At 43.1% G+C, this 57368-nt stretch carries 64 protein-coding genes and 1 pseudogene (1 of these 65 running past the window's edge); 29 read left to right on the forward strand and 36 right to left on the reverse strand.

Annotation, left to right across the window (positions count from 1 at the left end; translation table 11 throughout):
- Positions 1–296: 296 nt before the first annotated feature.
- Complete coding sequence (locus F6K46_RS07400; protein WP_293060616.1) at positions 297–479, reverse strand: hypothetical protein; 183 nt, start codon at positions 477–479, stop codon at positions 297–299.
- Between the two features lie 277 nt (positions 480–756).
- On the opposite strand from F6K46_RS07400, the gene F6K46_RS07405 reads away from it, so the two are divergent.
- From F6K46_RS07405 to F6K46_RS07420, 4 genes are all read left to right on the forward strand, one after another.
- Complete coding sequence (locus tag F6K46_RS07405) at positions 757–888, forward strand: hypothetical protein (RefSeq protein WP_269086985.1); 132 nt, start codon at positions 757–759, stop codon at positions 886–888.
- 2251 nt (positions 889–3139) lie between these two features.
- On the forward strand, positions 3140–3337 hold the full coding sequence (locus tag F6K46_RS07410; RefSeq protein ID WP_293060614.1) for a hypothetical protein: 198 nt from the start codon (positions 3140–3142) through the stop codon (positions 3335–3337).
- Between the two features lie 401 nt (positions 3338–3738).
- Positions 3739–3894 carry a hypothetical protein gene (locus tag F6K46_RS07415; protein ID WP_293060613.1) on the forward strand — a complete coding sequence of 52 codons (156 nt, stop codon included), beginning with the start codon at positions 3739–3741 and terminating at the stop codon, positions 3892–3894.
- A gap of 744 nt (positions 3895–4638) precedes the next feature.
- Positions 4639–4848 (forward strand): hypothetical protein, encoded by a 210-nt coding sequence (locus F6K46_RS07420; protein ID WP_293060612.1) that lies wholly within the window; start codon positions 4639–4641, stop codon positions 4846–4848.
- A 587-nt stretch (positions 4849–5435) separates the two neighbouring features.
- On the opposite strand, the gene F6K46_RS07425 is transcribed toward F6K46_RS07420, so the two are convergent.
- A complete protein-coding gene (locus F6K46_RS07425; RefSeq protein ID WP_293060608.1) occupies positions 5436–5690 on the reverse strand; it encodes a hypothetical protein in 255 nt (84 codons plus the stop codon).
- Positions 5691–5884: 194 nt separating this feature from the next.
- Between F6K46_RS07425 and F6K46_RS07430 the strand changes: the two genes are divergently transcribed.
- The gene (locus tag F6K46_RS07430) at positions 5885–6031 is read left to right on the forward strand and encodes a hypothetical protein (RefSeq protein ID WP_293060606.1); all 147 of its coding nucleotides are present in this window, start codon (positions 5885–5887) and stop codon (positions 6029–6031) included.
- A gap of 9 nt (positions 6032–6040) precedes the next feature.
- Here the strand turns inward: F6K46_RS07430 and F6K46_RS07435 are convergent, their stop codons facing one another.
- Positions 6041–6367, reverse strand: a complete 327-nt coding sequence (locus tag F6K46_RS07435) for a hypothetical protein (protein WP_293060604.1) — start codon at positions 6365–6367, stop codon at positions 6041–6043.
- 192 nt (positions 6368–6559) lie between these two features.
- Between F6K46_RS07435 and F6K46_RS07440 the strand changes: the two genes are divergently transcribed.
- The gene (locus F6K46_RS07440; protein ID WP_293116907.1) at positions 6560–6901 is read left to right on the forward strand and encodes a hypothetical protein; all 342 of its coding nucleotides are present in this window, start codon (positions 6560–6562) and stop codon (positions 6899–6901) included.
- A gap of 135 nt (positions 6902–7036) precedes the next feature.
- Entirely contained in the window at positions 7037–7243 is a 207-nt protein-coding gene (locus F6K46_RS07445; RefSeq protein ID WP_293060600.1) for a hypothetical protein, read from the forward strand.
- A 13-nt stretch (positions 7244–7256) separates the two neighbouring features.
- Here the strand turns inward: F6K46_RS07445 and F6K46_RS07450 are convergent, their stop codons facing one another.
- Entirely contained in the window at positions 7257–7403 is a 147-nt protein-coding gene (locus F6K46_RS07450) for a hypothetical protein (RefSeq protein ID WP_293060598.1), read from the reverse strand.
- 285 nt (positions 7404–7688) lie between these two features.
- Here F6K46_RS07450 and F6K46_RS07455 point away from each other — a divergent pair, with 285 nt between their 5' ends.
- From F6K46_RS07455 to F6K46_RS07475, 5 genes are all read left to right on the forward strand, one after another.
- Positions 7689–7940, forward strand: a complete 252-nt coding sequence (locus F6K46_RS07455; RefSeq protein WP_293060596.1) for a hypothetical protein — start codon at positions 7689–7691, stop codon at positions 7938–7940.
- 299 nt (positions 7941–8239) lie between these two features.
- On the forward strand, positions 8240–8482 hold the full coding sequence (locus F6K46_RS07460) for a hypothetical protein (RefSeq protein ID WP_293060594.1): 243 nt from the start codon (positions 8240–8242) through the stop codon (positions 8480–8482).
- 158 nt (positions 8483–8640) lie between these two features.
- Positions 8641–8934, forward strand: coding sequence for a hypothetical protein (locus F6K46_RS07465; protein ID WP_293060592.1), 294 nt, complete (start codon positions 8641–8643; stop codon positions 8932–8934).
- Positions 8935–9340: 406 nt separating this feature from the next.
- Positions 9341–9625, forward strand: coding sequence for a hypothetical protein (locus F6K46_RS07470; RefSeq protein WP_293060590.1), 285 nt, complete (start codon positions 9341–9343; stop codon positions 9623–9625).
- Positions 9626–9739: 114 nt separating this feature from the next.
- Positions 9740–10030 (forward strand): hypothetical protein, encoded by a 291-nt coding sequence (locus F6K46_RS07475; protein WP_293060588.1) that lies wholly within the window; start codon positions 9740–9742, stop codon positions 10028–10030.
- Here the strand turns inward: F6K46_RS07475 and F6K46_RS07480 are convergent.
- Positions 10027–10200, reverse strand: a complete 174-nt coding sequence (locus F6K46_RS07480; RefSeq protein ID WP_293060586.1) for a hypothetical protein — start codon at positions 10198–10200, stop codon at positions 10027–10029. The genes F6K46_RS07475 and F6K46_RS07480 overlap by 4 nt on opposite strands.
- 182 nt (positions 10201–10382) lie before the next feature.
- On the opposite strand from F6K46_RS07480, the gene F6K46_RS07485 reads away from it, so the two are divergent.
- Complete coding sequence (locus F6K46_RS07485; protein ID WP_293060584.1) at positions 10383–11990, forward strand: hypothetical protein; 1608 nt, start codon at positions 10383–10385, stop codon at positions 11988–11990.
- 246 nt (positions 11991–12236) lie between these two features.
- Positions 12237–13967, forward strand: a complete 1731-nt coding sequence (locus tag F6K46_RS07490; protein WP_293060582.1) for a hypothetical protein — start codon at positions 12237–12239, stop codon at positions 13965–13967.
- A gap of 26 nt (positions 13968–13993) precedes the next feature.
- On the opposite strand, the gene F6K46_RS07495 is transcribed toward F6K46_RS07490, so the two are convergent.
- Positions 13994–14119, reverse strand: coding sequence for a hypothetical protein (locus tag F6K46_RS07495; protein WP_293116910.1), 126 nt, complete (start codon positions 14117–14119; stop codon positions 13994–13996).
- Between the two features lie 333 nt (positions 14120–14452).
- Between F6K46_RS07495 and F6K46_RS07500 the strand changes: the two genes are divergently transcribed.
- The 4 genes from F6K46_RS07500 to F6K46_RS07515 all read left to right on the forward strand — a co-directional run bounded on the left by F6K46_RS07500 (position 14453) and on the right by F6K46_RS07515 (position 20002).
- A complete protein-coding gene (locus F6K46_RS07500) occupies positions 14453–15658 on the forward strand; it encodes a glycosyltransferase family 4 protein (protein ID WP_293060578.1) in 1206 nt (401 codons plus the stop codon).
- 36 nt (positions 15659–15694) lie between these two features.
- Positions 15695–15817, forward strand: coding sequence for a hypothetical protein (locus F6K46_RS07505; RefSeq protein WP_293060576.1), 123 nt, complete (start codon positions 15695–15697; stop codon positions 15815–15817).
- 966 nt (positions 15818–16783) lie between these two features.
- The gene (locus F6K46_RS07510; protein ID WP_293060574.1) at positions 16784–18043 is read left to right on the forward strand and encodes a methyltransferase domain-containing protein; all 1260 of its coding nucleotides are present in this window, start codon (positions 16784–16786) and stop codon (positions 18041–18043) included.
- A 699-nt stretch (positions 18044–18742) separates the two neighbouring features.
- Positions 18743–20002, forward strand: a complete 1260-nt coding sequence (locus F6K46_RS07515; RefSeq protein WP_293060572.1) for a methyltransferase domain-containing protein — start codon at positions 18743–18745, stop codon at positions 20000–20002.
- A gap of 821 nt (positions 20003–20823) precedes the next feature.
- On the opposite strand, the pseudogene tnpA reads toward F6K46_RS07515, so the two are convergent.
- A pseudogene (tnpA, locus tag F6K46_RS07520) lies at positions 20824–21193 on the reverse strand (IS200/IS605 family transposase); the annotation flags it as partial.
- A gap of 39 nt (positions 21194–21232) precedes the next feature.
- Between tnpA and F6K46_RS40060 the strand changes: the two are divergent.
- The 4 genes from F6K46_RS40060 to F6K46_RS07530 all read left to right on the forward strand — a co-directional run bounded on the left by F6K46_RS40060 (position 21233) and on the right by F6K46_RS07530 (position 23243).
- The gene (locus F6K46_RS40060; RefSeq protein ID WP_365975313.1) at positions 21233–21430 is read left to right on the forward strand and encodes a helix-turn-helix domain-containing protein; all 198 of its coding nucleotides are present in this window, start codon (positions 21233–21235) and stop codon (positions 21428–21430) included.
- Positions 21431–21463: 33 nt separating this feature from the next.
- Positions 21464–21856: a transposase gene (locus tag F6K46_RS40065; protein ID WP_366510736.1), complete on the forward strand. Its 393-nt coding sequence runs from the start codon at positions 21464–21466 to the stop codon at positions 21854–21856.
- The gene (locus F6K46_RS40070) at positions 21849–22481 is read left to right on the forward strand and encodes a transposase (protein WP_365975317.1); all 633 of its coding nucleotides are present in this window, start codon (positions 21849–21851) and stop codon (positions 22479–22481) included. Before F6K46_RS40065 ends, F6K46_RS40070 begins: the two co-directional genes overlap by 8 nt.
- Positions 22482–22670: 189 nt before the next feature.
- A complete protein-coding gene (locus F6K46_RS07530; RefSeq protein WP_293060570.1) occupies positions 22671–23243 on the forward strand; it encodes a tetratricopeptide repeat protein in 573 nt (190 codons plus the stop codon).
- A 439-nt stretch (positions 23244–23682) separates the two neighbouring features.
- Here the strand turns inward: F6K46_RS07530 and F6K46_RS07535 are convergent, their stop codons facing one another.
- The 14 genes from F6K46_RS07535 to F6K46_RS07600 form a co-directional block, all read right to left on the reverse strand.
- The gene (locus F6K46_RS07535; protein ID WP_293060568.1) at positions 23683–23871 is read right to left on the reverse strand and encodes an SAF domain-containing protein; all 189 of its coding nucleotides are present in this window, start codon (positions 23869–23871) and stop codon (positions 23683–23685) included.
- Positions 23868–24557 carry a PIG-L family deacetylase gene (locus tag F6K46_RS07540; RefSeq protein WP_293060566.1) on the reverse strand — a complete coding sequence of 230 codons (690 nt, stop codon included), beginning with the start codon at positions 24555–24557 and terminating at the stop codon, positions 23868–23870. Before F6K46_RS07540 ends, F6K46_RS07535 begins: the two co-directional genes overlap by 4 nt.
- Entirely contained in the window at positions 24523–25566 is a 1044-nt protein-coding gene (locus tag F6K46_RS07545) for a 4-hydroxy-2-oxovalerate aldolase (RefSeq protein ID WP_293060564.1), read from the reverse strand. The genes F6K46_RS07540 and F6K46_RS07545 overlap by 35 nt, the downstream gene beginning before the upstream one ends.
- 18 nt (positions 25567–25584) lie before the next feature.
- On the reverse strand, positions 25585–26382 hold the full coding sequence (locus F6K46_RS07550; RefSeq protein ID WP_293060562.1) for an amidohydrolase family protein: 798 nt from the start codon (positions 26380–26382) through the stop codon (positions 25585–25587).
- A 275-nt stretch (positions 26383–26657) separates the two neighbouring features.
- Positions 26658–27032, reverse strand: coding sequence for a hypothetical protein (locus tag F6K46_RS07555; protein ID WP_293060560.1), 375 nt, complete (start codon positions 27030–27032; stop codon positions 26658–26660).
- Positions 27029–28207, reverse strand: a complete 1179-nt coding sequence (locus F6K46_RS07560; RefSeq protein WP_293060558.1) for an ATP-grasp domain-containing protein — start codon at positions 28205–28207, stop codon at positions 27029–27031. Before F6K46_RS07560 ends, F6K46_RS07555 begins: the two co-directional genes overlap by 4 nt.
- Positions 28208–28224: 17 nt before the next feature.
- Positions 28225–29274: an N-acetylneuraminate synthase family protein gene (locus tag F6K46_RS07565; protein ID WP_293060556.1), complete on the reverse strand. Its 1050-nt coding sequence runs from the start codon at positions 29272–29274 to the stop codon at positions 28225–28227.
- A gap of 102 nt (positions 29275–29376) precedes the next feature.
- Complete coding sequence (locus F6K46_RS07570) at positions 29377–30387, reverse strand: glycosyltransferase (RefSeq protein WP_293060554.1); 1011 nt, start codon at positions 30385–30387, stop codon at positions 29377–29379.
- Positions 30388–30437: 50 nt separating this feature from the next.
- Complete coding sequence (locus F6K46_RS07575; RefSeq protein WP_293060552.1) at positions 30438–31094, reverse strand: formyltransferase family protein; 657 nt, start codon at positions 31092–31094, stop codon at positions 30438–30440.
- The gene (pseG, locus tag F6K46_RS07580) at positions 31094–32128 is read right to left on the reverse strand and encodes a UDP-2,4-diacetamido-2,4,6-trideoxy-beta-L-altropyranose hydrolase (RefSeq protein WP_293060550.1); all 1035 of its coding nucleotides are present in this window, start codon (positions 32126–32128) and stop codon (positions 31094–31096) included. The genes F6K46_RS07575 and pseG overlap by 1 nt, the downstream gene beginning before the upstream one ends.
- A 3-nt stretch (positions 32129–32131) precedes the next feature.
- Positions 32132–32521 (reverse strand): pseudaminic acid biosynthesis-associated methylase, encoded by a 390-nt coding sequence (locus F6K46_RS07585; RefSeq protein ID WP_293060548.1) that lies wholly within the window; start codon positions 32519–32521, stop codon positions 32132–32134.
- A gap of 245 nt (positions 32522–32766) precedes the next feature.
- Entirely contained in the window at positions 32767–33504 is a 738-nt protein-coding gene (locus F6K46_RS07590) for a glycosyltransferase family protein (protein WP_293060546.1), read from the reverse strand.
- A 54-nt stretch (positions 33505–33558) separates the two neighbouring features.
- Entirely contained in the window at positions 33559–34728 is a 1170-nt protein-coding gene (pseC, locus tag F6K46_RS07595; RefSeq protein ID WP_293060544.1) for a UDP-4-amino-4,6-dideoxy-N-acetyl-beta-L-altrosamine transaminase, read from the reverse strand.
- Positions 34688–34942, reverse strand: a complete 255-nt coding sequence (locus F6K46_RS07600) for a hypothetical protein (protein ID WP_293060542.1) — start codon at positions 34940–34942, stop codon at positions 34688–34690. Before F6K46_RS07600 ends, pseC begins: the two co-directional genes overlap by 41 nt.
- 292 nt (positions 34943–35234) lie before the next feature.
- Between F6K46_RS07600 and F6K46_RS07605 the strand changes: the two genes are divergently transcribed.
- On the forward strand, positions 35235–35375 hold the full coding sequence (locus F6K46_RS07605) for a hypothetical protein (protein ID WP_293060540.1): 141 nt from the start codon (positions 35235–35237) through the stop codon (positions 35373–35375).
- 21 nt (positions 35376–35396) lie between these two features.
- On the opposite strand, the gene pseB is transcribed toward F6K46_RS07605, so the two are convergent.
- The 3 genes from pseB to F6K46_RS07620 all read right to left on the reverse strand — a co-directional run bounded on the left by pseB (position 35397) and on the right by F6K46_RS07620 (position 37336).
- Positions 35397–36413: a UDP-N-acetylglucosamine 4,6-dehydratase (inverting) gene (gene pseB / locus F6K46_RS07610; protein WP_293060538.1), complete on the reverse strand. Its 1017-nt coding sequence runs from the start codon at positions 36411–36413 to the stop codon at positions 35397–35399.
- A 218-nt stretch (positions 36414–36631) separates the two neighbouring features.
- Positions 36632–36838, reverse strand: coding sequence for a hypothetical protein (locus F6K46_RS07615; protein ID WP_293060536.1), 207 nt, complete (start codon positions 36836–36838; stop codon positions 36632–36634).
- Between the two features lie 84 nt (positions 36839–36922).
- Positions 36923–37336 carry an acyltransferase gene (locus F6K46_RS07620; protein WP_293060534.1) on the reverse strand — a complete coding sequence of 138 codons (414 nt, stop codon included), beginning with the start codon at positions 37334–37336 and terminating at the stop codon, positions 36923–36925.
- A 191-nt stretch (positions 37337–37527) separates the two neighbouring features.
- Between F6K46_RS07620 and F6K46_RS07625 the strand changes: the two genes are divergently transcribed.
- Positions 37528–37827, forward strand: a complete 300-nt coding sequence (locus tag F6K46_RS07625) for a hypothetical protein (RefSeq protein ID WP_293060532.1) — start codon at positions 37528–37530, stop codon at positions 37825–37827.
- A gap of 108 nt (positions 37828–37935) precedes the next feature.
- On the opposite strand, the gene F6K46_RS07630 is transcribed toward F6K46_RS07625, so the two are convergent.
- From F6K46_RS07630 to F6K46_RS07645, 4 genes are all read right to left on the reverse strand, one after another.
- Positions 37936–39807, reverse strand: coding sequence for a Rieske 2Fe-2S domain-containing protein (locus F6K46_RS07630; protein ID WP_293060530.1), 1872 nt, complete (start codon positions 39805–39807; stop codon positions 37936–37938).
- Between the two features lie 257 nt (positions 39808–40064).
- Entirely contained in the window at positions 40065–41099 is a 1035-nt protein-coding gene (locus F6K46_RS07635; RefSeq protein ID WP_293060528.1) for an N-acetylneuraminate synthase family protein, read from the reverse strand.
- Positions 41100–41219: 120 nt separating this feature from the next.
- A complete protein-coding gene (locus F6K46_RS07640) occupies positions 41220–41984 on the reverse strand; it encodes an acylneuraminate cytidylyltransferase family protein (protein ID WP_293060526.1) in 765 nt (254 codons plus the stop codon).
- Positions 41985–42398: 414 nt separating this feature from the next.
- Positions 42399–42842, reverse strand: a complete 444-nt coding sequence (locus F6K46_RS07645) for a hypothetical protein (protein ID WP_293116913.1) — start codon at positions 42840–42842, stop codon at positions 42399–42401.
- On the opposite strand from F6K46_RS07645, the gene F6K46_RS07650 reads away from it, so the two are divergent.
- Positions 42834–42962 (forward strand): hypothetical protein, encoded by a 129-nt coding sequence (locus F6K46_RS07650; RefSeq protein WP_293116916.1) that lies wholly within the window; start codon positions 42834–42836, stop codon positions 42960–42962. The genes F6K46_RS07645 and F6K46_RS07650 overlap by 9 nt on opposite strands.
- Before the next feature lie 552 nt (positions 42963–43514).
- On the opposite strand, the gene F6K46_RS07655 is transcribed toward F6K46_RS07650, so the two are convergent.
- The 3 genes from F6K46_RS07655 to F6K46_RS07665 all read right to left on the reverse strand — a co-directional run bounded on the left by F6K46_RS07655 (position 43515) and on the right by F6K46_RS07665 (position 45431).
- The gene (locus F6K46_RS07655) at positions 43515–44381 is read right to left on the reverse strand and encodes an SAM-dependent methyltransferase (RefSeq protein WP_293051769.1); all 867 of its coding nucleotides are present in this window, start codon (positions 44379–44381) and stop codon (positions 43515–43517) included.
- A 29-nt stretch (positions 44382–44410) separates the two neighbouring features.
- Positions 44411–45148, reverse strand: coding sequence for a pentapeptide repeat-containing protein (locus tag F6K46_RS07660; RefSeq protein ID WP_293051772.1), 738 nt, complete (start codon positions 45146–45148; stop codon positions 44411–44413).
- An 85-nt stretch (positions 45149–45233) separates the two neighbouring features.
- Positions 45234–45431: a hypothetical protein gene (locus F6K46_RS07665; RefSeq protein WP_293051775.1), complete on the reverse strand. Its 198-nt coding sequence runs from the start codon at positions 45429–45431 to the stop codon at positions 45234–45236.
- A 48-nt stretch (positions 45432–45479) separates the two neighbouring features.
- Here F6K46_RS07665 and F6K46_RS07670 point away from each other — a divergent pair, with 48 nt between their 5' ends.
- The 3 genes from F6K46_RS07670 to F6K46_RS07680 all read left to right on the forward strand — a co-directional run bounded on the left by F6K46_RS07670 (position 45480) and on the right by F6K46_RS07680 (position 48869).
- Positions 45480–46079: a thermonuclease family protein gene (locus tag F6K46_RS07670; RefSeq protein WP_075897797.1), complete on the forward strand. Its 600-nt coding sequence runs from the start codon at positions 45480–45482 to the stop codon at positions 46077–46079.
- 302 nt (positions 46080–46381) lie between these two features.
- Positions 46382–47029, forward strand: a complete 648-nt coding sequence (gene msrA, locus F6K46_RS07675) for a peptide-methionine (S)-S-oxide reductase MsrA (protein ID WP_293051780.1) — start codon at positions 46382–46384, stop codon at positions 47027–47029.
- Positions 47030–47192: 163 nt separating this feature from the next.
- On the forward strand, positions 47193–48869 hold the full coding sequence (locus F6K46_RS07680) for a hypothetical protein (protein ID WP_293051783.1): 1677 nt from the start codon (positions 47193–47195) through the stop codon (positions 48867–48869).
- A gap of 32 nt (positions 48870–48901) precedes the next feature.
- Here F6K46_RS07680 and F6K46_RS07685 read toward each other — a convergent pair whose 3' ends face one another.
- The 3 genes from F6K46_RS07685 to F6K46_RS07695 all read right to left on the reverse strand — a co-directional run bounded on the left by F6K46_RS07685 (position 48902) and on the right by F6K46_RS07695 (position 53566).
- On the reverse strand, positions 48902–49393 hold the full coding sequence (locus F6K46_RS07685) for a thioesterase family protein (protein ID WP_075897801.1): 492 nt from the start codon (positions 49391–49393) through the stop codon (positions 48902–48904).
- Positions 49394–49590: 197 nt separating this feature from the next.
- Positions 49591–50913 (reverse strand): FG-GAP-like repeat-containing protein, encoded by a 1323-nt coding sequence (locus F6K46_RS07690; RefSeq protein WP_293051785.1) that lies wholly within the window; start codon positions 50911–50913, stop codon positions 49591–49593.
- Positions 50914–52222: 1309 nt separating this feature from the next.
- On the reverse strand, positions 52223–53566 hold the full coding sequence (locus tag F6K46_RS07695) for a hypothetical protein (protein ID WP_293051787.1): 1344 nt from the start codon (positions 53564–53566) through the stop codon (positions 52223–52225).
- 947 nt (positions 53567–54513) lie between these two features.
- Here F6K46_RS07695 and F6K46_RS07700 point away from each other — a divergent pair.
- Positions 54514–54669, forward strand: a complete 156-nt coding sequence (locus tag F6K46_RS07700) for a hypothetical protein (protein WP_293051790.1) — start codon at positions 54514–54516, stop codon at positions 54667–54669.
- Between the two features lie 227 nt (positions 54670–54896).
- Here the strand turns inward: F6K46_RS07700 and F6K46_RS07705 are convergent, their stop codons facing one another.
- Both F6K46_RS07705 and lysS read right to left on the reverse strand, forming a co-directional pair.
- Positions 54897–56531, reverse strand: coding sequence for an alpha-D-glucose phosphate-specific phosphoglucomutase (locus F6K46_RS07705; RefSeq protein ID WP_293051793.1), 1635 nt, complete (start codon positions 56529–56531; stop codon positions 54897–54899).
- Positions 56532–56864: 333 nt separating this feature from the next.
- Positions 56865–57368: the 3' end of a lysine--tRNA ligase gene (gene lysS / locus F6K46_RS07710; protein WP_293051796.1), read on the reverse strand. 1215 nt of this gene lie beyond the right edge of the window; only the last 504 of its 1719 coding nucleotides appear in the window; the start codon falls outside the window, past its right edge — the gene reads right to left on this strand; its stop codon occupies positions 56865–56867.

The following is a 57368-nucleotide window of genomic DNA, read 5'->3' on the forward strand; positions in this document are numbered from 1 at the left end:
GTCGGGAGTCGGGAGTCGGGAGTCGGGAGTCGGGAGTCGGGAGTCGGGAGTCGGGAGTCGGGAGTCGGGAGTCGGGAGTCGGGAGTCGGGAGTCGGGAGTCGGGAGTCGGGAGTCGTGAGTCGTGAGAAGCGGGAAATGGGGAGATGGGGAGAATTATTTCGACAATAATTGTATATTTTAATACATATTTTTAATAGTTTCTACGTAATGAAAGTACGTACTCGCCCCAAAGTTAAAAACCTACCCTTGTGAGGGAGTGGGGGGAGCTTTCAAGGGTATGTTTTTTACAAAGACGTCAGGTGTGGGGTGTGGGGTGTGGGGTGTGGGGTGTGGGGTGTGGGGTGTGGGGTGTGGGGTGTGGGGGATAAGAAAGCGATGCAGCGCCGACCTGCGGGGGTTTCCCCCTGTTCCCTTGCTGCATCGCTTGTTCGTTGTTTTTCTTTTCCTCTCCCTCTGGGTCGTCCCATGTTTTACCCAAATGTAAAAAACCTACCCCTGTGAGAGTGGAAGAAGTAGTTTGCGATTAAGTTGGTATATAGCATTTACGTAAGCATATGCGCTACGCGCACGCTGCTTGAGGTGCCGGGAGCATGTCACTTATGCAGAACATTTGTACGCTTATTTGGGTAATAGGTAATAGGTAATAGGTAATGGGTAATAGGTAATAGGGGCAGCATCTCACTTATGCATAATATTTTTACATTATCTATAGCCCCCTAATGGGTAATTGCTTGCGCTCATGGGACATAGTACTAATGTTTCAGCAACGCAAGACCTGCTCCCGAACAGCCGTTGGCCGTAGGCCACGCTACTTGAGGTGCCGTCAGTGGTCAGCTTATTTTATTCAAAAGCACCAATCAGTAGCCTGGCCACAGGCCCATAGCTGATAGCTGATAGCTGATAGCTGATAGCTTACGCATTTACAAATAGGTCATGAACAATCTTGCTGATTTATCATAACATCAAAAACTCTTCGGAGCTCTTTCCTGCTGTTCCCTGTTCCCTGTTCCCTTTTCCCTTTTCCTATTAATGCTATGTTTACATCTCAAATAAAAACGCTATACTTAAACACATTGTCTTGATGCAAAGCGCGAGTGGGGAGGGGCTACATCAAGACAATACTTTTACAAGAGGTCTACTGATCAATCTTTCATTCTTAATAATACTTCTTGATTATTAATAAAAATTCTTGATTTTCAATAATAATTAATTCCTCCTTAATCCTTCTTAATAAGTAGGTGAGGTGGGCATAAATAAACCTTAAAACTCAGACTCCAAAAATGAAGCGGGAAGCCTGTATTCAAGGGGTTTTAAGCATTTTGAATGTCAATCGCCATTTTACGGATTAATTAAACCCACTTACTTAATTCACCTTTATGCATTCATACTTTCTACTTAATTCAGCCTTCATCATTCATAATTCTTAAAGAATTTAGCCGCCCTAGGACTTGATTTTCTCCAGTCAAGAAATTATTATTCTCTTCAGAGAACGAAAAAAATAAATGGGTGGCAACTTTAACTGTGCCCCCATCGGTAAGATAGCTGTTTTTGGGTTATTCAGGGTGCCCTTACTTCCATAGTTTGTGGTTGCCAGGTTAAACACGGTGCTTAAAACTCGCTAGGGTCTTGGGTTATCCCAAAACTCGATGATAGGTATGGGTAACTCCAACTAGGAGCCTATAGAGTTAATAACTAAAAAAGACAGGGTTCTAGTGGGTTGAGTGTGCAAATTATCGTTCCAAACTAAACCTATTCGTCAGGAGATTTGCCTCTATGGCACTTATAACAATTAATGATATTCAGGAATCAGAGAGCTTTTTGACTGAGCTCAACCATACACATGTAGCGATGGACGAAATCAACGGTGGTCATCGTTGGGGTCATCGTGGGGGACGGCACTGTCACTGGCGCTGGAAGCCCTGGAAGGGTTGGTTCCGTAAATGCCACCGCCATCACTATCACGGTCGCCATAAGCATGGCCATGGCGGTCACCATTAAAGTATTAATTTGCATCGTCTGGTTTTGGTAATACCACCATTATCCCCCAACTTTGCGGTGCGACCCGTGGCGAATTTAATTCGCCTACGGAAAGCGCACCGGGGGAGACTTTAACTTACTTTTCTCCCCCAGGATTGGGGGTCGCGGAATCATAGCCAGAATCAGCAACCCCTTACTACGGAATATCAGTGCAATACCATTAGGACTCGCGTAAAAATAACCTGAACATTTTTTGTTCTGGAAGCTATATCTCACAAGTTATTTCAGATAAAATTTGTACAACTTATTTTTACATGGCTCCTTAGTGTTTCTTAAAAAGACTAGCACTATCTAGATAGAGAGCTCAAAGGTGTTGGCTAATGACCAAATTGACTTAGAGTTACTCAATGGTAGAGCTACTTGTCACTTCAGGGAATGCTAAAACCCCCTTGACAAGGGCTTATTTTCCTTAACTTGTCACCAATAATGGTGCAATAGAGATCACGGTCAATTTAACTCCAGTCCACACCTACATCATAAATGCACTGGATCCTTAGTGTAGAAAAATTACTCCCCCCAATCTCTTTCAGGGGGGAGTTTCTGTTGAAGGCAGAAGTAATAAGCTCTAAAAACAATCAGCGCCAATCAAGACTGTACCTCATAGCTATGAGAAACGCTATCTAGCCAATCAGCGCCAATCAAGACTGTACCTCATTTATTTGAGAAACCCTAGAATTTTTAGTTTATTCTTCATAATTTATACTTACTTCATAATTAATCCTTCATAATTCATATTTACTTTATATTTTATAATTCATCCGCCCTAGGACTTGATTTTCTCCAGTAAATGAATTATTCTACTCTCCAGAGAACGGAAAAATATAAATGGGTGGCAACTTTAACTGTGCCCCCATCGGTGATATAGCTGTTTTGGCGTTATTCAGGGTGCCCTTACTTCCATAGTTTGTGGTTGCCAGGTTAAACACGGTGCTTAACACTCCCTAGGGTCTTGGGTTATCCCAAAACTCAATTGTAGGTATGGGTAACTCCAAGTAGGAGCCTATAGAGTTAATAACTAAAAAAGAATCTCCAGGATTCTAGTGGGTGGAGTGTGGAAATTTTCGTTCCAAACTAAACCAATTCATCAGGAGATTTTCCTCAATGGCACGTATTGCAATTAATGATATTCAGGAATCAGAGAGCTTTTTGACTGAGCTCAAAGATACAGATGTGGCGATGGACCAAATCAACGGTGGTTTATTCTTTCGTCCGTTCTTTCGTCCGTTCTTTCGTCCGTTCTTTCGTCCGTTCTTTCGTCCGTTCTTTCGTCCGTTCTTTCGTCGTCGCCGACCGAACTAGCTGAATTGAAGTATTAATTTATCAGAGTGGGAGAGTTTGAGAGGGAAAAGAATACCCAGTCCTCTTAGGTCGGGGATCAATATTCCGTCTCAAATAGTGTTAATATAAAAAGTAAGGGTCTCAAAAAAAACTGGGTATTGACCCCACTCAGCTACCTCCGGTGCGGGGGAAAGTCACGCCCTAGGAGAGAACAGCAACGAGCGTTGTTGTGCCTGGGAATCCCCATCCCTCTTCAGGGTGGGGAGGTTCAAATCCTCTGGTTTTGGTAATGCCACCATTATCTCCCAACTTTCGGGGACTTTAAATTACTTTTCTCCCTCAGGATTGGCAGGGCTGTTTCATTGTCGTAAAAGATAGATGGCCAGATCGGTCTAATTTTCGACAAGGGATGCAGCCCAGTCTTGGGGAGCCAGTGCGGTCTTGGGGGTCTTGCCCAAGACCGCATTAGTGTGGTTTACCCCATTTGCGATTGCATCGCTATTCCCTCTTCTCTGTGGCGAGATCCGCTGTTGCGAGATCCGCTGTTCCCTAAAATCCAGGACGAAAGTACCTCATGAGTAACAGAATTGCTATATAGCAATTTTGATTTTGGTGAGGTACAATGCTTATCTTTTTAAGGCAGAGGGCACCCACCCCTAATATCATGTTCGGTTGAATACCCATAATTAATGGAGAGTGTGGGAAGGGTGGGAAGGGTGGGAGGAGATGGGGAGATGGGGAAATGGGGAGATGGGGAGATTTTTATTAAGGGTAATTATCCCGACATGATATTAAAGGCAATCAGCGCCAACAAAGACTGTACCTGATCTATTTTAGAAACGCTAGAATTCATAATTGCTCTTTCACAATTCACCCTTCATAATTCCTCCTTCATAATTCCTAGTTTATCCTTCATAATTTATACTTACTTCATATTTGATAATTCATAATTTATACTTACTTCATATTTGATAATTCATCCGCCCTAGGACTTGATTTTATCCAGTAAATGAATTATTCTACTCTTCAGAGAACGAAAAAAATAAATGGGTGGCAACTTTAATTGTGCCCCCATCGGTAAGATAGCTGTCTTGGCGTTATTCAAGGTGCCCTTACTTACCAAGTTTGTGGTTACCACGATAAATACGGTGCTTAACACTCCCTAGGGTCTTGGGTTATCCCAAAACTCGATGATAGGTATGGGTAACTCCAACTAGGAGCCTATAGAGTTAATAACTAAAAAAGAATCTCCAGGATTCTAGTGGGTGGAGTGTGGAAATTTTCGTTCCAAAGTAAACCAATTCATCAGGAGATTCTCCTAAATGGCACGTATTGCAATTAATGATATTCAGGAATCAGAGAGCTTTTTGACTGAGCTCAACGATACAGATGTGGCTATGGACCAAATCAACGGTGGTTTTGTTGTTCTTTTAGCATTATTGGTCTTACGAAAGCGCAAGGCTAAACATAAGCCCCACCCTAAACATAAGCCCTACCCTACAAACCACCACTGCCCTAAACACTCACACTAATGTGATTGTCACTCCGAGCATCACTCGGATAATCACATTCACTTTGGGCAACACAATCAATAGCTAGCTTATAAAGGCACTGGATGATTAGTGCTCAAAGATTACTCCCCCCAATCTGGTTAAGGGGGGAGTTTTTGTTTAAGGTTTACCTGAGGTTACATAACAGTACAGGGAGCAGGGAGTAGGGAGCAGGGAGCAGGGAGCAGGGAAGAGGGAAGAGGGAAGAGGGAAGAGGGAAGAGGGAAGAGGGAAAAAATCATGTGTACCTCATAGCTATGATAAACGCTATATACATCAAGCAGTCTAGAGGAATTTACTTCAGTTTTTACCCCCGCTTCCCTTTTTAAAAAAAATTCGGTCAAGTTTTGGTTAACGCCAATCCTTGACCGAATTTTTTATTGCAATTTTCAACGCTTCACAGCTTAGCTGCACCTCAAGCCACTAGTAACACCACCGAATCATGTTAGTTGTGCTTTACTTAGCCGGTCAATTGTCGGAATCCAAAACACACTACATTATCCTTGAGACTTGAGGTTTTGTTTTAGCCAGGGATTGGCATCCCTGGCAATTTACTATCTTAATCTAGCTTAATCTAGCAGCACATATCGAATCAAAATACTGATCACCTCTCCAGGATTTTCAGTAGGTTGAGGTGTGCTCCAATCATTCACCTGGGCGTAACCAAGGGCATAAAGTGTAGAAATTGTGTTCCGAACAACTTGGGGAGAACCAATTAACATATGTTTGATTTGTTCCCGTCGTCGCTGTCCCTCACCAGAGGGGTTAGGCACACTAGGCTGGTTGGGATTATCATCAGGGTTGGGGAGGAAGTTTTGATCCATAATGATTCGTTTCCTTTTGCTGAAAATTGCAATATATCTATTGTATATTTTGACGACGTTAATGTCAAATATTTTTTTTAAAATAATTTAAATAACTTAATAGTTGAATTTTAAACAAAATGTTTAATTACTAAGAAATTAGGGAGTCGGGAGTCGGGAATCGGGAATCGGGAATCGGGAGAAGAGTGTGGGAAGTGTGGGAAGTGTGGGAAGTGTGGGGAGATGGGGAAATGGGGAGATGGGGAAATGGGGAGATGGGGAGATGGGGAGATGAAAAGGTGTGGGGAAATGGGGAGATCGGAGTACTTACAAGGGTAGGTTTTTTACAAAGGGGCGAGTAGGTACTTTCATTAAATATAAGCTTCTCCCCATATGTATAAAAATACACAATAAGTTCCGGGAGACTTCTCCCCATATGTATAAAAATACACAATAAGTTCCGGGAGACTTCTTCCCGATTCCCGATTCCCGATTCCCGATTCCCGATTCCCGATTCCCGATTCCCGATTCCCGATTCCCGATTCCCGACCCAAATGTAAAAAACCTACCCCTGTGAGGATCGGAGTAGGGGTGGGGAAAATTGACTGGAGCTGATCACGATTACAGACGCGATCGCATAAATAACCCAGTAGAATCGACATCAGGGGTGGAACTGGCATCAGGGGTGGAACTGGCATCAAGCCAGTTTCAATCTATGGCCTTTGCGGGCAGGATGCCCACTCCACTGATGTTGATCCCAAAATTCACCAATGCCGGGAAAATTCACTGGAGTATTTCACCAACACAAAAGCGATCGCATCGATCACCCAGTAGAACAGGGCTCAGGGGTTTAATAGGTTTTATAGGTGGAGTAGGATTCAGGGGTGGAAATGGCATCAAGCCAGTTTCAATCTATGGCCTTTGCGGGCAGGATGCCCACTCCACTGATGTTGATCCCAAAATTCACCAATGCCGGGAAAATTCACTGGAGTATTTCACCAACACAAAAGCGATCGCATCGATCACCCAGTAGAACAGGGCTCAGGGGTTTAATAGGTTTTATAGGTGGAGTAGGATTCAGGGGTGGAACTGGCATCAAGCCAGTTTCAATCTATGGCCTTTGCAGGCAGGATGCCCACCCCACTAATGTTCATGCCTTGATTCACCAATGCCGGGAAAATTCACTGGAGTATTTCACCAACACAAAAGCGATCGCATCGATCACCCAGTAGAACAGGGCTCAGGGGTTTAATAGGTTTTATAGGTGGAGTAGGATTCAGGGGTGGAACTGGCATCAAGCCAGTTTCAATCTATGGCCTTTGCGGGCAAGATGCCCACTCCACTGATGTTGATCCCAAAATTCACCAATGCCGGGAAAATTCACTGGAGTATTTCACCAACACTTTTGCGATCGCATCTATCAAACACTCCGGAGATCCCAGTCGGGGTGGGGAAAATGGACTGTACCATTTCACCAGCACAAAAGCGTACGCATCTATCAAACCGTCCGGAGTAGCCCTGCATCCCTTCCAGCCACACCACACCCAGTCACCCCAGACTCATGGCTTTCTTAAAAACCTACCCTGATCAGATCTCCCCATCTCCCCGCGCCCCCGCCCCACACTCCCCATCTCCCCATCTCCCCATCTCCCCTACTCCCGACTCCCGACTCCCAACTCCCGACTCCCCAAAGACCGCTTCATTCTTTTTCTCCCAAAAAAAATAAAATAACAAAAGAAAAAACAGCAATAATTATGTCCCGAATTTCCCTAACTAGCCATTTCACTAACTGAATAATAATCACAGATAATTCCAGGCAAACGGCTGGTATGCAAAGGGAAAATGACTAATCTCCAATAACTAATCCCTAAAAGACACGATGCATTTTTAATGTCCCCAACCCTTTGAAAAACCCCTTGCATCCCTAAAAAAAAACACCTAGGATGTAAATGTGATGAGGAACGAACAAACCTCAAACAAAACACAAGCTAAAGCTAAATTCCAGGAGATTTACTAGCAATGATTACTATTTCTGACCTTAATGTTTCTCGCGAAAACTGTTTGACTGAACTGAAAGATGCTGAAATGATGGGTCACATCATCGGTGGATTTTTCTCCTTCGGTTTCAGTAACATCCCAGTTGCCTTCGGTACCCCACTGGCACTCGACTTAAACGATGATGGTACTCTTGCGCCCAATGAAGTCTACCAACCCTTGACTTCACAGTTCGCCTTCACTATTGATTTGCATGACATCTTCAAGAAACACTAACATTAATAGGCTTCCTAAGATGTCTGGTGGACATTAAGATTCAACCACTGTACTGTGGGAGTTTCAAACTAATTTTCACCAGAAGTCTGTAGAGTATTCTGCAGAATAGCCTTCGCTATCTGGAAGTCAGAAGTATGACGGATTAAGGATGAATTTCTTTAATACCAAGGATTTCGACTGATGGCAGCTGGTGAGGGATTTCTGCCGCCCTGGACTCGGGGTAAATGTAAGTAATCAGGGGGAATAAATTTTTATCCCTGATTAGTCAAGAAAACCAATTCACAGGAGATTTACTAGCAATGATTACTATTTCTGACCTCAATGTTTCTCGGGAAAACTGTTTGACTGAACTGAAGGATGCTGAAATGATGGGTCACATCATGGGTGGCTTTATTAAGTTCGGTTTCAGCAACATACCAGTTGCCTTCGGTACCCCACTGGCACTCGACTTAAACGATGATGGTACTCTTGCGCCCAATGAAGTCTACCAACCCTTCGCTTCACGGTTCGCCTTCACTATTGATTTGAGTGACTTCTTCTAGAAACACTAACATTAATAGGCGACCTAAGACCTCTGGTAGAAATTAATCAGACTTTATTTCACCAGAGGTCTGCCGCCCTGGACTTGGGGTAAATCTAATCAGGGCGAAGAATTCTTCGCCCTGATTAGTTAACCAAAGCAATTGGATATTTACCAACTATGATCACTATTTCTGACCTCAATGTTTCTCGGGAAAATTGTTTAACTGAACTGAAGGATGCCGAAATGATGGGTCACATCATGGGCGGCTTTATTAAGATCGGTTTCAGTAACATCCTAGTTGGCTTCGGTCAAAATATAGCATTGGACTTGAACGATGATGGTACCCTTGCACCCACTGAAATCTACCAACCCTTAACAGCAAACTTTAGTGTCACCGCTGATTTGGGCAAACTGTTTGACAGGGTTAAACCCGATCATACCTCAACGGAGGATTGTCCCGAAGATTGGTAGTGCTAAAGATGTAGTGGTTTGGCGAAAATATGGTCAAGGTAATGGGAGCTAAAATCACTACTTGTGTACTACTATATTCGGTTTAACCCATAATTTGTCACCGAAATGCTACTCTTCAAGAAGGCAACGCCAAAGCCCCTACACCAGAGTAAGTGGCGCTTAAAGATAGTATCTTCCTCAAAAGGGGATCGGGTGATGAGAATAAAGTGCTAGGTATAAATGCAACTTGGCATTAAGACAGCTGCGCGTAATTAAAACCTCAAACGTTTTGAATGGTGTGTTTATTTCCGCTCTGCTGTAGAATTATGGTCTGTAATAATTCTGGTGGAAAGTAAAATAAAACCACTGGGTTTTAGACTAATTTTCACCAGATTTTTATATAGTAATTATCATCCTGAACAGGGACATGGCTTATCCTTTTAAGTCAAAAGGCAAAAGGCAAAAGGCAAAAGGCAATATTCAAGAGGGTTTTAAGCGAGCCATATTGGTCTTGGGTGAAACACCCCTTCGCGACTGTATCAAGACCAGAATTAGAGTTTTTTTTATTACCAAAAATTCCTATATACTTTTTTGCCTCTTGCCTCTTGCCTCTTGCCTCTTGCCTCTTGCCTTTCCCTATTGGAAAATGTTGACAACTCAAATCGAAATGCTATATTTACTATCAAGGATTTCCACTGATGGCAGCTGGTGAGGGATTTCTGCCAGCCTGCACTAGGTGGAACGGTGATCAGCGGTAATAAATGTTTCTACTTGATTAGTCAAGGAAACCAATTCACAGCCGATTTACGGTTGAGATTTACTCACTATGATCACTATTTCTGACCTCAATGTTTCTCGGGAAAACGGTTTGACTGAACTAAAGGACCCCCAGATGATGGGTCGCATCATGGGCGGTCGCTTTCAACTAAATGGATTTACAGTCACTATTGGTAATATCCCATTTAGTATAGGTACCCCACTGGCAATCGATTTAAACGGTGATGGTATTATTCAACCCGATGAAGTCTACGTACCCCTATCTGGTACGTTAAGCTTTAGTTTCACTTTCGGAAGGGGTGAATTCCAACGAGACCATAGATCAATGTCTGATTGTTAACTATAGGGTTTTAGGGAGTCGGGAGTCGGGAGTCGGGAGTCGGGAGTCGATAGGGAGGTGTGGGAGATGGGGAGATGGGGAGATGGGGAGATGGGGAGATGGGGAGATGGGGAGTCAGTCGGGAGATTAATCCTAGGGTGGGCAGTGCCTACTAACCCGATGGCCAGCACAGGAATCTGTCTGGTGCACTGCCCACCTTAGTCGGGAGATTAATCCTAGGGTGGGCAGTGCCTACTAACGCGATGGCCAGCACAGGAATTTGTCTGGTGAACTGGCCACCGACATCAACTTGACCGATTAATCCTAGGGTGGGCAGTGCCTAGCAACGGAATTGGCTACATGAACTCTGAAAATGCTATTGCATTTACAAATAAATCATGAAACAAAATACTTATTTCTCATAATACCCAAAAATCGTCGTATCTCTTTCCTAATTTTCCCTATTCCCTATTCCCTATTCCCTATTCCCTATTCCCTATTCCCTATTCCATTTTTCAACTTATATCAAAGCAGGAGGTTTTATACTATGGATGTATTAATAATTCAGTCATTTGCTTTTGCTCCTTATCTAGGAACAGCTGGAGAAATTGCTATTAATGCAGCAGTTGCTGGGAAGAAAACAGGATTTTGTTTTATCTATGTCGATAATCCGGATGACGTTCGATTAATTCCCAAGAGCGGTTCTCAGAAGCTTGCAGGAGTAAGTTGGAAACATAAAGTCTACAAACTTCAAAGCATTTTAAACAACTATGGAGTAAGCATTTTACCGGACGAATTTTTGTCAGAAAAAACTCAGTTAACTATTCAAGACTATGCCCAAAAGGCTCCTCATAGCTTGAGCGAGGTCAGAGCCTACAAGTACAACGACGCTGCTCTGGGTTTATCTACAGTCTCTTCCCTGATATCGCGAACACTATCCTGGGATCCCGATCCTGATGAGCATTATCCACTTATACAAGGATATTTGCGTTCTGCAGCAATGGTTTATGAAAAGGCCAGGGCACTTATTCTCAAGTATAACCCACAGAAAATAATTGCTTTTAGTGGACGATATGCTTGCGTTAAAGGGATCTTTGAGGCAGCTAAACACCTTGGTGTTGAATTTCAATACTATGACCGAGGAGCCACCTATGAGCGATACGAACTCTGTCAGAAGTCGCCTTATGATTATGCCTATATGCGCGAACAGCTACAAATCTATTGGCAACAGGCTGGTATGGATAGAGAAGAGTTAGGACATTCCTATTATCAGCGTAAAAGGCAGGGAGAGGGAATTGGATGGACTAGTTTTACGTCTGAGCAACAACAAGGTCTCGTACCTGAGCGAACGGGCAATCATCGTCAGATTGTCTACTACTCTTCTAGTGATGATGAATGGGCTGCACTTGGGGATTTTGTGAAGCATCCAATTTTTAAGAATCAAAGGGAAGCCGTAAAGTCTCTGCTCACTTGGGTATCTAATCGGATGGACTGTTATTTGACGATTCGAGTCCATCCTCACCTTAAGAAAAAGTCATTAGAAAGCCGCAACTGGTGGAAGTCTTTGACGGGAAAAAATGTCCAGGTTATTCCCCCGGATTCCAAGGTTGACTCCTATGCATTAATGGACTGGGCCGATGTGGTGGTTACCTATGGTTCAACAACTGGTGTGGAAGCGGCTTACTGGGGTAAACCCTCTGTACTTCTGGGGGACAGTGCATACTCTGGCCTGGGGTGTGTTTATGAGCCTAGGTCTGAAGCAGAGGTTTACCAATTACTAGAGAAGGATAAGATCGCACCGTTGCCCCAAGAAGCCTGCTTGCCCTTTGGATATTATAGTTTACGTAAGGGCATAACCTATAAGTATTATAATCCCCATAGTTTATTCTCTGGGGACTTTTTGGGCGAGCCACTGAGCCTAGGAACTACGTTGTATAGAAGTAATCTAATCAAAAGCATAGAAACTCCTACGGCAGGATAAGTACTATAGAGTGTGGGGAGGGTGGGGAGGGTGGGAAGATGGGGAGATGGGGAGATGGGGAGATGGGGAGATGGGGAGATGGGGAGATGGGGCAGCAGAGATTAATCTTCGGGTGGGCAGTGCCTAGCAACGCTATGGCGAGCTTCGGAATCGGTCTGGTGCACTGCCCACCGGACATGAAATACATGAACTTAACTATATGAACTTAACCGATTAATCTTTGGTGGGCAGTGCTTACCAAGGGGATTGACAAGCTTCCTGAATCGGTCTGGTGAACTGCCCACCCTACATCAACTACATGAACTTAACCGATTAATCTTTGGTGGGCAGTGCCTACCAACGGGATTGGCAACCAAATCAATCGGTCTGGTGAACTGCCCACCCTACATCAACTACATCAACTACTCCTTTGGTGGGCAGTGCCTAGGAACGGGATTGGCAACCCAATCAATCGGTCTGGTGAACTGCCCACCCTACATCAACTACATCAACTACATCAACTACTCCTGTTCCCTGTTCCCTGTTCCCTGTTCCCTGTTCCCTGTTCCCTGTTCCCTTTTTCTATCAATCCTATGTTCACATCTCAAATACAAACGCTATCGTATGGATTTATTAGTAATTGAGTCATTTGCCTTTACTCCTCGTTTAGGAACTGCTGGAGAAATTGCGATTAATGCAGCAGTTGCTGGGAAGAATACCGGATTTTCGTTTCTCCATGTGGAGAATCCCGATGACATTCGATTCCTTCCCAATAGACGTTTTCAAAAGTTTGGAAAACGGAGTTGGACACATAAAGTCTCGAAAGTGGAAAGCCTTTTAAGAAACTATGGCGTGACCACTTTACCGGACGAATTTTTGTCAGAAAAAACTCGTTTACAGATCCAAGACTATGTCCAAAATGCTCCTGATCGCTTGAGCGAGCTCAAAGCCTACAAATACAAGGACGCTGCTCTGGGTTTAGCTACAGTCTCTTCCCTGATCTGGCAGACGGGATCCTTGCATCCCGATCCTGATGACTATTATCCACTTATACAACGATTGTTGGGATGTTCAGCAAGTGTTTATGAAAAGGCTCGGGCACTTATTCTCAAGTATAACCCCCAGAAAATAATTGCTTTTAATGGACGATTAGCTTCCGTTAAAGGGATATTTGAGGCAGCTAAACAGCTTGATGTTGAGGTTCAATACTATGAAAAGGGAGCGAATTATATGAAATACGAACTGTTTGATCAGCCCCCTCATGATTTTGCCTATATGCGTGAACATATCCAAACCTATTGGCAACAGGCTGGTATCGATAGAGAAGAGTTAGGACATACCTTTTATAAGAATAGAAGGCAGGGAGAGGGAATTGGATCGACTACGTTTACGTCTGAGCAGCAAAAAGGTCTCGTACCTGGGCAAACCGGCAATCATCGTCAGATTGTCTACTACTCTGCTAGTGATGATGAATATGCTGCCATTGGCGACTTGGTCAAGCATCCAATTTTTAAGAATCAAAGGGAAGCCGTAAAGTCTCTGATCAGTTGGATCTCTAATCAGATGGACTGTTATCTGACCATTAGAGTCCATCCTCACCTTAATAAAAAGTCATTAGAAGACCGCAACTGGTGGAATTCTTTGACGGGAAAAAATGTCCAGGTTATTCCCCCGGATTCAAAGGTTGACTCCTATGCATTAATAGACTGGGCTGATGTGGTGGTTACCTATAATTCAACTATTGGTGTGGAAGCCGCTTACTGGGGCAAACCCTCTGTACTTCTGGGGGACAGTAAATACTCTGGGCTGGGGTGTGTTTATCAGCCTAGGTCTGAAGCAGAGGTGTACACATTACTAGAGAACGATTCTCTAGCACCGCTGCCCCAAGAAACCTGCTTGCCCTATGGATATTATAGTTTATCTCGAGGCATCAAATATAACTATTATAATCCCCATAATTCACTCTTTGGCGACTTTGTGGGTCAGGCACTGGACTAATTCAAGTCTGGTTGAATACCCATAATCTAAGGGAGGGTCGGGAGTCGGGAGTCGGGAGCGGTGCGACCCGTGGCGAATTTAATTCGCCTACGGAAAGCGCACTCCCTGGGAGTCGTCAGAAGATTAATCTTCGGGTGGGCAGTGCCTAGCAACGCTATGGCAAGCTTTGGAATCGGTCTGGTACACTGCCCACCCTACATCAACTACATCAACTTAACTACATCAACTTAACCGATTAATCTTTGGTGGGCAGTGCCTAGCCACCTGATGGCCAGCTTCCGAATCGGTCTGGTGCACTGCCCACCCTACATCAACTTAACTACTACTTAATATCATGTCCGGATAATTAGTGATCAAAAACCATCTCCGATTAAACCTTACTCCTTTACTTCTGCCTTCTGCCTTCTGCCTTCTGCCTTCTGCCTTCTGCCTTCTGCCTTCGATTCGGCGCAAGCGTGTAAGTATTCAACCGAACATGATATAAGATGCGTATTCTATTCCTCCATCCCAAGTCTTTCTCCCAATTTTCCCACCTCGCTAAGGCATTAGCCCAAGATGATACTAATCAGGTTGTCTTTGGCACTCAGCGCACAGCAGGGAAATTGCCTAAGGTTTCCAAAGCCATCTACAGCGCTGTGAAGACAGTGGGTGCAAAAACTCACTACTACCTTCACAACCTGGAAAGAGATGTCCATGAGGGTCAAGCAGTCTATCACCTATGTACCCGGCTCAAGTCTGAGGGATTTGTTCCTGATGTGGTTTATGGTCATTCCGGTTGGGGCTCGACGCTATATATCAAAGACGTTTTCCCCCAGGCAAAACTGCTGTGCTACTGGGAGTGGTTTCACCATGCCCATGGCTCAAATTTTGACTTTGATCCCTCTGACCCCCTGACCTCTGACGATGAAACCCGGATTCGGACCAAAAATGCTTCAATGTTAATCAGCTTAGTCAGTTGCGATCGCGGATTGTCTCCCACCTACTATCAGTATCAGCAGTTTCCACGGGAGTTCCACAGCAAAATCACTGTACGTCATGATGGCATTGACACTGAGTTCTTTAAACCCAAGCCTGGAGCGAAATTAGTTCTGCCTCGGATTGACTTAGACCTGTCCGAGGTTGACGAACTAATCACCTATGTCGGACGGGGAATGGAACCTTACCGGGGTTTTCCCCAATTTATGGAAGCGGTGGGGATTCTCCAGCAGCGACGACCAAGGTGTCATGTGGTGGTGGTGGGGGATAATCGGATTGTCTATGGCAAACCTCTACCAGATGGCAAAACCTACAAGGAATTGATGTTGGACAAGGTACCTCTGGATTTAGAGAGAGTCCACTTCACTGGCTTCCTGCCCTACTCAGAATATCTGAAAGTCCTGCAAGCTTCCTCTGTCCATATGTATCTGACCTATCCCTTTGTTTTGTCTTGGTCGATGCTAGAGTCAATGGCTACCGGGTGTTTGGTAGTTGGCTCTAATACTGCTCCGGTGATCGAGGTGATACAAAACAGGGTCAATGGATTATTAGTAGACTTTTTCTCTCCAGAAGACATTACGGATCGGGTGGAGGAAGCTCTGGATAATCCGGACAAGATGGCTCGGATTCGGGAGAATGCCAGGGAAACGATTCTACAGCGCTATGATTTGGCTAAGTTATTGCCTCACCATATCCAGTGGATACAGGAGGATTGAGTTGGGTGCATCTCATATTTGTAAAAAAGAATGTAAGTGTGGGGAGTGTGGGGAGGGTGGGGAGTGTGGGAAGTGTGGGGAGATAGGGAGATGGGGAGATGGGGAGATGGGGAGATGGGGAAGATTTTTATTAAGGGTAATTATCCTAACATGATATAGCGATTTGCAGATAAGTTAATTGTGAAAATGGGGCAAAAAAGATAAAATTGACTTCTTAATTGGCAATAATAAATAACTTAGGTTGGATGCCAACTGCTCTATTCCCTGTTCCCTGTTCCCTGTTCCCTAAAAAACCATAAATATGTACTTAACAAAGTCGCAAACCGCTATATCATTGGTCATTTTCCTTCAGAGGAGAGATAATTGACTCAATTTTTATCAAAAATATCCGGTTTTTTTGTCCTGATATTGACTGTCATAAAATCCTGAAAGCAAAGAGCAATAATGGTTTGGTTTTTTATCAATAAATTTTTGGTAAATTTATTTTATAAGGACTATAATTTACCAAAAATTTATCAACAATTGCCGGGAATTAGATTAAGATATAATCCTAGAGATTACTGCAAAACTATGACTCAAATTAAGGTAAGCTATCAGCTATCAGCTAATGCGCTACTTGAGGTGCTACTTGAGGTGCTATCAGCTGATGCGCTATAGCAATCCTAAATCATTTGTAAAATCACTGGACTTCTTAAAAACTAGCTCCAACTCCGTTCCCTTCTGCCTTCTGCCTTCTGCCTTCTGCCTTAAAGTAAGAGATTAATCTTCGGGTGGGCAGTGCCTACCAACGGGATTGGCAAGCAAAGGTATCTGTCTGATGCACTGCCCACCGACATGAACTTGAACTTAATTTTTTGAAGACAGTTAACCTAATTTAGGTCCAGATTAATCTTCGGGTGGGCAGTGCCTACCAACGGGATTGGCAAGCAAAGGTATCTGTCTGATGCACTGCCCACCCTACATGAACTTGTAACTTGTAACTTGTAACTTAACATGCATGAGATCACCCCGATTAGAAGTGATTAACCGGACTTGATATGACCTATCCCTCCAACGGCGCAAGTAGATTTTTTAATGATCTCACGTTGGGTTCAGTAGCATAATAATAAGTTAAGTAGGTATACTATGAATAGTAAAAATCAAATTCACCTGGTTATGGGAGTTTCGAGTGCTGGCAAGTCTACATATATTGAATCAAGGATGAAAAATGGAGAATGGAACGACATTCCGGTAAGATTTCCTGTTGAATTAAATCACCCATTAAGGGGTTATTTATTAAACCAAAACTGCATAATTCATTACAATTTGTATAGGCCATATAATAACAATGTAGACCATTTGGTTGATGACTTTATGGTAGATCCAGCGTTAGTTAAAATCCTCAACTATCGTGAAAGGATTAGAGCTTATATATTAGTTGCGCCTCGTTCGGAACTTGTTAAGCGGTGTTTATTAAGAACAACCATTGAACCGACCTTTAGGAAAAATCTAACCCACCGATATTCACCAAAAATCATATTGGATCTTTTGTGTCGGCTTAATTTAACGGATTTTTACAAGAAATGGTTTTTGCTCCTCAGACAATATGAGATAACTTTTGAGATTATCAATTCTGCCGATAACTATTTACCAATTTCCTCCATATCAGAAGCTTTGGACTTATTATCCCTAGAGCAACCAACACACTATTCACAACAAGAACTAGACTATATTGTTGACAACAATATGTTTGGTCATCAGAAAATAGAAGTATATCCTAATAAATTCACTCCTGGTCAGGACAGGTCAGCCAATTTAATAGTTTTAGATCAAGACTTGACAGGGAAATCTGTTTTAGATATTGGATGTGCTTATGGGTATTTCTGTTTTGAGGCAGAAAAAAGGAATGCTTCGAGAGTTGTTGGCACAGAAGTAAAGCGTCATCGATTCCGCGGCTGCAATATTTTAAAAGAAATTCTTGGAAAAAGTAGCGTATTTTTGGAGCAAGACATTTTTACTGACCCGTTAAACGAGAAGTTTGATATAGTGCTATTGCTAAATGTAATACATCAGCTGAAGGAACCCATAAAGGCTCTAAGAACGATCTCACAGCTATGCAACGAAAAATTGATTATCGAATTCCCTACCTTATCAGATCAAAGATTCAAGTCTACTATTTCGTCATCTATTATTTCGGGCTTGCAGAATTTGTTAGACCGTGATAGAAGCGATTCCTCACTGCCACTTATAGGGGTCAGTTTAAATTCCACCAAAGACCAAACTTTTTTATTTTCAAAAGAAGCGCTGAAAAGGATACTTGTGGAGCACGATAACCTCTTTAAAGAAATCGAATTTAAACAGTCGAAAATCTCTCCCGAAAGTACGATTGCCATTTGTTATAAATAGTGGGACTAAGGGCGATAATCTGAGACAGAAATAGAGCTATAGCGTTTCTAGGACTCATGAGGTACACAGGATTGTTTCACTCTTGCCTAATCCCTGCTCCCTGCTCCCTGCTCCCTGCTCCCTAAAACCTAGATATTTGTACCTCACAAGTGGCAGAATTGCTCTAATATATATAGAGTCTGCTTTTTAGGTTCGTATTCGTCCCTACTCAATCCGATCAAAGAAACCGTTTCCACAGCAATGCCCCCGTGCTTTGAGAGATGGTGTAGCGCGTTTTGACGATGTCTTCTACAGGAAAGCTCAAAGAAAAGAGTCCAGATTAATCCTAGGGTGGGCAGTGCCTACCAACGGGATTGACAAGCAAAGGAATCTGTCTGGTGCACTGCCCACCATGAACTTGTAATATCATGTCCGGATAATTAGTTATCACAAACCTTATTCGATGAAACCTTACTTCTTTACTTCTGCCTTCTGCCTGCCCCCCTTAATAAGGGGGGTTAGGGGGGATTCCTTCTGCCTTGCTTTTGCGCTTAGTATAAGTATTCAACCGGACATGATATAACTTGTAACTTGTAACTTGTAACGATTAGAAGTGATTAACCGGACTTGATCTGACCTATCCCTCCAACGGCGCAAGTAGATTTTTTAATGATCTCAGGTTGGGTTCAGTAGCATAATAATAAGTTAAGTAGATATACTATGAATAGTAAAAATCCAATTCACCTGGTTATGGGGGTTTCGAGTGCTGGCAAGTCTACATATATTGAATCAAGGATTAAAAATGGAGAATGGAACGACATCCCGTTAATAATGGATGTTGCAGTAACTCACCCCTTGATGGGTGAGTTATTAAACAAAGAGTGCATAATTCATTACAATTTGTATTGGCCCTATAAAAACAATGTAGACCAGATTGGTAATGACTTTCTGGGAGAGCCAGCGTTAGTTAAATTACTAAACTATCCTGAAAGGATTAGAGCTTATATATTAGTTGCGCCTCGTTCGGAAATTGTTAAGCGGTCTTTATTAAGAACAACCATTGAACCGATCTTTAATAAAAATCTAACCCCGCGATATCCAAAACAAAGAATATTCGAGCTTTTGTGTCGGCTTGATTTAACGGATTTTTACAAGAAATGGTTTTTGCTCCTCAGACAATATGAGATAACTTTTGAGATTATCAATTCTGCCGATAACTATTTACCAATTTACTCCATAGAAGAAGCTTTGGACTTATTATGCCTAGAGCAACCAACACACTATTCACAACAAGAACTAGACGATATTGTTGACAACAATATGTTTGGTCATCAGAAAATAGAAGTATATCCTAATAAATTCACTCCTGGTCAGGACAAGTCAGCCAATTTAATAGTTTTAGATCAAGACTTGAAAGGTAAATCTGTTTTAGATATTGGATGTGCTTATGGGTATTTCTGTTTTGAGGCAGAAAAAAGGAATGCTTCGAGAGTTGTTGGCACAGAAGTAAAGCATCATCGATTCCTTGGCTGCAATATTTTAAAAGAAATTCTTGGAAAAAGGAGCGTATTTTTGGAGCAAGACATTTTTACTGACCCGTTAAAGGAGAAGTTTGATATAGTTCTATTGCTAAATGTAATACATCAGCTGAAGGAACCCATAAAGGCTCTAAGAACGATCTCACAGCTATGCAACGAAAAATTGATTATCGAATTCCCTACCTTATCAGATAAAAAATTTAAGTCTACTATTTCGTCATCTATTATTTCGGCCTTGCAGAATTTGTTGGACCGTGATAGAAGCGATTCCTCACTGCCACTTATAGGGGTCAGTTTATATTCCACCAAAGACCAAACTTTTTTATTTTCAAAAGAAGCGCTGAAAAGGATACTTTTGGAGCACGATAACCTCTTTAAAAAACTCGAATTTCAACAGTCAAAAATCTCTCCCGAAAGTACGATTGCCATTTGTTATAAATAGTTGACTCATTGGGAATGGGGAATGGGAAATGGGGAATGGTATAGCACTACGCGCAAGGCAATAGGCAATAGGCATGCTAGCAATAGCTGATTATAATAGCTTTTGCTGCTTTTATAAATGTCCTAACCTTAATGCGTAGTGCTGTACTAAATAAGCCTCCAAGCTATAATTCTGAAATATTATTTTTTGACGAACCCCTGAAAGAAACAAGAAACCTTAAGCCGATTCGCTGATCTGAAAATCAAGCCGATTGGTGGATATCGTCAAACCGTAATTTATCAATGGCAAAGGATTAATAGCAGTTCTTAATTGGGTGAGGTACTTTCGTCCTAGGTTTTAGGAAGTAGGGAGTAGGGAAGAAAGAATATGGAAGAGCTAAGAGGTAAAAAAAACTGTGTATATCATAGTTATGAAAAACGCTGTAAATTTAGGGTAAATTTAGTGGCTAAGGAATTTAATTTACTAAAAAAATATAAAAAATTGCCGGTTATTATATTAAGATCTAATCCTAGAGATTACTGCAAAACTAGGACTAAAATTAAGCTAAGCTATCAGCTATCAGCTATCAGCTATCAGCTAATGCGCTACTTGAGATGCTACTTGAGGTGGGCAGTGCCGACCAACGGGATGGGCAAGCAAAGGTATCTGTCTGATGCACTGCCCACCCTACATGAACTATGGGGAGGGTTGAGGAGGAAACCGTTAAGAGGGTGGGTAGATTAATCGTAGGAGATTAATCGTTTGGTGGGCAGTGCCGACCAACGGGATGGGCAAGCAAAGGTATCTGTCTGATGCACTGCCCACCCTACATGAACTTGAACTTTTAGCGTTTCAATAGATGCACCACCAACGGATACAGAGAAATAACTAGGACTCCATAGCGCAGTTTTCCCGCATGGCTTAAGATATCCACTTTGTCCGTATCTGCGACTTGATACTCCTTTTAGGCTGTTAACTATTTGAGAGATTGATATTTTAGGCGGGTACTCAATTAATGCGTGTACGTGATCAGACTCTCCGTTGAACTCCCTAATTTCAAATCCCATCTTTTCAGCCACCTCCTTGAACGAGTCTTCAATGGTCTTGAGGCTTGTTAAGGTCAGGATCTTTTGACGGTATTTAATGACACACACTAAGTGTATTTGCGTTCTTTGTAACGCTGTGTTGTTCTTTCCGGAAAGTCATTGTCAAATCTTGTATGCTACTATATAATCAGAGTACAGACCTACTTTGAGCATTGCATTGAAAGCTAGATATCAGTATCGTTTTTATCCAACAAACCAACAAAAACAGGACTTAGCTAGATTATTTGGTTGTGTTCGCGTGGTTTGGAACGATGCTTTAGCTATTTGTAAGCAATCTAAGAAAGTATTAAAATCTGGAGATTTACAAAAGTTAGTCATTACTCAGGCAAAAAAGACTGAATAAAGGCAATGGTTATCTGAAGTTTCTGTTGTTCCTTTGCAGCAGTCTGTTGCTGATTTAGGAGTTGCCTTTAAAAACTTTTTTGATTCCTGTAAAGGCAAACGAAAAGGCCGCAAGGTTAAGTCTCCACGATTCAAGAAACGTTCTAATAAGCAATCGGCACGGTTAACCCGTAGGGGTTTCTCTATTCAAGGTGATGGGGTTTACCTAGCAAAAATTGGAGTGGTCAAACCGATATGGTCTAGAGCACTACCTTTGACCAAAGGTCACGCTACGCGAACAGACCCAAGCTCTGTTACTATAATCAAAGATTGCAGTAATAGTTACTTTTTGAGCTTTGTAGTAGACATTGAACCTGTTAAAGTTCATGCTAAGAACCAAAGCATTGGAATCGATCTAGGTATCAAAACTTTCGCGCTTATTGAGTGACGGGATTCATGCCAAAAGCCCTGATTATTCAAAGCTAGATCGAAAGTTACGCAAAACTCAACGAAAATTTGCCAAGCAACCCAAGGGGTCTAACCGGAGAGAGCAAACTCGCATTAAAATCGCAAAACTAAACAATAAAATTACCAACAAAAGAAAAGACTTTCTACATAAACTATCAACCAAGATCGTTAGCGACAACCAAGTAATTGTCTTGGAAGACTTGAATGTATCGGGAATGGTCAAAAACCGTAAACTGGCACGAGCTATCAGTCAGCAAGGTTGGTCAGAGTTTAGAGCTCTTTGTGATGCGAAATCAGATAAGTACGGCAGAGATTTTCGAGTTATAAACCGTTGGGAGCCTACTAGTCAAGTCTGTTCAGATTGTGGCTTTAAATGGGGCAAGCTCGATTTATCTGTACGCTCAATACTCTGTGTTAATTGTGGAACCGAACAAGACAGAGACGAGAACGCTGCCAAGAATATAGAAAAAGTCGGCATGGGGCATCGGCACGACTTAAAACGGACAAGGAGGGGTGGTAAGACTGCTGAGACCGTAGGTCACGCTACGCGAACGGTAGCGCACCCCGACGATCTGTCAAGAATCACCGCTCTTCCAGGGCGGTGAGTATGTCAATACAATCGCATCATCCTAGACACCTTCCGCCAATCACCGTTTCCCCTACTCTGCTTTGACCTTCCTCAAGAAGAGTATCTGACCCAATTGGAGCAACGGATTAATCACCTATGCTCCCAAGTCAAAGTATCCATATCCCTCTCTATCCCAGCCGCCCAGAGATTCTATGAAACTAGGTTAGTGAATCAGAACGATATGGTTTCTTTGCCGCCACAAAATTCCAATCGAGATCATGACCACAGCAAGGACACTGAGCTGCTGGCTACCGCTGCAGAACTTTACCGGAATTTGATCCAAGCAGCAGGATTGACACTGGAGGAAACAGAGAAAGCAGTGGTGCAAACCTCTGGTTACACTGTCCCTTTAGAAGAAAGTATTACTGCTTGTCAGGAGGTGATTAAATCCCAGCCCGACAACCCTCATGCCTATTTCATGCTGGGTAATGCTCAGGGTCAGCAAGATGACATTGATGGTGCGATCGCTAGCTATGCAAAAGCCTTTGAGTTAGCTCCGGACAATTATTACTTCTACCGACATTTATCGACCCTGCTCTACCAGCAAGAGCGGTTGGATGAGGCAATCACTGTTTCTCAGCAAGCCCTTCAGTCACAGCCTGAAAATCCCTTGATTTATAGTACTCTTGGCCAAATCCAGCTTCAGAAGGGAAATCAAGCAGAAGGGATGGCTAACTGCCAAAAAGCTGCTGAACTAGCTGAGGGGGTGACAATTCCCCTGCAAGCTTTGTGTTTTTAGAGTTTCAGTTGGTAAGCCTTTGAGAAGATCGAGCCAGGGATGGTCATCCCAATTGAACTTGACCAACGAAAAAATTAGGTTTCAAGACAAGACCATCCCAAATAGGGGCGTTATTCAACCTGTCAATCGACCCAATCTTTTTTGGGATAGCATGGCTCAAAAGCTTACCCCAAGCAATTTTTAGCCTGGTTGTCACCCCCTCAGCAATTTATGACCTATCTTTTTTTACCATAATTCGCTCAATTTAATATATATCAAGGGTTACAGGGCGCTTGTCACCCCTTCAGCTGTATACTACATAAGCAAATTCAATTATCATGATTATTCTGCCTGCTTATTGAGAATGAACTCAATAGCAAAAGCTGAATGCCAGCATCCTTGTTATAAATCTTTTTGTAGTACGTCCTTCGGACGTAATGTCGGTTTGCAACTTTCTTACTTATTTTTCTCCAGACATGACCATTTCCCAACTGACTGGAGTTCCCTTCTTCACATCAGCTTTCACGGATTTCCCCAAGAGAATATCATAATATTTAGTAGGCAATCCGCACCCCGGTCTAATTGCTCTCAAATTCTTTGGGGTTAAGATATCTCCGGCTTGCATATCCTCAGCAATATCAAGACTCACATCACTAACTGTCTTCCTAAAATAAAGGCTTCAGCTGCTTCAACGCCTACGCTGGCTCCCCGCCAACGGGCTAAATGTTCAACGGCTTGTAATGAACGGGGATGAGGCCAGGGACGCATTTCAGACTGATAGGCTTCCAGGGCTTTGAGCTTGAAGTTGAGGGTTTCAGTTACATCTACAAACCAGTTGGGTGCAAAGATGGGGGCAGAGCCAGGGGGTTGCCATTCGGTACTGGAAGGTATTTCAAAAAATAGGAGTGATTTGACTGGATGTCCAGGGACAGGACGACAGGCGGTAATCACGGCTTCATGAATGCGGCGGTGATCAATGTTGACATCACCGCTATGGTGGGTGTAAACGATCTCGGGCTGATGTTGGTCAATGCCTTGTTCAACCACCTTAATCACATCCAACAGTTCACAACCATCCATACGATTATCGGGAAAATTATCGAGCGTGACAGAGGCTGCGCCTAAAATGTCACTGGCCTTATGAGCAGCCACAGCTAATCCCGAAAGTTGAGATTTCCATTGTGAGCGATCGCGATTGGAGGCTCGGCTTGTAGCACCTTCGGCTAGGATTAGGATATGAACAGTATTACCTTGTTGAACGTGTTGGGCTATGGTACCACCACAGCCCAATATCTCATCATCAGGATGCGCGGCGATCACGAGAACTGTATTCATCAATGCGACTCAAATCTTTAGCAACAGTTTCAATTAACTCATCCGATGGATTCACACAATCAATCTGCGAAACTACCATCACTAGCCGACGAATGTCCACATCATAGTGGCTCAAGACCCGCTTAAAACGGGGTAGATGCCCGGAGTGAAACTTCGACATACCAATTACTACATCCATCGATGGCAAGCCTTGGGGATAGGGCATTAAGGGCTCAATATAGCGAGCAGCAGCCTCAAACAACACAAACGGGTCAACCGGGCACTCGTAACCTGCCTGGTTGAGCAAATAGGCTAGGACTTCGGTTTGGGCGTTCCCTGCACTTCTACCCATACCCAGCAACGTGCCATCGACATAGGTGGCTCCAGCATCTACCGCTGCTAAACAGTTGGCATTGGCTAAGTCTAAGTTGTTATGCCCGTGAAAACCGACTGCAACATCGGAGCAATCGCGCACAACCCTAATATACTCTGCCACCTGGTTGGGCAACATACAACCCGCCGAATCTACCACGTACAGCATGTCCATCCCCCAGGTTTGTACCGAGTTAATGATGGGACCAAATTCTTCGGGAGACACTGCATAGCTCTTCATGAAATTGAGACTGACCTGCATTCCTAAGTCTTTGGCCAAAGCCACAAAAGGTTGGGCTTTTCCAATGTTGCCCACGTCGTTACCAATACGAATAAAGTCCATCCCCAACGCTTGAGCCTGACGAATGTGGTCGGCTGACCCAATACCAGGAATAAAAAAAGCACCAAACTGAGCTTTATGTAAGGCTGTAGTCGCTGCCTTAAGATAATCCTCGTCCGATTCAAAGGCTACGCCATAGCGCAATGACGAAGCTCCCAAACCTAAGCCATGGCCTACTTCTATCATCTTGATGCCAGCCGCTTCTAGGTGTTGGCAAATTTTGCGGGTATCGCGAGCTGAAAACTGAAAATTGGTAGCGTAGCTGCCATCCCGCAGAGTGCAGTCTACTAGATTAACTGATCGTTTTGAAGTCATCATTAATTATACAGCTCTAGCTTAAAGTCCTAACAATTTTGCTGCTGTGCGTCCCATAATTTGATCAATGTCATTGTCTGTAAAATGATGCCGTTTAAAGAAATCGAAATGACTACTAATTGCTTGGTCAAGAGGGATGAACGGAGCATCGGAACCGAACATGCAGCGGTGGGCACCCAAACTCTTCATGACAAAGGCAAAATCAGTTTCAACAGTGCTACCAATCCAGTAGGGCAAAGAGAAAGAAGTTTCAAAGTAAATTTGAGGATACATTTCAGCAATCAGAAATGCTTCTAAAACCTTGGCTCCACCACCATGAATCATAACAATCGGACACTGGATGCGCTCAGCAAGATGCACCACTAGAGGTAAACTGTAATACTTAAAAATCTTTTTGCTGCCATAGGCAGAACATACACAGACAAACAGACCTAGTTTTTCAGCCTGTTGGCAAATATCAGCAATTTGAGCGAAATGAGTGGATTCGATCTCTTGAAGATAAGGGTGGAATGTGATCGAAGAAAATCCACTCTTAGCTGCGTTCACTAATACATCTTGACAAGAAGGATCTCGAAAGTCGATTAAACAAGAAAATGATAGTTTGCGAGATTGCTTAAGCTCTATAAACTTTTGAATGTTATTAAAATCATTGAGCGGATTACTATCAAATAAGCACACCATACTATGATGAATATGATGCTGCTCAAATTCCGATATAATTCTAGTACTAAATACTTCTAAGGAATTGAAGGAAACATTAAATAGATCTGCTTCCTTGGGCGTGAAAACCGGATGAATACAAATGTCGATATATGTCATGGGTGTTTTTTCAAAATCAACATAAACTCTCGTTGTGGGATCGAGTGATAGCCATGCCGCATGATCACATGACGTGTAAGGCTCAAGGCAAAATCCAACATTTCTGATGGATTGTAATAGTAAACGAAATCTTATTTGGGATAATTGTCATCCATTCGAGTACTCAGCATATCTACCACCAATCCATCTCGACAGAGTGAAAATGCCGTCGTTACTATTGCCTTGGCATATGTAATATTTTCAAATTCTTGGAATCGAAAATTAAGTAATCCAAATCAGGTAACAATATCCCAATTGGCACTAGAAGGTTTGTCCAATAGAATATTGACAACCGAGAAATTGCAACTAGGAAATTTATGCTGGCACTGTCGAATTAAATCTGGATTGATGTCAAACCCAGTGTAGCTACTCAAAGATAATTGAGCCTGATGGATCATATAGTCGTAAAAATCGGCTAGACCACATCTCACGTCTAAAACAGATTTATGCTTAAATTTGAGGGAGTCACAAGCCGTCGCAAATCGAAGATCTTGGCTTTGTAGAGAATCCCAACCCAAAGTTCTTGGATCGCAACCGAATTTTTCTAAGCGCTGTGAGTATCGATCAATTAATTTTTGCTCAACTTGCTGAAGAGTCTCTTGATTAATCATTGATACTCCAGGGTAATTGCATGAACAACTTTTTCTCGCAGGTTTTGGAGCGCATTACTATTGTTTGCAGTAAGAATACCAAACCCATGTCTACCTGCACCGGATTGGGGCGGTAACAAGACATCACCCGGTTTAATCCGCAGTTGTAAATGCAAAACCCCAGGAATATTTTCAGCTTCCTCTATACCCGAAATGGCTTTAACTGTGCCGCTTTCGAAGACAAAAAATGTTAGCATTGCCGCTTGTTTATTTAACTGGGAGTGAACCTCATAGGGTTCACCCAAGGCGTTGGCGATTAGTAACTCTGAAATATTCACGCCACTAATTTCGGGAATGATTTTCCCAGACGTTAAAACGCCTCCTCCCCGATTGGCGGTTTCTAGCAAGAAACAACGTCCTTTTTCATCCACGATATATTCAGAGTGGGTGGCACCGTTAGTAATTCCTAAGGCTTCAACAACCTTGTTATTGGTTTTAAGGACATGATTGGTCATTTCTTCGCTAATGGCGGCAGGGTATAGTACCTCAGTAATGATAGGTTTCTCGCCGGGAGTGACTTGCTTGGAAGCAATGCCCAGATTATGGTGTTGTCCGGTTTGATCCACGCAACCATCAACCGTGATGTGTATCCCTTCAATGTAGGCTTCGACCAAGATCTCCCGGGAATGGGCATTCATCAAGGCATCAAGGTAAGCTGCTTCCAGTTGTTCGGCTCGATCAAGTTTGTGAACCCCAAAGCTTCCCCGGTTATCTGTAGGTTTAATGATTAGTGGAAAGCCGATCAAATCCGCTGCCAAGTTGACATCGTCCATCGTACGGCAGGGTACGAAGCGAGGTTGCAAGATGTGGTGTTCGCGACAGCGTTCACGCATCCATCGTTTGTTAGTGGTCACTTGAGCCGCTGCCATTCCAGCATGGGGCAACCCTAAACTTGCACTGATAAAGGTAGCTGCATAGTGGGAGTAGTCACATTCATCAGCGGTGACGCCCTGGATCTGATGTTTCTTAGCGATGGCCAGGGCTTGATTGAGATCGCGGGGCTGCAAGATTGCTGTTTCATCTGCTAGAGCTAACCCGACAGCATTTGGATTGGGATCGGTAGCAAGAACAGTATGCCCCTGATGCTTAGCGGTTTCGATCAAGGGTACTTGCTCCCACGTCGCCCCAATAATCATCAACTTTTTACTCTGCCTCACGCGCCAACCTCATCTTGTAGACTTAACATTGACCATTTAATCAGACTATCTTGCCCAATTTCGGTTTTAGCAGTTGCTCCCATTAACAGTGGTTTATACTCAATAGAAATGCCCATTTGACTAGATCGCACAAAGTTTATATTTTTATCGGTTAAGAGGCTACCTGCTGGAATGGAAGCTTTCGAGACCGCCTTTAGCTCAACATTTCTGCGATAGGTGAGCTCTTCGGGCAAAAGACTAAGCCGGGTACCAGTGCCCAGTCCTGCCTCAATGTCTCGAATCGACTGCACCATGGTTTTGAATTCTGGAAAGGTAACCGCAAAGCGATGATCAGGACCTTCTGAGTTGCGGTCTAGTGTAACATGTTTTTCTAGGACACAAGCACCAAGAGCGATCGCCGCCAAGGGCATGTGAATCCCCAAGGTATGATCAGAATAGCCCGTAGGCAACTGGGTCATGGCTGCCAGCGTTTGAATGAATCGTAAATTAGCATCTGTGGGTAACGCTGGATACTTAGAAACGCAGTGCAACAAAACAATCGAGCGATTGCCGAGGTCTTCGCACAAGCGCACCACCCGTGCCATATCGCCATACTCACAGTAGCCAATCGATATAATTAAAGGTTTACCTGTTTTTGCCGCTTTAGCCACCACTGCTAAATTGCCCTGGGCTTGTGGTGAGGCAATCTTATAGGCTGGGACACCCACAGCTTCGAGCAAGTCGATGGCTCTTGGGTAAGTGGGGGAAGATAAAAAATCAACGCCTAAGGTTTTGGCATGGTCAGCAAGTTTTGGATACCAAGATTCATCAAGTTCAATTTGCCGAAACCATTCCCGAAACTCAGAGGATTCGAGTTTTTCAAGGTACAAATCATCAAACTGAATGGATTGAAACTTAACGGCATCTGCCCCTGCTTCTGCGGCTAAGGACATCATATCGAGGGCTTGCTGAAGGTTTTGGTTATGGTTACTACCAATCTCGGCAATGATATAAGTTGGATGCCCGATACCAATGGGGTGATCACCAATGTAAAACGGTTCAATCATGGAATTTGAAAATCATTTTAATTAGAAATTACCCTGGAAATTCTTTTTCAGAGGTCGGGGGTTTCATCGTAAAAAACCACAAGTTTCTTCATGACTTAAGTTTTAGATTAACGACTGAATCGCTTTAGCAATCCGAGTTGCCCCTTTACCATCGATTAGGTTACTACTAGCCTTGCCCAATACCGCCCGCTGATTGGGATTTACCAATAACTGTTGCAGCACTTGGTGCAACTTATCTAACCAATTGGGTTGACTGGCCCAACCGATGTTTACTATACACCCTCGCTGTTCTAAAGCGGTCAAATTGGGAATTTGGTCTGCACCTACGCAAAAGGCAATGGTAGGAGTGCCACAGCGAGCTAGTTCATAGAGGGTTTGGCCCCCCGCACTAATTGCCAAATCTGCCTTGACCATGAGCGATCGCATATCCTTAGGACTGTGCTGGATTCGGAGGTTAGCCGCCAAGGGACGATCACCCGCAGTGCCAAAATGTCCAAGGACAAAATCTATTGTGACATTAGCTAGTAACGAAGTGGCATGGTGATCCAAAAACTTAATTAATGGGTCAAAGATACCCAGTAAATCTGACCCACCAATGCTGACAAAGAGCGATCGCACCAGGGTGTCATAGTCGCGGGGCACATGGGGCCAAAACTCAGGACGTACCACCTGATAGGCCACATCTAACAATAGGTGTGTATCGGGTCCCACGTCGTAGGTGAGGCTGGGAGCAGCGGGCGAGCCGTTGATTACCACATCCACAGGTAAAGCACGGTTAGCTTGATCGTCAAAGCAAATGATGAGTAAACCTTGATTTTGGAGCAATCGCAATGCCGCTTCATCGAAGCGATAGCTATCAATTACCAATGCCGATGCTCCTATTGATTGGGCGGCTTGTAACACTCCTAACGGAGTAGCCTCACAAACGTGTACCTCTTGCCTCCGGTTGGAGAGAAAATCCTTTAGCCCTGAGGCTGGGTCAATCAAGAACATCACTGTAAATCCTAAGGATTTGCAGGCTTCAGCCAAGCCAATCCCCCGTGTGGCATGACCCAACCCAACCGTGGTGCCGCCATCAACATGGATGGCGAGTTTAGCAGATGTTTGGCTCATGGTTTTACATCCCTCGACCAACCACTAAGTAAGCAACCAAATCAACCTCCTTACTGATGATGTTTTTTTACTATTTTTAATATATATACTTCTCCATTGAGTTCAAAAAAAGCTGGATAGCGTTCGTTATCTACAACTCGCAAAAGGTTAAACTGTTCTTTTATTGTTCGTTCTGGATCTAAACGACTATCCTTTGGCTTTCGACGAGGATAGTAGGTTGAGTCTCCAGATTGCTCTTTCCCTATCTCTATAATTTCTGGATATCGCTGGACAAACTTTAAGCACATTTCAATTGATTTTTCGGCTTGAGTTTTACGCAATTCATCAACAAGTTCATTTCCCTGAAACTTTAAAAGGGATTGAAGATAAATTTTACCACTATCTACACTTTCTTCAGCTTCAAATAACGTAATTGGAATCTCATTATTCCCTTCTAAGATTTGCCAAGTGAGAGGCGACCAACCCTTTCCTTGAGGTAAAGCACTTTCGTGAACAATCAAATTTTTTGAATTTCTCTTCAAAACTTCTGATGACAAAATTTGTCCGCATCCTAAACAAAAAACTAAGTCTCCTTGTGGAATCTCTTTCGCTTGATAAATCCACTTAACTACATGTTGTTTTTCCTTTAGCTTTTTAACTAGATAAGGAATATAGTTATTAATCCAACTATTGCTATCCGATAAAATTGTAATCGTTAAGCATTGCATTATTTTTTTTTCAAAAGTATCTTTATAACTTTGAATTTATCCTCTGCATCAACTAAATTTTGGCTACTTTGGTGGAGTTGCCAACGTTGTTTTTTGGATAAGCAAATTTGAGCGACTGATTCTGCTATTTGTTCTGGAAAAACTTGGTCGTGCCATCCTAAACTTACAGCAGCACATAGTTCGTCCAATTTATGAGCGATTGCTCTCTGATTGTCAGCCACAATTATAATTAAACTAGGTAGTCCCATAAAAGTCAACTCCCAAAAAGTACTTCCCCCAGCTGCGATCGCAATATCTGCCCAAGCCATCAACTCCGGCATATTCGTCACATTATACTTGAGCGTAATTGCTGCCCCCGAATCATGCACTGCTGCGTGTAACTGCTCATAATGAGGATTACTCCCCCCAACCACTACCACTGCTTCGAGTCCTTCAACCTTGACCTGCTGTAATGCCTGAATCACCTTCAGGGTCACATTATCGGGGTCTGCTCCCCCCAAGGTAACCAGCACCTTCCGTGCCACTGTCGGGATCTGCCGCTGCCAGCCTTGCCAAGGCCAGAATTCCTTCCTGAGGAGTGTATATTGGGTACCCAACAGCAGCTGGGTGTAGGATTCCCGTTTAGGATACAGTCCCTCATGGGCATACACATTCTGATTCAACACTAGGTCAGCCCAGTAGTGAGCTGCATGGCCATAGTCATCAATAAACAACAGCCGTAACCCGGCTTTTTTAATTACTCGCTGATAGTCAGCTCCGAAGTGATAGCCATCCACCACCACCCAAGTTGCCCCCAATGCTTTGGCCTGGGCAATGGTTTGCTCAGCATCCTCCGCAGTGCCCGACGGAACGCATAAGTGGCCTACTTGGATGCCTTCCGCCTGTAACCGGGTCTCCAGTGCCGGTGCTGCGTTCCCCATCAACAAGGTCACGTGCCCCCCTTCCTCCAGCCATGCCTGAGCCAGAGCCAGGCAGCGCATGACATGCCCAGTGCCAATTTTTGGGGAAGCGTCAGCTCGGATTACTAGCTTCATTGATCAACAGTTTTTTTCAAGCAGGAACCAAGTTGTATCATCTTGTGGAAACTGATTATCCCGATGATAGACAAATCCATAATCCAAGAGCCTCAAGTCATCAAATTGATCCATAAGTTCTCCGGCAAAGTCACGCTTAAATAGTTTACCTTGATGACCACGATAGTTCAGTTCTACAGGTGTAGGGTTGTAGTACTCTGAAATACAGATATAACGATTACTTGATTCATATAATAATCTGTACACCTGAGCCAACTTATCTGGATTGATATGAATCAAAACTCCCTTGATTAAGACGAAATCGTATTTTTGAGTTGGCCAAAAATCAAGAATATACTGGGCGTATGTATGTATATTTTTGTAATATTTAAACAGCTTTATTCTTGATTTCAATAGCCGAAAAATTTGCTTTGGTAAGAAGTTGCTTAATGGCTTGCAAATTCAAACCAATATTGGAACCAAACTCAATAACAGAGTCAACACAACGAGTGTGACTCAGAACTTTATAAAACAAGACAATATTGCGGGCAATTGAAATATCCGATTGATTTCGGGTAATATATTCATATCCAAATTACCCTGCCCAGAAGGCTTCCTGTTCGGTTATAAAATTATCCACAAATCCTCCATAGTTTGAATTACTCACCGTACTGCTTTTGTTCAATGTGAGCATTAAGCTCAGACCAGTCAGGATGCTGACTGACCAGGTCTAAACAATATTCTAATGTAAACTCTGGTTGCTGAGAATAGAGCGCTTCCAGCATCCGCCGAATTAACTCAAAGTCCTCCGCCGTATCCACCGTCCATCGATGATTACTATTATCCTCAACATAGGTTACATGACCTAAACGGTATCGTTCCGGCTGCCTATGAATAAACGGGGTGACATGCTCTCGATCTGGTTGCGCACTCGCTTCATGGAATGCTTCATCGAGGGCAGCAAAGGAAAACACTTCTGTATCCATACCGCGAGGATAGGTTCGCTGCAAAGAGTTAGAAACATAGTCATATTCACCTTGATGGTCAAGATAAAACTGAATAACTTGGTCAATAACCTGAGGATCTATCAAAGGACAATCTGACGTTACCCGCACAACAACATCTGCTTGATGCTCTACAGCAGCACCATAATATCTGGCCAGGACATCCTCTTCAGAACCACGGAAATAGGGAATAGAAATACTATTGCATAATTCAACAATCGGTTCATCAGTTTGATTGATTGTCGTTGCAATTACAATTTCATCGGCGAGCTTAACCCGTCGTAGTCTTTCAATTTGATAGTCCAGTAAAGGTTTACCCAATACCTGTTTAAGGACTTTACCAGGTAGGCGGGTCGAAGTCATTCTAGCCTGGACTATTATTACTAGTTTCACTTAATAGTTTTACTCTTCATAAACGCTGATACTTTACAAAGTATTACACCCGTTTTATATTAAGATTTTGCTCAAAGAAGTAACAATCCTGTCTTGCTCTTGTTCAGTTAATCCATAATGTAGGGGAATACTGATTGCTTCTTGGTAATACTTCTCTGCTTCAGGAAAATCACCCCAACCAAAACCTAACTCTTGATAATAGGGCTGCGTATGCACCGGAATATAGTGCAAATTAACACCAATTCCCAAACTACGAAGTTCCTCAAATACCTGACGATGAGTCTTATTAATCTTATCCAAATTTAGCCGAATCACATATAAATGCCAACTTGAATTTGTATCAGGATGTTGCCAAGGTAGAGTTAAAGGCAAGTCTGACAACAACTGATTGTATCGCTCAGCTAAAAACCTGCGCCGCTCAACAAACTCCTCTAAGCGCTGCATTTGACTAACACCCAAAGCAGCTTGAATATCAGTAATGCGGTAGTTAAAGCCCAATTCTAACTGCTGATAATACCAAGGACCATCAGATTCCCCTTTCATCAACTCCGGCTTGGGGGTAATACCATGAGTGCGTAGTCGGATCAGTTTTTCGTATAGATCTGCTTGATTCGTTAGCACCATACCACCCTCACCAGTGGTGATAATCTTGACTGGATGAAAGCTAAACACGACTAGATCAGAAAACTGACCTAAGCCAACCGGCTGTCCTTGATATCGTCCACCAATAGCGTGGGAAGCATCTTCAAGTACCCTGAAACCATACTTTTGAGCTAATGCTGCAATCGAGTTCATCTCACAGGACTGACCAGCAAAATGAACTGGAATTACTAATTTTGGCAAACAGCCTTGTTCCTGTGCCCAAATTAATTTGCGCTCTAACTCCTCTACGCTGAGGTTATAAGTTCTAGGGTCAATATCAACAAAATCAACCCTTGCCCCGCAATATCGTCCACAATTTGCAGATGCCACAAACGTATTGGGGGAGGTCCACAGTGTATCCCCGTTGCCCAACCCAACAGCTAAGCAAGCAATGTGCAAAGCCGCCGTAGCACTAGACACAGCTACACCATAGGTCGCCCCGCAATAATCCGCCACAGACTGCTCAAATTTAGCGATCGCTGGTCCCTGAGTCAGCCAATCGGATTGCAAAACCTCAACTACCGCATCAATATCCTGTTGACTAATAGTTTGACGACCGTAGGGAATATATGGATTTTTCATTTGAGATGTCAATATAGGATTGATGGGAACAGGGAGTAGGGAGTAGGGAGTAGGGAGTAGGGAGCAGGGAGCAGGGAACAGGGAGCAGGGAGCAGGGAGTAGGGAGCAGGGAGCAGGGAGTAGTAGAAAAACGGGCGTTGCTGAATAATCGAATGATTTTAATACAGTTGTGGTATGGGCATCTTGCGTGGAACTGGCATCTTGCCAGTTTCAATATATTTCCGAGCGGGCAGGATGCCCACTCTACTCTTATTCATTCAAGGATTCAGCAACGCCGAAAAACGAGGTTTATGTTAAGCTGTTCGCGTAGTTTGAGCCTTTGGCTGACGGTTGACGGCTGATAAGCGCGTTTGTATTTGAGATGTAAATCTAGGAAGTCTATTTTTATTGGAAAATAAAACTCCAGATCTTTTGCCCCTCTTGCCTCTTGGCTTTTGCCTTTTGCCTTTGACAGCAACTCATGTTTTTACAACCCAGATACAAACGCTATAGCGTTTATTATAGCTATGAGGTACACAGGATTTTTTCCCGATTCCCGATTCCCGATTCCCGATTCCCGATTCCCGATTCCCGATTCCCGATTCCCGATTCCCTGTTCCCTGTTCCCTGTTCCCTGTTCCCTAAAACAATCTACCTCACCCAATTGAAAACCGTTATCATCCATAGATTTAAACCCTAAAGCTTGAATCTACATGTTCCACAATCAACTCCCGGATTTCTTCAATACTTAAAAACCGATCATTACTACCAGAGTTGTAGCTAAATCCGGGCTCGACTCGCGTGGCTCCAGTCCTCTCACAATACTCTTCAATACTGTACTTTGCCTTAGTAGGCAAAATAGCATAGTAAGAACCAAGGTCAACAGTAGTAAAGGAATCAGAGGTGGTAATCATTTCCTCATGAATTTTCTCCCCTGGTCGAATTCCCACCACAGGATGATCGCACTCAGGACCAATGGCTTTCGCTAAATCTGTAATGTTATAGGAAGGAATACGGGGTACAAAAATTTCTCCTCCCTGGCCATGTTCCATTGTCCAGAGTACCATTTTTACCCCTTCTGCCAAAGAGATATTGAAGCGAGTCATCCGAGGATCGGTGATGGGCAATACACGGTCATGACGCTTATTCAGAAAAAAGGGAATCACCGATCCCCTAGACCCCATCACATTACCATAGCGGACAACGCTAAACGACAAATCCCTTCCACCCCTAATATTGTTAGCTGCAATAAATAGCTTATCGGAGCAAAGCTTCGTTGCCCCATAAAGATTGATGGGAGCAGCAGCTTTATCCGTTGAGAGGGCAATAACCCGTTTAACTCCAGTATCCAAGGCAGCTTGAATCACATTTTCCGCACCCAACACATTGGTACGAATACATTCCATTGGATTATATTCTGCTGTAGGTACTTGCTTAAGAGCAGCAGCATGAACAATACTATCTACTCCCTCGCAAGCACGGGCTAGACGTTGTCCATCTCGCACATCACCAATAAAATAACGAATTCCCGGATATTGATTAGGGGAAAACTTTTGAGCCATTTCAAACTGCTTTAGCTCATCACGGGAGTAAATTACTAAACGCTTGATATTGGGAAAGCGTTGCAAGATAGTTTCTACAAACTTTTTTCCAAAGGAACCAGTTCCACCGGTGAGTAAAATGGAACTATCTTGATTAATTAACATCAAAAAATCGGGTAGTACTGTATAGTAAGCTAAAACGCCTTTAAAATGCGTTTTAGCAAAGCAATAGGCAATAGGTATGCAACGGGGTCTTGGGGGAAACCACCATGAGGGACTCCATCAAGGCAAGGATTATAGAGGTTTTCAATTAGGTAAGGTACACATTTTTGGGTTTTAGGGAGCAGGTAGCAGTAAAGTCAGAAGATGTAAGAGGGAAAAAATTATGTGTACCTGATTAGGCTAAAAACCGCTATACAGTTTTTGACCTTACCAAAAATCCCTAGATACTTGATTAATTCTTGCCTTTTGCCTGTTGCCTCTTGCCTTTCCCTAAGCGATGCAGCACGCACGGTCTTGGGGAGCCAGCGCGGTCTTGGGGCTTCCCCCCATGAGCGACTGGCGTGGTTTTCCCCACTCGCGCTTTGCATCAAGACAGGGAAAAAATCCTCTGTACCTCATTACTATCAGAAACGCTATAAATTTTCTGGCTCTCCCAGTGTGGCTATCATCAATTAAGGAAGTCTTTTTTTTAAGACTTTTGCAGGCACTCCACCAGCCACTGAATAAGGAGGAATATTTTTTGTTGCGACTGTATTAGCACCAATTACACAACCACTACCAATAGTTATACCTTCCGTAACAACGACATTAATCCCTAACCAACAATTATCACTAATCACAATTGGATTTGAGTAATTCTTGCCGTGGTCTTCCAAGTATTTTTGATCTTGTTCGTTAATTGTTAATTCTGGGACATAATCATACATATGCCTTCCAGAAGAAATGAAAACATTTGCAGCGCAACAAACTGAATTACCAATCGCTACATCTCCTTTAACCTCAGACCTGGTATGTATCCTAGTGCCATTACCTATAGTAATTGAAGAACCTGGGTGGGTTTGTATATGACAACGGGTGCATCTCATATTTGTAAAAAAAAGGGGAGTGTGGGGCGGGGGCGCGGGGAGTGTGGAGAGTGTGGGAATTTTTGCCTAATTGCATGCATTGAGATGCACCCGGGGAACCCGGCCTTGGGTCGCACCTGTGGAATAGGCATCTTGCCTGTCCCTTGATCTTTTGGAGCGGGCAGGATGCCCACTCTACTTCTATTCATTCTTTGATTCAGCAACGCCTTCTCACTTGGCAGTTATGGTTGGCTCGCGAATGTGTTGGTGATCGCCCTCTTCGGAGGCAGAAGCCTCTGGCAGTTTCCTCTCTTTCTCCCGAACGGGTTGCTCAATCTTTCGGTAGCATTTTAACCATTATTGGCACTCCTTCCCAGCCCCCCAAACTCCGAGGAAAGTCCCCAGGTTGGCCACTTGATACCCCTCGCACTCCAAGAAAACGATATCCTACCGTTAAGAAAGGTCGAGGACGCTTTCATTCACAGTCGAAATATCGTAAATCTTCGGCTTAAATCCTTCTTATTTTCCTTTTCTTTATCCTCAACGACTCGTTGAGTTCTTCGTGCATTAGTCTAAACTCCAGTAATAAGCAATTTGGTTGGCTAAGATCATCCAAGGTTTCATATTGTGCTTTCTTCCTTTTTTGAGTGGAATGTCTGGTTAAGTTCTCGAACCAAGCGATCAACCGTATTTTTGTTTAGGCCATGCTGTTTTGCCCCTAGTGTGATGGTGTCCTGGGTTGAATGATGACAGCCCAGACAGTATAATCCATAGCGGCCTAGAATCCGTTCAGCTTCGTTACCATGGGTTTCGAGCAAGTCGGCGATGACGGTGTCGCCTGTGATCGGCTGATGGTCTATGGGTGGCACTGAGGCAGGCTTGTTATAGTATGGAGCTTGTAATAAGCGCCAGAAACCAGCATTGTATATATTAGGGCTTCTGGAAAAGCGGCACCAATGGCCGATATGAACCTCATCCCAAGAGAGATTTTCTTTCACAATTTTGGACAACATGCCAAGGGGAATTTTCATGAGCAAGTTGGGCACATCGGGTGGCTCGGACAGGATTTCCAGCCGTCCGGCTGTTATTGAAAAGGAAACAGAGAAGGTTACCTGGTCAAAATCGTCTTGAGTTGCTTGTACGGTGACGGTTATCTCTTCGCACAAGGCGATCTCCGGCACGTCATTCAATTTGAGAAAATACGCTTCCAACTCGGAACGGGTCACTGTTGTGGAGCAAGCATGATATTGGGAGAATAGAGCTTGATTAAAATGCTGCTCAATGTAGCGCAGTCTATAGTTTATGTCATCAAGTTCCTCTCGATTATGCCACACACGGTTAATCTTGCCTGTTGAACTCTCCCAGCTCTCTCCAGGTAAAAGAGGAATTACTTGTAAGTCACTGCCCTCAAAAAGCTGCACCACATCGTCTAAGGTATTGGTACTCATTAGGCGAACATAGTCACGATGGTTGGGATGACACCAGGTGAAATTACCCGCAAAGGGTAAGAGGTATTTCGCGCCATACAGCTTCATCATCTGTTTGAGCATCTGAAGTAAGCCTTGAGCGGCACGTTTTGAGATGTTAACCTTTTGCTTTTGGCTAAGGTGAGTCCAACTCCAAGGGTATGATGAGCCGCCAGGAATGAAGAAAGAGGCGACCATATCTACAGGAGGTAGCAACGAGGCAATGCGATGGTTAATGCCCGCATCATTGATATTGAGCACACGGAAGCCATCAATCTCAATCAGAACAATGGCATCATTCCATAAACTGCCCGGTTCAAAGCAGGTCAGATGAATATGTTTTGAGAGTTGGACTCTCTCCCCAAAGGCCATGGGACGTATATCCTTAAAGCCCAGTGCGGTTAAACCCTGGATGAGGCGACGATTGGGAAAGTCAGGCGCGTAAATCGGCGTCGAACGGTCAAAATGGACCAAGGTTTCTTCATGAAAATGGTCCGAGTGTTCATGGGAAATCCAGATCGCATCAGGACGCAAGGTAGAAATGTTGACTATGGGAGCGGGATAAAGCATCCAAGAGCCTAAAAAGGCTGACCCACAAAGCCAAGGATCGGTGAGAAGGGAAAAACCTTTATAGGCCACTTCTAGGCAGGAGTGGACATGTAAGGTAATCGCCAAATCCTCGATATGTTTGCCTCTTTGAGCGAGAGGGCTTCTGGAGGGGGCACATGGGACTTCCGCTAAGAGGTGATCCCCCGAAACTGTTACTGGTATCGCCGACAACGCCCCCCGGTTGTTTATCCCCTTTCCGGTTCGATCTTCAAAGCGCCAGCCATGAAGCGGACAAGTAAAACACTCGCCCTCCAACTCCACTTCCCCCCCTTGGTGGGGGCAAACCCTTGATATAAGCTGATAACCCGATTCAGAGTGCACCAAATAGTAGGGCTGGTTTCCCAGAGATATTGGTACGGGGAGGTTGGCTTTGGCGGGGTCAAGGTCAATTTTATGAGTTGTTGTTATGAAATTCACTGTCGATGATCTCCTTCTTGAGAAAGTAATAAAAAGAGCAAGAGCTATCCAAGGTGATAAAGCGCAAACCCAGGGTAAACGCATCTTGTCAATAAAGCGGGGGTAGTTCTCAATAACCCTGGCCTTATTGTGCTTATTGACAATTAATTTTCCACATATAGTTTTTATTTAATTTTAAAAACACTATATATAGGATTTAACAAATTAGATGCGTTTACCCTGAGCGCAAACCGCTATAGTAATCGTTTCATCATTGATCACTCCACATCAGCCCAATCCAGTTGCGTGTTTTTGGGAATGTAGCGTTGCGCTTTCTTACCCAACAGATTTTCAAACTCAACTGCCTTAATCTGCCCTGTACCGGGGCGCTTAACCCAGATATTTTCCATCGTCAGCCTTTCTTCAGGTAATATCTCTCGTATTGACACCACACAAGCATAAGCAAAGTCAATGGTGGGTTGTTCTTCGGGCAAGATCTCTTTTGTGCCTCCCAAGGCGCTATAAATAACCTTTGAGCCATCGATTAACTCTTTTAGTTCAGTTGGATCAATCGAAATCGGAACGTCGGGTCCTGGCCAGCTTTTATCGGAAGTAAAGTGCTTTTCTAAGATGCGAGCCCCCAAGGGCACTGCACCAAAACAGGTATAGTTGCCAAGGGAATGATCGCTCAAACCTAATACTGCGTCTGGAAACTGTTCTGCCAGAACCGATAATGCCCCCAAACGAACCTTTTCATGAGGCGTCGGGTACATGGACGTGCAGTGCATGATGGCAAACGGGACGCCCGCTTCTTGCAAGATGTCCACGGCTGGCATAATTGAGGCCAAATTATTCATCCCCGTACTGAGGATAACAGGCTTACCATAGGAAGCAATATGCTTGATCAATGGGTAATTATTGCACTCGCCAGAACCAATTTTATAAGCACAGACTCCCATTTTTTCCAAACGGATGGCAGCAGCTCGTGAGAAAGGGGTACACAGATAGATCATACCCTTTGACTCTACATAGGCTTTGAGCCGAACTTCTTCATCTTCGGGAAGGGCACAACGCTTCATGATCTGCCAAATACTCTCATTGGCGTTACCTGGTACCACATCATTAGGAATCATCTCATCTTCAATCACATGGCACTGGAACTTTACACACTCACAACCAGCCCCATAGGCATCATCGACCATGCGAATCGCTTTATCAAGATGCCCTTCATGATTGATCCCGATTTCGGCAATCACGAGGGGCGCGTGTTCTACTCCTACCCAGCGATGACCTAAGCGAAACTGTTGCCTCATAGCGTTTTTGTTCTCATTTTTTTATGATCATATATAATATTAAGGAAATTTGGTGATGAGCAAGATTTATCCAGGACTTATGCAAAAATGGACAACAAAGGCTATAGTTAACTGTTATAGTTAGTAGGGTGCGTTATTAACGTACCCTACAGGTAAAGTTGCTGGGTAAGATCTGCCCTCAAATCCATGCTTAGTGCGATCAGAAAGAATCAAATTAGCCAAGTACAAATCCCAAGGCGTGTCAATCTCTAGGGAGCGTTCAGGTGTCATCACATAAGCATAAGTGCGATCTGTTTCAAGAGTCTGCTTTTCGATTAAGATGTCACGCCGCACCAGAAATATCGCCCCATTCCAAGCATAGGCTGGCGGCAGCACTTGTCGGCGCAGGTAGCCATCGGGTTTTTGCACAAAATCCTGTAGTTTACCGTCACTCGTGATCCGCCTCGTAAAATATGGATGGGTAGACGCCTTACAGACACTTACCACACTATCAGCATTCTGCTCCAACGCCAATTCAATCCCTAAGTCAATATCCTGAGCTGAACGCAACGGCGAAGTTGGTTGCAACAACATCAGATAGTCTATTGTTGTCCCTTCAACTTGTTCTAACCAATCGACAGCATGTATCAACACGGAAATGTGAGATGAATCGTCTTGCGCTAGTGCTGCCGGGCGCAGGAATGGCACCTCGGCTCCCCACTTTTTCGAGATTTCAGCAATCTCTTCATCTTCAGTAGAAACTATCACACGATTCAACCTATGACTTTTTAAGGCAGCTTTAATTGTCCAAGCGATTAGGGGCTTACCCGCCAGCCAGGTAGTATTCTTACGGGGAATGGACTTCGAGCCACCCCGTGCGGTAATCAAACCAATAATTTTGTTCATGATTCAATTAATTTATGCTTCTTTATAGTGGTGATTCATACTAAATCCGGTTGTGAAAGTAGCTTTTATTACTAATAGGTAAATGGCGTGATAGGCATATGGGGAGAGGGTTTGAGGGTTATCACTATAAAGCCACTGTGTGAACAGGATTTAGTATCAGCTCATCACGGCAGTAAATTACTAAATTATTGATGTTAGAAAAACCTTGGGGGATAGTTGTTTCTACAAAATTTCCACCAAAACAAACAGTTCAACCTGTAAATAACATTGAACTGCCTTGAATAATTAACATAAACAATTATTTAGCAAAGGGAACAGAGGATCTTGAAACAAAAATTATTACAAATTAATTTAGGACGCTATTTTATTGGCAAAACTAGTAAGTATCAGTATTTTGGACTTTGGCAAAAAAAGCTAAATTGCCCCAAAATCCTTAACCCCGTGAAAACCAATCCTTCTAGACTGGCGACGGGTAAATTCTCCCACTGAGGGATTTCCTTGAGGATCTACAACTCCTGTTACCTGTTGCCATAACACATCAGGAGCCAACGATAGCTTATAGGTGCGATCGCCTGTCTTGGCAACGTGATACCACTGGGTTTCCTGGCACTCACTACACCAAAAAGCCTCTAGCCACTCTCCTTCAATGGCTACTGTAGTTTTACTCGCTATCAGCATCAAGGCATATTTTTGTTTAACACCACGTTCCATCAGTTGTCCTGCTCGATCCGCAAACAATCGATATTTTTGACTAGCACTATCCAGGTGGCAACGATGAATGGGACAGAAAATAGCTCTTCGTTTAGAACGTTTCCGATTACGTTCACATCTTCTTTTTTGAGGTGTTGTTTGTGTCATTATAAGGGAACAGGGAACAGGGAACAGGGAGTAGGGAGTAGGGAATCGGGAATCGGGAATCGGGAATCGGGAATCGGGAATCGAGAATCGGGAATCGGGAATCGGGAATTTAGAATTTAGAATTTAGAATTTAGAATTTAGAATTTANTTGCTCGCTTTAGCTCTCTAGGGTCTCGATTGCTAGCTATAAATTCTTCCAGAGTCATGAGAACATGGTGGTAAATTTATATTCCATGATATCTCATTTTTCTTCAAAATCATTTAGGATTGGTATAGTGATATTGATGCCTTTGCCAGCGATGGCATTTTATTAATTGGAGAAGTCACCAGACAAGGACTATCCTCATCCCAGTACACCTTATCTCCAGCTCAGCCACTGACCTGTGATTTCTATGGCATGATTCTCCCTAAGAGTGATCCGCAATGGCAACGTATTGTCAACTCCTTTATTGAAGGGGAAAAAGCTAAAGAAATTTGGGGGGGGATGGTTTACAAATTTGTTTCCCTATGTTTTATTAAATCTAGAGTATTGTATTGATAAGTAAAATGTAATAGACTTCTTGCAGAAGTCGGGAACAGGGAACAGGGAACAGGGAACAGTGGACAATAATTGACGCAAAAAATTTTATAAAAATACTTTTGCAAGAGGTCTAAATAAGTTTAGGAGAGCCATCATTCTTTTTTAGCGGTCACCATAAAAGAACGTCGCCTTCCAGGTACTGAACGGGGTGCGATTTGGACAGAGTAACGTCCATAATTTTCTCTTATTTCTCCCGGTTGGATCACTGACGCATTCCACCCATAATAAGCCAATAATTCTTCTGGTTCGTCTGTGCCAAAACGCCAATTTTTACTAATTAATCCCTTCTGAGTTTTAGAGCCTATCTGCCACGACTTTACACTTATTAAATCTGCAGCCAAATAACTCCCTTTGACACTGATATCAGAAATTGTTTGCAGTAATATATTGATCTCTGTTTTATCCAGATACATCAATAAACCTTCCATCAACCAAACTGTCGGCTTATTAGATTTATATCCATGATTTTTTAATAAATGCACCCAAGGTTTTTGCAAATCTGTGGCGATGGAATAGCGATGACATTTAGAGGGAATATCCTTAAGAATTGCTTCTTTGCGAGACATGATTTCTGGTAAATCAATCTCGTATACACATAGTTCAGGTGGTAAGGGTAGACGATATGCTCTAGTATCGTACCCCACCCCTAAAATTACAATTTGACGTACCTCTGGTATTACAGATATCAGAAAATCATCGAAAAATTTAGTTCGCACTGCCACAAACTGGATGCGAAGGGTATTTGATTTCGGGTCTTTACCGTCTTGTTTTTCCCAATAATCCATCAAAGACTGTATTTCCTTAGACCCAACTAACTGAGCAGCAAAAGGATCGTCAAAAAGTCGGTCTGCCCTTTTCGATTCAATAGCACGTTTGGCCGCCATTACTACTGCGGTACGACAGACATCATTTTTGATTTCTGGTATTTTTTCGGCTTTTGCTGCCAGTTCGTTTTCCATAATTTACAATTTACTGCTTGATCATGAAATTAAGGACAACCTTGCTGAGATACTGTACCATCAGGCATAGTGGCATTACACAAATTAGCCCCAGTCAAATTAGCCCCAGTTAAATTAGCCCCCGTTAAGTTAGCCTCTGTTAAATTAGCCTCGGTTAAATTAGCCCCACTTAGATTAGCATTTTGTAAGTCAGCATAACTTAATTTGGTTCTATACAAATAGGTATTACTTAAATCAGAGCTAGCCATGCTCGCACCGGTTAAATCCCCCAAACTTAATGTGGCTCCTTTTAAATTAGCCTCATATAAGATTACCACAGGAGCAAAAATCTTATCTAATTTAGCATTTTCTAATGTAGCCGATGTTAAGTCAGCATCAAATAAACGAGCAGCTACTAAATTAGCATTTGTCAGGATGGCTCGTTCTAAATTAGCGAGAGTTAAATCTGCTCCTTGGAGATTAGCATTGGTCAGATCCGAACTTACTTCTTCGGTCGCCCGTCGTTGGTAAGATTGAAGTTTAGGGTTAAGTAGAATACTATTGAGATAAGCCCCTGATAAATTAGCCCCTCTTAAATTAATACTTCTCCAATTACAGTTACTAAAATTCCCAAAGCTCAAATCACGACCACTTAAATCATTGCCTAGATCGCAATTAGCAAAAGTGTTGGATTGGGCTTGAGCTGGCCACCCTAGACAACCGAGACATAAGAGAGAAGAAACTAGAGTTGAAGACACTAGAGTTATCGTTTTTAGCACCATAGTCATATTGAGTAGTTAGGATTGAATCTTGAGAGCATAAATTAATACAGAGTCAAATCTATCGCCATCCCTGTCGGAGTTGTGAGAGTAGTCAGTTGGAACAACGGATGGTTAACGGATGTAACCAATGGAAGTATAGAAAAATATAGAAGTCTCGCAAGATGGCTAAGAGGTTACCCAGAGTAACACGAATTTCTCTGAGGTTTGACTTCGGATTGATATAATAGTATACAGTAATTTCGATGCGACAGTAGGATTGATCGGAACGTCGGAGCAAGGAATAAGGCACCAGTAGAGTTTTTTAGCTAAACTGTACACTCGTCAACAGTAATTGACCATGAATCCAACTCGCCAACTAATCCAAAACATTTTCAAATCGATAGTAGCCTCTGTCCTAATCCTGAGTCTCTTTGGATGTGCCGCCCTTCTAGACCAGTTAGGAATCGGGAATTACACTGTCAAACGGGTATCTGATGGGGATACCATTCTCGTAGCTGACAGGTTTGGCAAAGATGTCAAAGTTCGGTTTGCCTGTATCGACGCTCCAGAAATTGCCCATTCCAACAAAGAGAAGCAAAGCCGCAAATTGGTAGACAAAAGTCAATTCAAATGGGGAAATAAAGCCAAGGAGCGACTTCAGGAACTGGTAAAACAAAGCGATAATCAGGTAGTTTTGACCGTAACTGATACTGACCGCTATGGGCGCAGCGTCAGTGAAGTACGCTTAACCGATGGCACCTTTGTCCAGGAAGTTCTAGTTAAAGAAGGACTAGCACAGGTATATCGCCCCTATCTGAAAGATTGCCCCAGTGCGGAAATGGTCGATAGTGCTGAAGCCAATGCCAAACGATATCGGCGAGGGTTGTGGCGAGACCCTAAGTTTGTTCCAGCTTGGGAATATCGTAGTTTAGCAAAAACTAAATCCTCCTCCTCCTGAGTCGGAGAGTCTTTAGTCCTGTGAGTCTTTAGTCTTTAGTAGCTAGCCAATAGCTGGTAAACCGTCTATTGGTAGTTACCACTAATGAATGAGTAATTTCCTCCTATAGGGTTTGTAAATCACATGTAAACCTAAGAGGTATTTTTTTCTTGTCCAATAACACTCCGGAGCTCTTTACCCTCTTGCCTTTTGCCTCTTGCATCCATTCCTTTTCCTGGAATTGGTGTGTTTACAACCCATATACAAACGCTATAAATGTTGCAAAATGTTAAGTAAGTGATCAAAACTAAGATTCAAAACTGATGGTACTCTTCGGATTTAAGAAAAAGCTGACCGTGCCTACTCCTGAGGAAGCCTTACCTGGACGCTCAGAACTGATGCCAGTACCCGAGCGTCACTACGTCAATGGCAATCCTCTCAAACCCCCTTATCCTGATGGATTGGAAATGGCGATGTTTGGCATGGGATGTTTTTGGGGAGCAGAACGCCGATTCTGGCAACAGGAGGGAGTGTTCACTACCGCAGTAGGTTACGCTGCTGGAATTACCCCTAACCCCACGTATCAAGAGGTCTGTACAGGCATGACTGGTCACAATGAAGTAGTGCTGGTGGTATTTGACCCAAAACTAATCAGTTACGAAGCACTCTTGAAAGTCTTCTGGGAAAGCCACAACCCCACCCAAGGGATGCGCCAAGGCAATGATACTGGTACTCAGTACCGTTCAGGAATTTATACCTATTCCGAAGACCAAAAGAAGCTAGCGGAAGCCTCACAAAACGCTTATCAGCAAGCTCTGAATGCCGCCAATTATGGTAATATTACCACAGAAATTCTAGATGCTCCTGAGTTTTATTACGCAGAGGGCTATCACCAGCAGTACCTGGCTAAAAATCCTAATGGGTATTGTGGTTTAGGTGGGACAAATGTGAATTGCCCTGCAATTTCATAAGTCATCACTTCTGTAGTAAACACTCATCAGTCATTAGTCATTTGTAAGTACCAAGAGAATTTGGTACTTACAAATGACTAATGACTAAATTTGCAAATTCACTTTTCTGAGCCTAACTGATTCAAGAAGGATGGGCATTGGGGACTGTATGAGGAACAACAAAATGAAACATAAGCTTAAAACTTTTAGTATAAGTTTTATAGTCGGTCTAGGATTAATTATTATTCCTACTTTACTATCCCCTTTCCTATTGAATCCTTCAGTTTCAGCATCATCTGCCCAGGAAAAAATTGAACGAGTAGAACTAAGAGATAATCTTGGGAATTATCATTACCCTATTTCTACTACCTCAGACTTAGCTCAAACGTATTTTGATCAAGGTTTAATTCTTGCCTACGGTTTTAATCATGCTGAAGCTGCTCGTGCTTTTAAAGAAGCAAGTAGGCTAGATCCTAATTGTGCCATGTGCTACTGGGGATTAGCTTATGTTCTAGGACCAAATATCAATGCACCAATGGCAGATGAACAAGTACCAGAGGCTTGGCAAGCAATTCAACAAGCGATCGCACTAAGTAACAAGGCATCTCCAAAGGAACAGGCTTATATTAAGGCTTTAGCACAGCGTTATTCGGAACAACCAATGGCAGATCGTTCCTCCCTTGATCTAGCTTATGGTCAAGCAATGAAGCAGGTTGTTCAAGATTATCCTGATGATTTAGATGCAGCAACTCTATACGCAGAATCCCTAATGGATACCATGCCTTGGGACTACTGGCAAGATAATGGGGAACTCAAACCAGAAGCCAAGCCGATTTTAGCAACATTAGAATCAGTCTTAGAAAGAAATCCTAAGCATCCGGGAGCTACTCACCTCTATATCCATGCCACGGAGAAAGAACAACCCAAATTAGCCATAGAAGCTGCTGATAATCTCCGCAATCTCGTTCCCGCTTCAGGACATTTAGTCCATATGCCCTCTCACATCTATATTCGAGTAGGACGTTACCAAGATGCTGTTATTGCTAATCAAAAAGGAGTGATAGCGGATCGTAACTATCTGGCATCCCCCCATCCTCAAAGTATTTATACTATTGGTTATGTTCCTCACAACTACCATTTCCTCTGCTTTGCAGCGGTAATGAGTGGACAAAGTGAAATAGCAATGGAAGCGGCACAACAAACAGCAGCAGTTGATCCAAGTCTGATGGCTAATCCACGTTTATCTGGTAAAATACAACATTTTTCTGTTGTTCCACTTTATACGGAAGTGCGCTTTGGAAAATGGGATAAAATTCTAGAGACACCTGCACCAAAAACTGATTTGAAATATGCTACGGGTGTTTGGCATTATTCTAGAGGTATGGCTTTCACCTCTCAAGGTAAGAAAGAAGAAGCTAATCAAGAATTAGCTAAATTACAAGGTTTAGTTGCTGATCCTGATTTAGAAAAACTTAAAATATCGAGTTTGAATTCTACTCCTAGTGTTCTTAAAATTGCCCTTGAAGTCTTAACTGGTTCAATTGCTACTCTTGAGCAAGATTACACAACAGCAACTAGTCACTTAAAAAATGCGGTTACCCTAGAAGATAAGCTGGTTTATAATGAACCACCAGATTGGTATTCTCCTACCCGTTATTTGCTAGGCACAATCCTGCTCCAAGGCAATCAGCCAGAGCAAGCAGAACAAGCGTTTCGTGATGATTTAGATATTTATCCCGAAAATGGTTGGTCATTACATGGTTTAGCAAAAAGTTTGCAAGCACAAGGAAAAACAGCAGAAGCAGAAACGATACAACAGCAATTTCAACAAGCGTGGCAATATGCTGATATTGCTTTATAAAATAACCGTAAAATAACCTCAGTTTGATTGGCTCAACTAGAAAGCTTCTCCAACAAATCCTTTAGCACTGGTGGTAATTTGCGCATAATCTTACCCTGGTCTCGGTCAACGGGTACTAGAATCACACGACCGGTTAGGTAAAGTTCTTTCCCATCATGGGATTGAATTTGATAATCCCACTTAATACGGACACCTTTCATTTCAGCGATGGCTGTCTTGACAACTGCAGCTGTGCCCATTGGCATTGCCCGGTGATAGCGTAAAGAAAGTTCTACTACCGGTAAATCGCATCCTAACTTGACGAGATCACTATAATCCATACCCATCGAGCATAAGTACTCTACCCTCGCTTCTTCCATCCAGCGAAGGTAGGTACCATGCCAGACTATACCACCATAGTCAGTGTGGTGGGGATGCACTCGCACTGGATAGTCAAACCATTTTTTTGTGGTGGCGGTTAGCTCATGGCTTGGCATGGTACTGTCCAGCTGTCCTTGAGCTGAGGTTTGGGGTGTTTCTGACATGGATTAACTAGACTTCGCGGCAGTTGTCGGGAACAGGGAACAGGGAAGAGGGAACAGTGGACAAGAATTGACGCAAACACTATCAGAGAACTACTTTTGCAAGAGGTCTACTTAATCGTTCCACCCCTTGAGCGTAAGCAGAAGGGGTGGGTTTTCATTCACTCTAATTAAAAAATTAAAGCTACCTGCTGACTATCCTAAACGTAGAAGGAGAAGTCCATATCTGAAACCGAAGGAGTGATAGGTAAGATATTCTCCTCACTCACTGAGTTATTCTCGATAATCCACAGGCCATTTTGTCCTTGAGAATTACGGAAGAAGAAATCATCAATACCATCTCGGTTAGCGTCATAGGCACCACGGAATTCCCAAGGACCGTCTGCTGGTCGGGCATCGATCAGCACTGGCTCCTGGTAAACAGTACCATCGAGCTTCCAGTAGGCAAACTCTTGGGTATCCATATTTTCCCAGATAGCATCTGCGTCACCATCGCCATCCATGTCTCCAGCCGCAACTAATTGCCAGGGATCATTAGGTGATATAATCATATTCTGATTATTGCTATCCTTAATAAAGGTAGCATTCTGAAACCCAGTTTCATTTATCTCCCAAACAGCAATTTCTCCGCTGGATGTGTTGTACCAGAAAATTTCTTCTGCACCACCACCGTTAACATCTCCCGTGCCACGGATTTCCCAGCTGAGGTCTGATCCTGGTTGACCTGCTGGTGCCTGAGTAATTATTGCATCCTGGAACTCGGAGCGTTCCATGTTCCAAACTGCAACACCGCCAGTCAGCGTATCACGCCACAGAGGATTCCTGATACCATCCCCTAAATCTATAACACCACGGGCTTCAAATCCAGCGTTCTCTGGTACCAACACGTCCTGACCACTTTGATCCGTAATGAATGCTGTGGTCTCGACGCTAGTGCCCTGGCCATTTAGAGTCCACAAAGCAACTTGTCCATTGACAGGATTATGCCAGAACAGATCCACACTGGGGATTCGGGTAATTTCAATGACATCAAGTCGCCCTCGCTCAAAATTATCATTCTCATTATTGGTATCTGCCAGTACCGAGATTTCTATTTGATCCCCTGGCTCAAGGTCTATATCCTTAAAAATGGCATTTGGATTAGCCTCAGCACTTAAAGTGCCACTTGAATTGCCACCGCTGAGAGGGACATAATTCCTTGGCTCAGCTGTTGGCTCAGGTCTATTAGCAAGTAAGTTTAGATTATAAACATAGGTACCAACTACCTCTCCATTGACACTAAATGTCAGGGGAGATTCCCCATCCTCTTCGTCAAAGTAGGCAATACGAATATCATACTTACCAGCCGGTCCATCCTGTGCTGTCCATGTAAATGTCAGCACACCGGGTTCTCCAACCGGGTTATTAAAGTTTGAGATCTCGACGGCTGCACCGCCTGAAGCAACTTGATCAATATTGTTGAAACTGGTTATCCCGTAGTTTACTCGCGTTACGCGAGGACCTTCTGCTTCAATCAGAACCATAAGATAGTTTTTTCCCAAAAGTTATCTGTGTTTACACTGGTTGGCTTTTCTTTTCAGTCCTGATGCACCAAAAAATTTTTAATTACTCCATCCCAATTCAGTCCCAACTCACTAATTGACGGGATGTGTAACTTACAACACTGGCATTACTCAAGGTGCCTGCTATGAAATGGCACAAGAGTCTGTAAACTTTGTCTGTGTCTGTGAACTTTTGGGGAAAATTTAATCATGCTTATCGATGTATCTAGGGTACAATACCTTACTAGATACCTATTTCTAGATACATCGATAAGGGTAAAACACCCCTTTTAATAGTTCAAAGATGCTTTGCTCAAAAATATCCAGTTTCACTGGATATTTTTTTTGAAGCCTTTTCTATAGTTTGACTGGCTAACGATCCCCTGATAAAATTCCACCCCTAAGAGATGACCTAGTCAAAAAAGTAGTTTGGTTCCAGGCTTCATGTTTTTTTTGGTGTTTTGACTGAGAAAAATCCTACCACTATTATAAATGCCATAAAAATCCGGAAATGTCACTATAAAATTAGCGATTTTCATCAAAATTTCATTAATTTTTATGAAATTTTTACTGACTTGGTACTGAGTAAAAAAAACAATTATTATATATAGCGTTTCTAGGACTCATGAGGTACAGTATTCTTTGACGTTGATTCCCTTTTAGGTGCGCTTTCCGCATCTAATTATTAAATTCGCCACGGGTCGCACCTCTTAATGCAGCGCATCGCTATTCCCTCTTATCTCTTATCTCTTCCCTGTTCCCTGTTCCCAGATCCGCTGTTCCCTGTTCGCTAAAATCTAGAAATTGTGTACCTTACAAGTCCTAGAATTGCTATAATATCAAGTTAACTAATAATTATGAATGAGTAATTTTCTCCTGCCTCAGGGTAGTTAGTGGGTAAGCTATCACCTATCGCCTATCAGCTAATGCGCTACAGATAGTCCTACTAGAGGTGCTTTTGAATAAAACAGGTAAGCAAAAGTTTAATCTTTTTTGCATCACAGCGTCGAAATCTGTGTCACCACTAGAAGCCTGTGCCACAAAGCACCTCAAATAGCGTGGCCATAGGCTAAGGACTTTTATCCAGACTTTCAATTCTCATCATTAATCTATCAATATTAAATTATCTCTTTTGCCCATTGCCCACGCTACGGGAACGGCGCACGCTATCGAGACTCGGGAATATTAGATTCAGATTTAAGTGAACAATCAACCCACCCCTTGAGCGTAAGCAGAAGGGGTGGGTTTGCCTTGACTGTAATTACAACAGTAAAGCTAGCTGCTTACTATCTTAAACGTAGAAGGAGAAGTTAGTATCTTCGACCGGAGTGATCCCGACAATATTATCATCACTCACTGAGTTATTCTCGATCATCCAGATGCCATTGTCTCCAGTCATGGAATTACGGAAGAAGAAATCATCAATACCATCGTTGTTAGCGTCATAGGTACCACGGAATTCCCAAGCACCGTTTGCTGGTCGGGAATCGATCTCCACTGCGTTTTGGAAAACAGTACCATCGAGCTTCCAGTAGGCAAACTGTCGAGTATTCATATTTTCCCAGATAGCATCTGCGTTACCATCGCCATCCATGTCTCCAGCCGCAACTAACTGCCAGTCATTGTCAGGTGATATGGTCAACCTGTCACCATTGCTATCCGTAATAAACGTAGCATTCTGAAACCCGGTTTGATCTATCTCCCAAACAGCAATTTCTCCAGTAGATGTGTTGTACCAGAAAATTTCTTCTGCACCACCGTTAACATCTCCGGTGCCACGGATTTCCCAGTCGAGGTTTGATCCTGGGCCATCTGCTGGTGGGTCAATAGTTATTGCCTCCTGCAACTCGGAGCCTTCCATCTTCCAAATGGCAACACCGCCGGTTTCGGTATTACGCCACAGAGGACTCCTGTTACCATCGCCTAAATCCACAACACCACGGGCTTCAAATCCAGTGTTCTCTGGTACCAACACGTCCTGACCATTTTGATCGGTAATGAAGGCTGCGGTCTCGACGCTAGTGCCTTCCTCATTTAGAGTCCACGCAGCAACTTGTCCACTGACAGGATTATGCCAGAACAGATCCAAACTGGGGATAATCTCTTCAGCTGGGGTAATTTCAGCTGGGGTAATTTCAATGGCATCAAGTCGCCCTAGCTCGAAATTAGCATCATTATTAAGGCTATCTGCCACTACCGAGATTTCTATTTCAGCCCCTGGAGCAAGGTCTACGCCCTTAAAAATGGCATTTGGATTATCCTCAGCACTTAGAGGGCGAGGGCCACGTGGATTGCCACCGCTCAAAGGGACATAATTCTGAGGAAAAGCTGTAATCCCAGGTAAGTTTAGATTATAAACATATGTACCAACTTCCTGTCCGTTGACACTAAATGTCAGTTCAGATTCCCCATCCTCTTCGTCAAAGTAGGCAATACTAATATCGTACTTACCAGCTGGTCCATCATCTGCTGTCCATTGAAATCTAAGCACACCAGGGTTTTCTTCAACCGGCTCATTAAAGCTTGAGATCTGGACGGCTCGACCGCCTGAAGCAACGGTATCAATACCGTTTGCACTGGTTGTCTCGTAGTTTATTCGCGTTACGCGATCGCTTTCTGCTTCAATCAGAACCATAAGATGGTTTTCTCCCAAAAGTTATCTGTGTTTACAGTGGTTGGCTTTTATTTTCCGTCGTAATGCACCAAAAAATTTTTAATTATTCCATCCCAACTCAGTAAATCACGGAATGTGTAACTAAACTGGCATTACTCAATGTCCCTAGGATGAGATGAGATAAGAGTCTGTGCACTTTATCTGTGAACTTTTGGGGCAAATTTTATCATACTTATCGATGTATCTAGACTACAGTACCTTTCTAGATACATGTTTCTAGATATATGGATAAGGGGAAAACACCCTCTTTAATAGTTCAAAGATGCCCTGCTCAAATTTATCCAGTTTCACTAGATAAATTTTTTGAAGCCTTTTCTAGAGTTTGAGTGCCTCACGATTCCCTGAGCAAAATCCACCCCTAACAGATGACCTAGTCAAAAAAGTAGTTTGGTTCCAGGCTTCCTATTTTTTTTGGCGTTTTGACTGAAAAAAAACCTACCATTAGTATAAATTGCATAAAAATCCGTAAATGTCACTATCAAAATAGGGATTTTCATGGAAATTTTATAAAAATTTATTAAAAATTTACTGAGTTGATCCTGAGCAAAAACTAATTATTATATAACATCAGTAAGCTAAGAATTATGAATGAGTAATTTTACCCTCCCTCAGAACAGTTAGGGGTTATACCAAATCTGGGTTAAAAAATAATCTTTTTCATTCAGTCCCTCTTTCATTCAGTCATTGAGGTGTGGAAGCAAGCTTTTGCCCCAATCAATTTACTGTGTGGCAAAAAGGGTTAACAGCAGGTGATTTGAGATTAGTAATAAAATTAACTAATTGACAATAAATAATGTTGAAATGTAGCCAGCTATCTCTTTACTTGAGGAAATATCCAAAAACTATAGCAAAGGGAACAGGGAACAGCGGATCTGGGAACAGGGAGTAGCAATGCAGAGGTGCGACCCGTGGCGAATTATTTAATTCGCCTACGGAAAGCGCACCATTACGGTCTTGGGGGTTTCCCCCATGAGCGACTGCATCAATACGGGAGTAGGGAATATCGCATCAAAATTATCTCAATTAATTTAGGATTGCTATATCTGTTGAGATCAGCTACATGAAACAATGATGAAAATTTTTAGAGGAATAAAAATATGTGGCTATTGAAATCTAGGCTATCCACTATGACCGAGACAGTTATTCATTGGTTACGGATAATAGGTAATAGGTAACTGGTCGGGGTTGTACCTATTACTAATTACCTATTACCTATTACCCGTGTTGCTTTGTTTAACTGGGTTTGAGGATTTCCCTTCAAACTTTAAAGGCAAACGTTACCATCAAAACTTTAGGTAATTACAGTGGGAACCTCTCGCTCTGTAAACTTCCGAATTTGGGCAATCTCATGGGCAAGGGAAATCAGTGGTTCCAATGCTTGTTGAGTATCCACGTCATGCTTAGTGGAATCTGGCTCATAGCTCTCTAAATAGAGGCGTAGAGTTGCCCCTTTTGTGCCAGTACCAGATAGGCGGAATATAATCCGAGAGCCATCAGTAAAGCCAATCCGAATCCCCTGCTTTTGGCTGATGCTCCCATCTACTGGGTCTGTGTAACTAAAGTCATCACCATACTCTACCTGGTAAGAACCAAATTGCTGTCCTTTCAGGTCTGGCACACTTGAACGCAGACGCTCCATCAGTTCCTGAGCTCGTGCCCCATCTACCTCTTCATAGTCATGGCGGGAATAGAAATTACGACCATAGGTTTGCCAGTGGCTACGGACAATCTGTTCCACTGATTCACCCCGCACTGCCAGGATATTGAGCCAGAATAGCACTGCCCAAAGTCCATCTTTTTCCCGTACATGGTTAGAACCAGTGCCGAAACTTTCTTCACCGCACAAAGTGGCTTTACCTGCATCCAATAAATTGCCAAAAAACTTCCAACCTGTTGGGGTCTCATAGCAATCAATACCCAACTGAGCCGCCACTCGGTCTACAGCAGCACTGGTGGGCATGGAACGGGCTACCCCTGCTAAACCTTGACTATAACCAGGTACCAGATGGGCATTGGCGGTTAACACAGCTATGCTATCACTGGGGGTAACGAAGAACGAGCTTCCCAGGATCATATTGCGATCGCCATCTCCATCGGAAGCAGCCCCAAAATCCGGGGCATTATCACCATAGAGAATATCCACCAAGTCCTTAGCATAGACTAAATTGGGGTCAGGATGACCACCGCCAAAATCTTCTAACGGTATACCATTAAGTACAGTACCTTCTGGTGCCCCTAAGCGTTGTTCAAAAATAGCATGGGCATAGGGACCAGTTACCGCATGTAATGAATCCATACACATGCGGAATTTCCCAGAGGTTAGTAGCTGGTGAATGCGGTCAAAGTCAAATAGGGACTCCATCAATTGAGTATAAGGCTCAACTGGGTCAATCACTTCAACGCTCAAGGTTCCCAGAGTAAATGCACCTGGTCGGTCTAGATTCACATCCGCAGCGTCTAGGATTTTGTAACTATCGATGACTTTACTCCGAGCATAGATAGCTTCCGTCACCTTTTCTGGTGCTGGTCCACCATTACTGGTGTTATACTTGACACCGAAGTCACCCTTTGGACCCCCAGGATTGTGGCTAGCCGAGAGGATAATGCCACCTAATGCCTTATGCTTGCGAATAACACAAGATGCTGCTGGGGTAGACAGAATACCACCACAACCGACTAACAACCGACCTAACCCATTGGCGGCTGCCATTTTGAGAATGGTCTGAATTGCTTGCCGATTGTAGTAGCGACCATCACCCCCTACAACTAGGGTTTGACCTTCACAGCCTTCTAGGGAGTCAAAGATAGACTGGATAAAGTTTTCTAGGTAATGGGGCTCCTGAAAAACGGTGACCGACTTACGGAGTCCGGAAGTACCGGGCTTTTGGTCTGTAAAGGGCTTAGTAGAGACAGTGCGTATGTTCATTACAAGCTAGCTACAGGTTTTACTGCTAATTCTTTATTGTTAACTGTTACCTGTTCATTGTTAATGAAAAATTCAAAAGTCTTTGATAAATGACTCGTGAATTTAGTGATCCCTGGTCTAGCAAAGCACGAACGCACTATCAATCCTTACCTACGCACATTTTTGTTTATTTGTCAATGCTTTACTTTAATCTATCTAACCTACAAGCGATTAGCTTTGCACAGGGTTAGCTAATCGCTGATTAAGAACTAAATTTTCATCTGACCGCTAAACTTATAATCCAACAGCAAGTCACTAGGTTATAGCTAATGAGCCTTGGGCTGAATCCTGACACTAAATTTCTCGGTCGAAGCCATATTTTTCGCGGATATGGGTATTAAAATACTGACCGATAGAAGGATTATCTTTCAAACCCTTGTAGATCTCCTCTGGTACATCCCGATACTTGTAGATACTACCATTATTAAATTGAACCCGAAGAATTTTTTTTTCTACATCGTAGTCGAAGGATTTAATCACAGCACTGGTACTTTTCAGCAATGGGAAAGCAATCACATCCCGAATACTCGGTGAATTAGTCAGTAGCATCACTAAACGGTCAATACCAATACCTAAACCACCAGTGGGAGGCATACCATACTCCAGGGCAGCCAGAAAGTCTTCATCAACATCTTGAGCTTCCAAATCTCCTGCTGCTTTCTTGGCTGCTTGTGCTTCTAGTCGTTGCCGTTGATCTATAGGATCAGTTAACTCAGAATAACTGTTTGCTGTTTCTCTTCCCACTATAAACAATTCAAACCGTTCCACTAAACCTGATTTTGAGCGATGGGGTTTAGT

The sequence above is a fragment of the Moorena sp. SIO3E8 genome (assembly GCF_010692445.1).
Classification (GTDB): domain Bacteria; phylum Cyanobacteriota; class Cyanobacteriia; order Cyanobacteriales; family Coleofasciculaceae; genus Moorena; species Moorena bouillonii.

Bases quoted from the DNA above. Each gene is read 5' to 3' on its own strand.
- F6K46_RS07545 (WP_293060564.1), bottom strand. From the start codon at position 25,566: ATGATGACTTCAAAACGATCAGTTAATCTAGTAGACTGCACTCTGCGG.
- F6K46_RS07405 (WP_269086985.1), top strand. From the start codon at position 757: ATGTTTCAGCAACGCAAGACCTGCTCCCGAACAGCCGTTGGCCGTAGG.
- F6K46_RS07465 (WP_293060592.1), top strand. From the start codon at position 8,641: ATGATCACTATTTCTGACCTCAATGTTTCTCGGGAAAATTGTTTAACT.
- F6K46_RS07510 (WP_293060574.1), top strand. From the start codon at position 16,784: ATGAATAGTAAAAATCAAATTCACCTGGTTATGGGAGTTTCGAGTGCT.
- F6K46_RS07560 (WP_293060558.1), bottom strand. From the start codon at position 28,207: ATGATTATTGGGGCGACGTGGGAGCAAGTACCCTTGATCGAAACCGCT.
- F6K46_RS07455 (WP_293060596.1), top strand. From the start codon at position 7,689: ATGATTACTATTTCTGACCTTAATGTTTCTCGCGAAAACTGTTTGACT.
- pseB (WP_293060538.1), bottom strand. From the start codon at position 36,413: ATGTTAATTAATCAAGATAGTTCCATTTTACTCACCGGTGGAACTGGT.
- F6K46_RS07565 (WP_293060556.1), bottom strand. From the start codon at position 29,274: ATGATTGAACCGTTTTACATTGGTGATCACCCCATTGGTATCGGGCAT.
- F6K46_RS07615 (WP_293060536.1), bottom strand. From the start codon at position 36,838: ATGCAAAGCGCGAGTGGGGAAAACCACGCCAGTCGCTCATGGGGGGAA.
- F6K46_RS07500 (WP_293060578.1), top strand. From the start codon at position 14,453: ATGCGTATTCTATTCCTCCATCCCAAGTCTTTCTCCCAATTTTCCCAC.
- F6K46_RS07680 (WP_293051783.1), top strand. From the start codon at position 47,193: ATGAAACATAAGCTTAAAACTTTTAGTATAAGTTTTATAGTCGGTCTA.
- F6K46_RS07435 (WP_293060604.1), bottom strand. From the start codon at position 6,367: ATGCCAGTTCCACCCCTGATGCCAGTTCCACCCCTGATGTCGATTCTA.
- F6K46_RS07655 (WP_293051769.1), bottom strand. From the start codon at position 44,381: ATGGAAAACGAACTGGCAGCAAAAGCCGAAAAAATACCAGAAATCAAA.
- F6K46_RS07425 (WP_293060608.1), bottom strand. From the start codon at position 5,690: ATGGATCAAAACTTCCTCCCCAACCCTGATGATAATCCCAACCAGCCT.
- F6K46_RS07475 (WP_293060588.1), top strand. From the start codon at position 9,740: ATGATCACTATTTCTGACCTCAATGTTTCTCGGGAAAACGGTTTGACT.
- F6K46_RS07685 (WP_075897801.1), bottom strand. From the start codon at position 49,393: ATGTCAGAAACACCCCAAACCTCAGCTCAAGGACAGCTGGACAGTACC.
- F6K46_RS07515 (WP_293060572.1), top strand. From the start codon at position 18,743: ATGAATAGTAAAAATCCAATTCACCTGGTTATGGGGGTTTCGAGTGCT.
- F6K46_RS07410 (WP_293060614.1), top strand. From the start codon at position 3,140: ATGGCACGTATTGCAATTAATGATATTCAGGAATCAGAGAGCTTTTTG.
- F6K46_RS07470 (WP_293060590.1), top strand. From the start codon at position 9,341: ATGGCTTATCCTTTTAAGTCAAAAGGCAAAAGGCAAAAGGCAAAAGGC.
- F6K46_RS07445 (WP_293060600.1), top strand. From the start codon at position 7,037: ATGCCGGGAAAATTCACTGGAGTATTTCACCAACACTTTTGCGATCGC.
- F6K46_RS07635 (WP_293060528.1), bottom strand. From the start codon at position 41,099: ATGAGGCAACAGTTTCGCTTAGGTCATCGCTGGGTAGGAGTAGAACAC.
- F6K46_RS07670 (WP_075897797.1), top strand. From the start codon at position 45,480: ATGAATCCAACTCGCCAACTAATCCAAAACATTTTCAAATCGATAGTA.
- F6K46_RS07550 (WP_293060562.1), bottom strand. From the start codon at position 26,382: ATGACATATATCGACATTTGTATTCATCCGGTTTTCACGCCCAAGGAA.
- pseG (WP_293060550.1), bottom strand. From the start codon at position 32,128: ATGAAGCTAGTAATCCGAGCTGACGCTTCCCCAAAAATTGGCACTGGG.
- F6K46_RS07660 (WP_293051772.1), bottom strand. From the start codon at position 45,148: ATGACTATGGTGCTAAAAACGATAACTCTAGTGTCTTCAACTCTAGTT.
- F6K46_RS07645 (WP_293116913.1), bottom strand. From the start codon at position 42,842: ATGACACAAACAACACCTCAAAAAAGAAGATGTGAACGTAATCGGAAA.
- F6K46_RS07705 (WP_293051793.1), bottom strand. From the start codon at position 56,531: ATGAACATACGCACTGTCTCTACTAAGCCCTTTACAGACCAAAAGCCC.
- F6K46_RS07555 (WP_293060560.1), bottom strand. From the start codon at position 27,032: ATGATTAATCAAGAGACTCTTCAGCAAGTTGAGCAAAAATTAATTGAT.
- F6K46_RS07570 (WP_293060554.1), bottom strand. From the start codon at position 30,387: ATGAGCCAAACATCTGCTAAACTCGCCATCCATGTTGATGGCGGCACC.
- F6K46_RS07540 (WP_293060566.1), bottom strand. From the start codon at position 24,557: ATGAATACAGTTCTCGTGATCGCCGCGCATCCTGATGATGAGATATTG.
- F6K46_RS07690 (WP_293051785.1), bottom strand. From the start codon at position 50,913: ATGGTTCTGATTGAAGCAGAAGGTCCTCGCGTAACGCGAGTAAACTAC.
- F6K46_RS07640 (WP_293060526.1), bottom strand. From the start codon at position 41,984: ATGAACAAAATTATTGGTTTGATTACCGCACGGGGTGGCTCGAAGTCC.
- F6K46_RS07605 (WP_293060540.1), top strand. From the start codon at position 35,235: ATGAGGTACACAGGATTTTTTCCCGATTCCCGATTCCCGATTCCCGAT.
- msrA (WP_293051780.1), top strand. From the start codon at position 46,382: ATGGTACTCTTCGGATTTAAGAAAAAGCTGACCGTGCCTACTCCTGAG.
- F6K46_RS07460 (WP_293060594.1), top strand. From the start codon at position 8,240: ATGATTACTATTTCTGACCTCAATGTTTCTCGGGAAAACTGTTTGACT.
- F6K46_RS07575 (WP_293060552.1), bottom strand. From the start codon at position 31,094: ATGCAATGCTTAACGATTACAATTTTATCGGATAGCAATAGTTGGATT.
- F6K46_RS07695 (WP_293051787.1), bottom strand. From the start codon at position 53,566: ATGGTTCTGATTGAAGCAGAAAGCGATCGCGTAACGCGAATAAACTAC.
- F6K46_RS07620 (WP_293060534.1), bottom strand. From the start codon at position 37,336: ATGAGATGCACCCGTTGTCATATACAAACCCACCCAGGTTCTTCAATT.
- F6K46_RS07420 (WP_293060612.1), top strand. From the start codon at position 4,639: ATGGCACGTATTGCAATTAATGATATTCAGGAATCAGAGAGCTTTTTG.
- F6K46_RS07440 (WP_293116907.1), top strand. From the start codon at position 6,560: ATGGCATCAAGCCAGTTTCAATCTATGGCCTTTGCGGGCAGGATGCCC.
- F6K46_RS07485 (WP_293060584.1), top strand. From the start codon at position 10,383: ATGCTATTGCATTTACAAATAAATCATGAAACAAAATACTTATTTCTC.
- pseC (WP_293060544.1), bottom strand. From the start codon at position 34,728: ATGAAAAATCCATATATTCCCTACGGTCGTCAAACTATTAGTCAACAG.